This is a genomic window from Lentzea sp. NPDC006480, assembly GCF_040611995.1.
In the GTDB taxonomy this organism is placed as follows: domain Bacteria; phylum Actinomycetota; class Actinomycetes; order Mycobacteriales; family Pseudonocardiaceae; genus Lentzea.
Genome location: NZ_JBEXPJ010000071.1, coordinates 1 through 40,452 on the forward strand (window position 1 = coordinate 1; position 40,452 = coordinate 40,452).

36 protein-coding genes and 1 pseudogene are annotated in these 40,452 nt (G+C 68.6%); 15 read left to right on the forward strand and 22 right to left on the reverse strand.

Going from position 1 to position 40,452, the window contains the following annotated elements; genetic code table 11:
• A pseudogene (locus ABZX92_RS25580) lies at positions 1–94 on the forward strand (ABC transporter); the annotation flags it as partial.
• A 13-nt stretch (positions 95–107) separates the two neighbouring features.
• Here ABZX92_RS25580 and gcl read toward each other — a convergent pair.
• From gcl to ABZX92_RS25595, 3 genes are read right to left on the reverse strand one after another with little or no spacing between them, the layout of a single operon-like run.
• Positions 108–1,790, reverse strand: a complete 1,683-nt coding sequence (gene gcl / locus ABZX92_RS25585; protein WP_355564201.1) for a glyoxylate carboligase — start codon at positions 1,788–1,790, stop codon at positions 108–110.
• Between the two features lie 22 nt (positions 1,791–1,812).
• A complete protein-coding gene (locus ABZX92_RS25590) occupies positions 1,813–2,685 on the reverse strand; it encodes an NAD(P)-binding domain-containing protein (protein WP_355564204.1) in 873 nt (290 codons plus the stop codon).
• Entirely contained in the window at positions 2,682–3,428 is a 747-nt protein-coding gene (locus tag ABZX92_RS25595; protein WP_355564207.1) for a TIM barrel protein, read from the reverse strand. Before ABZX92_RS25595 ends, ABZX92_RS25590 begins: the two co-directional genes overlap by 4 nt.
• Before the next feature lie 81 nt (positions 3,429–3,509).
• Between ABZX92_RS25595 and uraD the strand changes: the two genes are divergently transcribed.
• Both uraD and pucL read left to right on the forward strand, forming a co-directional pair.
• Positions 3,510–4,031, forward strand: a complete 522-nt coding sequence (uraD, locus tag ABZX92_RS25600) for a 2-oxo-4-hydroxy-4-carboxy-5-ureidoimidazoline decarboxylase (RefSeq protein ID WP_355564210.1) — start codon at positions 3,510–3,512, stop codon at positions 4,029–4,031.
• 4 nt (positions 4,032–4,035) lie between these two features.
• Positions 4,036–4,914, forward strand: coding sequence for a factor-independent urate hydroxylase (gene pucL, locus ABZX92_RS25605; RefSeq protein WP_355564213.1), 879 nt, complete (start codon positions 4,036–4,038; stop codon positions 4,912–4,914).
• Here pucL and ABZX92_RS25610 read toward each other — a convergent pair.
• From ABZX92_RS25610 to aceB, 5 genes are all read right to left on the reverse strand, one after another.
• Positions 4,841–6,130: an FAD-binding monooxygenase gene (locus ABZX92_RS25610; protein ID WP_355564216.1), complete on the reverse strand. Its 1,290-nt coding sequence runs from the start codon at positions 6,128–6,130 to the stop codon at positions 4,841–4,843. The genes pucL and ABZX92_RS25610 overlap by 74 nt on opposite strands.
• Positions 6,131–6,148: 18 nt before the next feature.
• Positions 6,149–7,414 carry an FAD-dependent monooxygenase gene (locus tag ABZX92_RS25615; protein ID WP_355564218.1) on the reverse strand — a complete coding sequence of 422 codons (1,266 nt, stop codon included), beginning with the start codon at positions 7,412–7,414 and terminating at the stop codon, positions 6,149–6,151.
• A gap of 51 nt (positions 7,415–7,465) precedes the next feature.
• Complete coding sequence (locus tag ABZX92_RS25620) at positions 7,466–7,933, reverse strand: Imm1 family immunity protein (RefSeq protein WP_355564221.1); 468 nt, start codon at positions 7,931–7,933, stop codon at positions 7,466–7,468.
• 76 nt (positions 7,934–8,009) lie between these two features.
• A complete protein-coding gene (locus tag ABZX92_RS25625) occupies positions 8,010–9,179 on the reverse strand; it encodes an aldolase (RefSeq protein WP_355564223.1) in 1,170 nt (389 codons plus the stop codon).
• Positions 9,179–10,663, reverse strand: coding sequence for a malate synthase A (gene aceB, locus ABZX92_RS25630; protein ID WP_355564226.1), 1,485 nt, complete (start codon positions 10,661–10,663; stop codon positions 9,179–9,181). Before aceB ends, ABZX92_RS25625 begins: the two co-directional genes overlap by 1 nt.
• A gap of 76 nt (positions 10,664–10,739) precedes the next feature.
• Here aceB and ABZX92_RS25635 point away from each other — a divergent pair, with 76 nt between their 5' ends.
• Entirely contained in the window at positions 10,740–11,480 is a 741-nt protein-coding gene (locus ABZX92_RS25635) for an IclR family transcriptional regulator (RefSeq protein WP_355564229.1), read from the forward strand.
• Between the two features lie 82 nt (positions 11,481–11,562).
• Here ABZX92_RS25635 and ABZX92_RS25640 read toward each other — a convergent pair whose 3' ends face one another.
• Positions 11,563–12,363: an LLM class flavin-dependent oxidoreductase gene (locus ABZX92_RS25640; RefSeq protein WP_355564232.1), complete on the reverse strand. Its 801-nt coding sequence runs from the start codon at positions 12,361–12,363 to the stop codon at positions 11,563–11,565.
• Between the two features lie 5 nt (positions 12,364–12,368).
• A complete protein-coding gene (locus tag ABZX92_RS25645; protein WP_355564235.1) occupies positions 12,369–13,532 on the reverse strand; it encodes an MFS transporter in 1,164 nt (387 codons plus the stop codon).
• Positions 13,533–13,615: 83 nt separating this feature from the next.
• On the opposite strand from ABZX92_RS25645, the gene ABZX92_RS25650 reads away from it, so the two are divergent.
• Positions 13,616–14,506, forward strand: coding sequence for a LysR family transcriptional regulator (locus ABZX92_RS25650; protein WP_355564238.1), 891 nt, complete (start codon positions 13,616–13,618; stop codon positions 14,504–14,506).
• 1 nt (position 14,507) lies between these two features.
• Here ABZX92_RS25650 and ftsY read toward each other — a convergent pair whose 3' ends face one another.
• Positions 14,508–15,785: a signal recognition particle-docking protein FtsY gene (ftsY, locus tag ABZX92_RS25655; RefSeq protein WP_355564240.1), complete on the reverse strand. Its 1,278-nt coding sequence runs from the start codon at positions 15,783–15,785 to the stop codon at positions 14,508–14,510.
• 120 nt (positions 15,786–15,905) lie between these two features.
• Between ftsY and ABZX92_RS25660 the strand changes: the two genes are divergently transcribed.
• A complete protein-coding gene (locus ABZX92_RS25660; protein WP_355564293.1) occupies positions 15,906–17,027 on the forward strand; it encodes an anhydro-N-acetylmuramic acid kinase in 1,122 nt (373 codons plus the stop codon).
• Entirely contained in the window at positions 17,015–18,574 is a 1,560-nt protein-coding gene (locus tag ABZX92_RS25665) for a sodium:solute symporter (protein ID WP_355564242.1), read from the forward strand. The genes ABZX92_RS25660 and ABZX92_RS25665 overlap by 13 nt, the downstream gene beginning before the upstream one ends.
• On the opposite strand, the gene ABZX92_RS25670 is transcribed toward ABZX92_RS25665, so the two are convergent.
• Positions 18,524–19,447, reverse strand: coding sequence for a GNAT family N-acetyltransferase (locus ABZX92_RS25670; protein WP_355564245.1), 924 nt, complete (start codon positions 19,445–19,447; stop codon positions 18,524–18,526). The genes ABZX92_RS25665 and ABZX92_RS25670 overlap by 51 nt on opposite strands.
• Before the next feature lie 66 nt (positions 19,448–19,513).
• Here ABZX92_RS25670 and ABZX92_RS25675 point away from each other — a divergent pair, with 66 nt between their 5' ends.
• The 4 genes from ABZX92_RS25675 (at position 19,514) to ABZX92_RS25690 (ending at position 26,091) form a co-directional block, all read left to right on the forward strand.
• A complete protein-coding gene (locus ABZX92_RS25675; RefSeq protein ID WP_355564248.1) occupies positions 19,514–22,303 on the forward strand; it encodes a tetratricopeptide repeat protein in 2,790 nt (929 codons plus the stop codon).
• A 73-nt stretch (positions 22,304–22,376) separates the two neighbouring features.
• The gene (locus ABZX92_RS25680) at positions 22,377–22,715 is read left to right on the forward strand and encodes a hypothetical protein (protein ID WP_355564250.1); all 339 of its coding nucleotides are present in this window, start codon (positions 22,377–22,379) and stop codon (positions 22,713–22,715) included.
• Positions 22,716–22,739: 24 nt separating this feature from the next.
• Positions 22,740–23,453 carry a lysophospholipid acyltransferase family protein gene (locus ABZX92_RS25685; RefSeq protein WP_355564252.1) on the forward strand — a complete coding sequence of 238 codons (714 nt, stop codon included), beginning with the start codon at positions 22,740–22,742 and terminating at the stop codon, positions 23,451–23,453.
• Positions 23,454–23,457: 4 nt separating this feature from the next.
• Positions 23,458–26,091 (forward strand): BTAD domain-containing putative transcriptional regulator, encoded by a 2,634-nt coding sequence (locus tag ABZX92_RS25690; RefSeq protein ID WP_355564255.1) that lies wholly within the window; start codon positions 23,458–23,460, stop codon positions 26,089–26,091.
• A gap of 235 nt (positions 26,092–26,326) precedes the next feature.
• Here the strand turns inward: ABZX92_RS25690 and smc are convergent, their stop codons facing one another.
• From smc to ABZX92_RS25710, 4 genes are read right to left on the reverse strand one after another with little or no spacing between them, the layout of a single operon-like run.
• The gene (smc, locus tag ABZX92_RS25695; RefSeq protein ID WP_355564258.1) at positions 26,327–29,989 is read right to left on the reverse strand and encodes a chromosome segregation protein SMC; all 3,663 of its coding nucleotides are present in this window, start codon (positions 29,987–29,989) and stop codon (positions 26,327–26,329) included.
• 60 nt (positions 29,990–30,049) lie between these two features.
• On the reverse strand, positions 30,050–30,643 hold the full coding sequence (locus tag ABZX92_RS25700) for a zf-HC2 domain-containing protein (RefSeq protein WP_355564260.1): 594 nt from the start codon (positions 30,641–30,643) through the stop codon (positions 30,050–30,052).
• On the reverse strand, positions 30,640–31,146 hold the full coding sequence (locus ABZX92_RS25705; protein ID WP_355564263.1) for a sigma-70 family RNA polymerase sigma factor: 507 nt from the start codon (positions 31,144–31,146) through the stop codon (positions 30,640–30,642). Before ABZX92_RS25705 ends, ABZX92_RS25700 begins: the two co-directional genes overlap by 4 nt.
• Before the next feature lie 33 nt (positions 31,147–31,179).
• Positions 31,180–31,452 carry an acylphosphatase gene (locus tag ABZX92_RS25710; protein WP_355564265.1) on the reverse strand — a complete coding sequence of 91 codons (273 nt, stop codon included), beginning with the start codon at positions 31,450–31,452 and terminating at the stop codon, positions 31,180–31,182.
• A gap of 81 nt (positions 31,453–31,533) precedes the next feature.
• On the opposite strand from ABZX92_RS25710, the gene ABZX92_RS25715 reads away from it, so the two are divergent.
• The 3 genes from ABZX92_RS25715 to ABZX92_RS25725 all read left to right on the forward strand — a co-directional run bounded on the left by ABZX92_RS25715 (position 31,534) and on the right by ABZX92_RS25725 (position 33,371).
• Positions 31,534–32,259 (forward strand): CAP domain-containing protein, encoded by a 726-nt coding sequence (locus tag ABZX92_RS25715; RefSeq protein WP_355564268.1) that lies wholly within the window; start codon positions 31,534–31,536, stop codon positions 32,257–32,259.
• Between the two features lie 12 nt (positions 32,260–32,271).
• Positions 32,272–32,745, forward strand: a complete 474-nt coding sequence (locus tag ABZX92_RS25720; RefSeq protein ID WP_355564271.1) for a hypothetical protein — start codon at positions 32,272–32,274, stop codon at positions 32,743–32,745.
• Between the two features lie 128 nt (positions 32,746–32,873).
• Positions 32,874–33,371 carry a hypothetical protein gene (locus tag ABZX92_RS25725; protein ID WP_355564274.1) on the forward strand — a complete coding sequence of 166 codons (498 nt, stop codon included), beginning with the start codon at positions 32,874–32,876 and terminating at the stop codon, positions 33,369–33,371.
• Here the strand turns inward: ABZX92_RS25725 and ABZX92_RS25730 are convergent.
• Positions 33,368–34,048 carry a response regulator gene (locus ABZX92_RS25730; RefSeq protein WP_355564276.1) on the reverse strand — a complete coding sequence of 227 codons (681 nt, stop codon included), beginning with the start codon at positions 34,046–34,048 and terminating at the stop codon, positions 33,368–33,370. The two genes, ABZX92_RS25725 and ABZX92_RS25730, sit on opposite strands and share 4 nt — an antisense overlap.
• Positions 34,045–36,534 carry a DUF4118 domain-containing protein gene (locus ABZX92_RS25735; RefSeq protein WP_355564279.1) on the reverse strand — a complete coding sequence of 830 codons (2,490 nt, stop codon included), beginning with the start codon at positions 36,532–36,534 and terminating at the stop codon, positions 34,045–34,047. Before ABZX92_RS25735 ends, ABZX92_RS25730 begins: the two co-directional genes overlap by 4 nt.
• A gap of 330 nt (positions 36,535–36,864) precedes the next feature.
• On the opposite strand from ABZX92_RS25735, the gene ABZX92_RS25740 reads away from it, so the two are divergent.
• Entirely contained in the window at positions 36,865–37,305 is a 441-nt protein-coding gene (locus ABZX92_RS25740) for a MarR family transcriptional regulator (RefSeq protein WP_355564281.1), read from the forward strand.
• 34 nt (positions 37,306–37,339) lie between these two features.
• Here ABZX92_RS25740 and ABZX92_RS25745 read toward each other — a convergent pair whose 3' ends face one another.
• The 4 genes from ABZX92_RS25745 to mutM all read right to left on the reverse strand — a co-directional run bounded on the left by ABZX92_RS25745 (position 37,340) and on the right by mutM (position 40,416).
• The gene (locus ABZX92_RS25745) at positions 37,340–38,437 is read right to left on the reverse strand and encodes a hypothetical protein (protein WP_355564284.1); all 1,098 of its coding nucleotides are present in this window, start codon (positions 38,435–38,437) and stop codon (positions 37,340–37,342) included.
• Positions 38,434–38,760, reverse strand: a complete 327-nt coding sequence (locus ABZX92_RS25750; protein WP_355564287.1) for a PadR family transcriptional regulator — start codon at positions 38,758–38,760, stop codon at positions 38,434–38,436. The genes ABZX92_RS25745 and ABZX92_RS25750 overlap by 4 nt, the downstream gene beginning before the upstream one ends.
• 134 nt (positions 38,761–38,894) lie before the next feature.
• Complete coding sequence (locus tag ABZX92_RS25755; protein WP_355564290.1) at positions 38,895–39,494, reverse strand: PASTA domain-containing protein; 600 nt, start codon at positions 39,492–39,494, stop codon at positions 38,895–38,897.
• 7 nt (positions 39,495–39,501) lie between these two features.
• Complete coding sequence (gene mutM, locus ABZX92_RS25760) at positions 39,502–40,416, reverse strand: bifunctional DNA-formamidopyrimidine glycosylase/DNA-(apurinic or apyrimidinic site) lyase (protein WP_355564296.1); 915 nt, start codon at positions 40,414–40,416, stop codon at positions 39,502–39,504.
• Between the last annotated feature and the right edge of the window lie 36 nt (positions 40,417–40,452).

Consider the following 40,452-nt stretch of genomic DNA (forward strand, 5'->3'; position numbering starts at 1 on the left):
GTTCTCGACGACGTTCTACCCGCTGTCGGTCTACCCGGGCTGGCTGCAGGTGGTGGTCACGTGGACGCCGCTCTACCACGCGATCGAGCTCATGCCGTCACGCTGCGTCACGGGAGGGGTTCGTATTCGCGCATGGCGGCGATCGAGGTGCCGTTGGCGGTGTTGCCCTCGCGTTCGATCATGATTTCGACGAGGACCGGGCGGGAGGTGCGGTCGGCTTCCTTGCGGGCCCATTCCAGGGAGGTGCGGATCTCGGAAGGATCAGCGACCCGGATGCCGGAGCAGCCGTAGGCCTCCATGATCTTGACGTTGTCCGAGCCGGTGGTGTCGTAGTGGATGTCGACCTCGTACTTCATGTCGTAGCCACCGTGGTCCTCGGCCATCCGGATCAGGCCGAGGTACTCGTTGTTCAGCATGATCAGCACGAACGGCACGTCGTACTGGGCGCCGACCGCGAGCTCCTCGACGAGGAACTGGAACGAGTAGTCGCCCACGATGCCGACGACCTCGGCGTCCGGCCTGGCCTTCTTGACCCCGATGGCCGCCGGGATCTCCCAGCCGAGCGGGCCGGCCTGGCCGCACACCTGGTAGTGCCGCGGCTTGTGCGCCTTCTGGTGCTGGCCGGACCAGATCTGGTAGAGCCCGATGGCCGTGACGAAGTAGGTGTCCGGGCCGTAGAACTCGTTGATCTCCTTGAACACCCGCGGCGCCTTGACCGGCACGGTGTCGAAGTCTTCTCGCCGCAGCAGCGTCCGCTTCAGCTCGGCGCAGCGGTCGACCCACTCGCCGGCCGCACGTGGTCCCCGTTCGCGAGCCTTCTCCAGCAACGCCTGCAGGAACAGCTTCGTGTCCGCGACGATCCCGAGGTCCGGCCCGAACACCTTGCCGATCTGGGTCGGCTCGACGTCGACGTGGATGAACTTCCGGTCGCCGCGGTAGGTCGCGAGGTCGCCGGTGTGGCGATCGCCGAACCGTGCGCCCAGCGCCAGCACCAGATCCGACTCCAGGAACGACGCGTTGCCGTAGCGCTGCGAGGTCTGGATGCCGGTCATGCCCGCGTAGAGCGGGTGGTCCTCGTCGATCGCGCCCTTGCCCATCAACGTGGCCTGGATCGGGATCTGCAGGAACTCAGCCAGGTCCAGCAGCTCGGCGGACGCCTCGCCGAGGATGACACCGCCACCCGCGAGCAGCAGTGGGCGTTCGGCGGCCAGCAGCATCTCCAGCGCGCGCTCGACCCGTGCGTCGCTCGGCACGCTTTTCGGCACCGGCAACGGTTCGTCGATGCTCGAATCCCACTCGATCTCCTGCTTCTGCACGTCGATCGGCAGGTCGATGAGGACCGGGCCCGGACGGCCGGAGCGGGCGATCCGGAACGCCTCGCGGAAGATCCACGGCATCTGCGCGGCTTCCTTGACCTGCACCGCCCACTTCGTGACGGGCGCGGCGATCGAGACGATGTCGACGGCCTGGAACGCCTCCTGGTGCAGCTTCGACACCGCGGCCTGGCCGGTGATGCACAGGATCGGCACGGAGTCGGCCTGCGCGGTGTACAGACCGGTGATCATGTTCGTGCCGGCCGGGCCCGAGGTGCCGATCGCGACACCGACGTTGCCGGTCGTGCGCGACCAGCCGTCGGCCATGTGCGTGGCGCCTTCTTCGTGCCGCACGATCAAGTGCTCGATGCCGCCGTCTTCCTCCATCGCCTTGTACAGCGGCAGGATCGCGGCGCCGGGGCAGCCGAACACGGTGTCGATGCCCTCGGACTTGAGGACCTCGACGACCGCTTGCATGACTGGGATCTTCGGCATTGCGTCAGGCCCTTCCCGCGAAGTTCTCGATGACCTTGAGCAGCGCGGAGTGGTCGAGCGACCCGTAACCCTGCGCGCGTGCCGCCGCGACCAGCGCGGCGATCTGGTTGGTGACCGGCAGCGCGACGTCGGCAGCGCGTGCCGCGTCCAGTGCGATGCCCATGTCCTTGTGGTGCAGGTCGATCCGGAAACCGGGCTGGAACTCGCGCGCGATCATGGACTCGCGCTTGAGGTCGAGGATCCGGTTCGCCGCGAGACCGCCCGCGAGCACGTCCAGACCCGCCTTCGGGTCGACGCCGGACGCCTCCAGCAGCACGATCGACTCGGCGACCAGGGCGTAGATGCCGCCGACCATCAGCTGGTTCGCGGCCTTCACGACCTGGCCGGCGCCGTGCGGTCCGACATGCACGATCGTCTTGCCCACGACCTCCAGGAACGGCCGCGCCGCCGCGAAGTCGGCCTCGTTGCCGCCGACCATGATGCTGAGCGACGCCTGGACCGCACCGGTCTGACCGCCGGACACGGGCGCGTCGAGCACCCGGACGTTCGACAGCTTCTTCGCGATGTCGATCGAGGTGGACGGACGGATCGTGCTCATGTCGATCAGCAACGTGCCGTCGTCGAACGTCACCTCGTCGATCACGGCCTCGACCTGCGGGTGGTTCGGCAGCATCGTGATGACGACCTCGGCGCCGCTCACGGCTTCCTGAGCCGATGACGCCGCCTTGCCGCCGTCGCTGACGAGCTTTTCGAGAGAGGCCGAGCTGAGGTCGAAGCCCGTCACGTCGTGCCCGGCGGCTACGAGGTGGGCCGCCATCGGCGAGCCCATAATGCCGAGTCCGATGAAAGCAACAGTGGATCCCTTTGGCCGGGTCATGCGTTGTCCCTCCAAGCGAAGGAGTGGGTGACGGGCTTGTACTCGGCGCCGACGAAGCCCGTGTAGCCGTTGGCGCGGAGCTTCGCGAGATGCCCGAAGAGGTCGAGCTCGCCGGTGCCCGGCTCACCGCGTCCGGGAGCGTCGGCGATCTGCACGTGACCGATGCGGTCGACGTGGTCGGCGAGGATGTCGAGGTCGTCGCCGTTCGTGGCGAGGTGGTAGAGGTCCGCGAGCAGCTTCACGTTGCCGCGGTCGATCTCGTCGATCAGGTCCAACGCCTGGTGGGCGGTCTTGATCGGGTACAGGGGCGCGCCGCTGAGCGGTTCGATCACGATCTGCGCGCCCGCCTCGGCCGCGACGTCGGCGACGAAGCGGTAGTTGGAGATGGTCTGCGCGGTGGTCTCGAAGTTGCCGTGCAGCGCGTTGAGCGTCCGGCAGCCGAGGCGCCCCGCGATGGCAGCCGTGATCTCGACGTTCGTCCGGAACTCGGTCTCGCGGCCGGGCCAGCTCGTGAGGCCGCGGTCGCCCGCCGGCATGTCGCCCGCGTAGAGGTTGAGGCCGACCAGGCGCACCTGCGCGTCCGCGATCGCGCGTTCGAACGCGTCGATCTCGCGTGTCTCGGGTACGGCGTCCGCGAACGGCCACCAGATCTCGACCGCGTCGAACCCGGCGGCGCGTGCGGCGGCCGGACGCTCCAGCAGCGGCAGCTCGGTGAAGAGCATGGACAGGTTTGCGTCGAACATCTGGCGAGTCCTTCCACATTGCGGAAGTTAGATTCCGTACAACGGAGACACTAGACATCTCGCGCAGCCCAGGTCAAGAATGTGGAAGTTAGATTCCGCGATACAGAAACTTGGAGAGCCGTGGACAGCTTCAACAGCGCCCCGGAGGACGAACTCCGCCCTCTCCTCACCGAGTGCCTCGCGGTACCCCGCTGGGTCGACGCGCTGGTGGCGGGCAGGCCGTACGCGTCGATGGATGCTCTCCTCGCGGCTTCTTCGGTTGCCGCACAAGGACTTTCCGACGAGGAGGTGCTCGGCGCCATCGCCGGGCACCCGCGCATCGGCGAACGACAGAAGACAGGTGGGGTGTCGGCGAAGTGGTCGCGGTCCGAACAGTCCGGTGTGGACAGCAGTCAGGCTGATCGCCTGGCGGCTGCGAACGCCGCGTACGAGGATCGGTTCGGGCACATCTACCTGGTGTGCGCGACCGGCCTGAGCGGTGCGGAGATGCTCGGCAACCTGTCCAGTCGCATGGACAACCCGCCGGATGTCGAGCTCCGCGTCGTCAACGACGAACTCGCGAAGATCGCCGCCTTGCGGCTGCAGAAGCTGATCGGGAGCTGAAAACATGGCCATCGTCCTGGGCCCCAACCAGTACGGGAAGGCGGAGAACCGCCTCGTCACGGTGTCGCGCAACGGTTCCGTGCACACGATCAAAGATCTGACCGTCAGCACGTCCCTGCGTGGCGATCTCGCGGACACGCACCTGACCGGCGACAACGCCAAGGTGCTCGCGACCGACACGCAGAAGAACACCGTCTACGCGTTCGCCAAGGAGGCGCCGGTCGGCGAGATCGAGGACTTCGCACTGCGCCTGGGCCGCCACTTCGTGTCGTCGCAGAAGGCGATTTCGGGCGCGCGGATTCTGATCGACGAGCACTCGTGGGACCGCATCGACGCGAACGACCACTCGTTCGTGCAGGGGTCGAACGAGAAGCGCACCACGGCCGTGACGATCGAGGGCTCACAGGCGTGGGTCGTGTCGGGTGTGCGCGACCTGGTGGTGCTGAAGTCGACGGGTTCCGAGTTCCACGGCTATCCCAAGGACCCGTACACGACGCTGAAGGAGACGAACGATCGGATCCTGGCGACGTCGGTGACCGCGCGCTGGCGCTATGCCGGCACGGACGTGGACTGGGCCAAGTCGTTCACGGAGATCCGGTCGGTGATGCTGAAGACGTTCGCGGACAAGCACTCCCTGTCGTTGCAGCAGACGCTGTACGCGATGGGCGAGGCCGTGCTGAACGCCCGCTCGGAGGTCGCCGAGGTACGGCTCTCCATGCCGAACAAGCACCACTTCCTGGTGGACCTCAGCGCGTTCGGCCTGGAGAACGACAACGAGGTCTTCTACGCCGCCGACCGTCCGTACGGGCTCATCGAGGGGTCGGTCCTGCGGGACGACGCTCCGGACGCGGGGCTTGCCTGGAGTACCTTGCCAGCCTTCTGAACAGCAGCGGGTTCATGAGCGAGGCAGGCGTCGCCTTCATGTGAACCACCCGGACGAAGCGCCGGAACAGGTCGGGGTCGTGCACGATCCCGACCTGCCACTTCTTCATGAACCACCCGAGCAACCGCTGAGCCGCTCCTGGCTCGTCGTCGGTCCAGCCCCGGTCGGCGCCGCTCGACATGGCCCACGCCTCAGCCGCCACCTTCGCGACCTTCCGCTGGAACGCCTGACACCCGCGCGCACTGAAGTCCGTGTGCCCGCGGAACAGCAACGACTCCATGGCCGCCACCGTCATCCCCTGCCCGTAGACGGGGTTGAACGCGCACACGACATCCCCGACCGCCACCAGCCCAGCAGGCCAGTTCGCCGCCTTCTCCAACGCGTTGCGCCGGCTGGCCGTCCGCGCGAACAGGTACACGGGCGTCAACGGTTCTGCTTCGGCCAGCATCTGCGCGAGCGGCCCCCGCAGTGACGCGAGGAACTCCTCGTACCCCTCGGGATCGCGCGGCGGATGGTCCCCGCCCGCGCCCTGAGCCGTGACCATGAGCCGGTCGCCCTCGATGCGCATCACCGCACATCCGCGCGGGTGTTCCGGCGCCCCGGCCAGCTCCGCGATCACCACCGGGAAGTCCTCCGGTGCCGAGTAGAGCCGGGTCGCGTACCCGGTCCGCGAGTCGACGACCTCCGGTTCCGGCACGGCCACACCCGCCTCGGCCAGCCACCCAGCGAGCTTCGACGACCGCCCGGACGCGTCCACCACGAGGTCCGCGTCGACCCGCCCGTCGCGCGTGAGCACACCGTCCACAGTGGAGCCTCGGAACGACAGCCCGGTCACGTGCACGCCGTCCACGATCTTGGCCGTGACCCGGCGCCGGATGTGCGTCTCCAGCAACGGCCGGCTGACCGTCAGCAACGGCAGCCCGGTCTCCGCCCTGGCCAGCCACCCCACGGCGTTGAGCAGCCGCGCCTCACCCGCGTCGGTGAGGTGCGCCCCGGCCTGCACTAGCTCGTCGCGCAGGCCTGGGAACAGCTCCTCCATGATCTCGCCACCACGCACGAGCAACCCGTGCACATGTCTGCCCTGCGGCACACCCGAGCGGTACTCGGGTTCGTCGGACAGCCTGTCCCGTTCCAGGACGACGACCTCGTGAGACTCACTCAAGACGCGGGCAGCCAACAGCCCGGCGATTCCCCCACCGATCACCACGGCCTTCATGACTCCATTGAACCAGCGTCAAGCTGAGACTTTGGCGCTCCGCAGCTTCCACAGCGCGGACGGGCGCAGCAGCGACGTCGGCGGCGCCTGGAGGTGGACGACGCTCAGGAACCGGCGCACCATGTCGACGTCCCGCGTCAACGCGACCTGCCAGCGGTCCATCACCTTGTTCATGAGGCCCGGCTTGAAGTCCGGCGACCACTGCGCGTCCGCACCGGCCGACATCCCGAACGGGCCGGCGACGATCTTGGCCAGCGCGGCCTGGAACGCCTTGACGCCTTCAGAAGAGAAGTCGGTGTGGCTCCGCAGCAGTTCGGCTTCCAACGCCGCCACCGTCATCCCCTGGCCGTACAACGGGTTCAGGGTCGCAACCGCGTCACCGACCGCGATCAACCCCGCAGGCCACTCCGACACCTTCTCGTAGGCCCTCATCGAGGACGCCGTCCGCGCGTACAGGTAGATCGGCGTCACCGGCTCCAAATCCGAGAGAACCTCGGCCAGCCCGACGTCCAACGACCGTGCGAAGGCCATGAACTCGTCCGGGTCGTTCGACGGGTGATCACCATCGGCACCCTGGAGCGTGACGAGCAGCTTGCCGCCCTCGATCCGGGTGGCGGAGCAGCCACGACGCTGGACCGGTGCGCTGATCAGCTGGCCGATCGCGACCTCGTCGTTGTGCGGCAAGGAGTACAGCCTCGTCGCGTACCCCGTCCGCGAGTCGACCGACACGGGTTCGGGCACCTCGACGCCCGCGGCGCGCAGCCACTCGGCCAGCTTCGCGGTACGTCCGGCGGCCATCACGACCAGCGAGGCCTCGATGACCTCCTCGGCCGAGGAATCCCTGGCCCGCACCCGCACGCCGTCCACAGTGGACCCGTCGAACCGGAAACCGACAACGTTCGCGCCGTCGACGAACTCCGCGGAGACGCGGTGGCGGATCGCGGTCTCCAGGAACGGACGGCTGACGGACAGCATCGGCAGCCCGGTCTCCCCCTGCGCGGCCCACCCGTGCGGAGTGAGCACCTGGGCGTGCCCGGCGTCCATCAACTGCGCCCCGGCGTCGACCAGTTCGGAGCGCAGGCCGGGGAAGAAGTCCTCCATGATCTGAGCACCGCGCAGCAGCAACCCGTGCGCGTGCCTTCCTTGCGGGACACCGGAACGGTATTCCGCGTCCAGAGGCAATCTGTCGCGTTCCACGACGATCACCCGGTCGAACCTGTCCTCCAGCGCCTTCGCGGTCAGCAGGCCGGCGATGCCCGCTCCGATCACAACAGCAGTAACCACGGTTGGGGTAACGCGACACGCCCGGTCGTTGTTACCCGAACGAGACCGAGGTCACCGCTTTTCGGTGCCGCGCAAGGACATCTGCTGGTCACGCCACGAGTGGAAGAGGTCTGCCTCGGAGTACCAGTCCACACCTGTCGGGCGTTCGCCAGTTGTCATGAACTCGATCAGCAGCTGCCGGTAGAGGTCGAGCGGTACACCGACGCCGGGCGGGAAGTCGGTGTACTTCTCGTTGACGTACGGCGCTTCCTCCGAACCCTTGGGCCAGCCCATGAAGACGTTGTCGACGTAGTACATGTAGCCCCAGCCGCCCCGCACGGCGAGCACCACGTTGTGGTCCGGGTCGCCCTCGGCGGTGAGCGCCCTGCCGAAGTGGTCGAGCGACCCGTCGTTGCACTGCGGCCTGCCGAGCAGGCCGATCAGCGTGTCCACATCCGCCTCGCACGCCACGACCTGGTACTTGTGCTCCGCCGCGTCGAGGTCGGGCAGCCCCGTCCAGAGACCAGCACGCATGCTCATGCGAGCCACCCTGCACCCATTGCCTCCGAACATTCGACACCCATTGACAGAACCACACGAACGGGTGATGACCCGGTCAGCCCGATCGTGCGACCAGGCCTCTCAACGCTGACTCGTCCAAACCCGTCGCGACCTGCACTTCCGCCGGATCGAGCGCACCGCAGTCCACCGCACGGAGGAAGAAGGACGACAACGCCTGGGCGGTCGCGGGCTCGTCCAGCACCCCTCCGGAAACGTGCTGCACATAGGACTTCAGCCGCCCGGCATCCGCGTCCAAACCCTCGCGGTAGAAGGCGTAAACGGCCGCATAACGTGTCACCAGTTGTGCCGGGTGCAGATCCCAACCCTGGTAGAAACCGTGTTCCAGTGATCGCCGGGTGAGCCGGTAGTGCGTGTCCCAGCCCAGTTTCTTCTGATCACCGACCGGCAGCACGTTCGTGGACCCGTCGGACAGCCGCACCCCGGTCCCAGCAGCGGAAACCTGCATCACGTGCCGCGCGAAGTCGCACGCGCCGTGCGCCAGGTGCTGCTGCGCCGCGGACAACCCGCAGCCCGCCGTGTAGTCGTAGGTCCCGAAGTGCAGACCTGTCACCCTGCCCTTGCCGGCCTTGAGGAACTGCGGGATCGCAAGCCGTCCCTCGTGATCCACAATGGACTGGGTGGTCTCGACCTGGATCTCGAACCTGAGATCCTTGCCGAAGAGGTCCAGCACCTCGCCGAACACCTCGACCTGGTCGACTGATGTCACCTTCGGGAAAGTGATCACAAAACCTGGCGGAACCTCCCCCAGTGCTGTCAGGAAGATGTCCAACGTGCGCAGCCCGCGCTCGCGCAACGCCACGGTGTCGAAGGACTTGATCCGCAGCCCGAACGACGGCGGAGCACTCCCCTCCTCCACCCAGCGCGACACGAGGTGCGCGGTGCTCTCGGCGTCCATGTCCTCGACGTCGTCCTCGGGCGCGCCGTAGCCGTCCTCGAAGTCGATCCGCAGGTCCTCGATCGGCTCCCGGACGAGCTTGGCCCGCACCCGGTCGAGCACACCGTCGGGCAGCTCGGGCAGCAGGTCGGGCTCGATCGACTCCAGCGCCTCGCGGCCCCAGTCCCGCACCGTGGTCGCGATGATCCGGCCGGCGGGCACGTAGCACGTGTGCACGGGCTGACGGCCCACCGGCCAGCTGCGTTCCACAGTGGACAGCCGGGCGGTCACCCGCGCGACGTCCTCGGGTGACAACGACGTCTCGTACATCAGATGCGCTCGTACGCCGGCAGCGTCAGGAAGTCGACGAAGTCCTCGGACAACGCGACCTGTTCGAACAGCTCGACGGCCGCGGCCACGTGCGGTCCCTCGACCTCCTTGCCCACGCGCGCAAGCACTTCCCGCACCGCGTCCGCGGTCACCTGCGTGCCGTCGTCGAGCACGACCTTGTTGTTGATCCACTGCCAGATCTGGGACCGGGAGATCTCCGCGGTGGCCGCGTCCTCCATCAAGTTGTGGATCGCCGCCGCCCCGTTGCCGCCCAGCCACGACGCGATGTACCGCACGCCGACGTCAACGGCGGATTCCAGCCCGGCGCGAGTAGCCGCACCACCTGCCGACTTGAAGTCCAGCAACTGCTCGGCGGTCACCTCGACCTCGGGCCGCTGCTTGTCGATCTGGTTCGGCCTGTCCCCGAGCACGCCGTCGAAGATCTCGCGGCAGATCGGCACCAGGTCCGGGTGCGCCACCCACGACCCGTCGAACCCGTCGTTCGCCTCGCGCGTCTTGTCCTCGCGAACCTTGCGCAGCGCGTTCTCCGTGACCTCAGGATCGCGCCGGTTCGGAATGAACGCCGCCATGCCGCCCATCGCGAACGCCCCGCGCTTGTGGCACGTCTTCACCAGAAGCTCGGTGTACGCGCGCATGAACGGCGCCGTCATCGTCACGCTGTTGCGGTCCGGCAGCACGAAGTCCGCACCGGCGTCCCGGAAGTACTTGATGACGCTGAACAGGTAGTCCCAGCGCCCGGCGTTGAGCCCGGACGCGTGGTCGCGCAGCTCGTAGAGGATCTCCTCCATCTGGAACGCGGCCGGAATCGTCTCGATCAACACCGTCGCGCGGATCGTCCCGTGCGGAACGCCCTTCAGCTGCTGCGCCGTCGTGAAGACGTCGTTCCACAGCCGCGCTTCGAGGTGCGACTCCATCTTCGGCAGGTAGTAGTACGGCCGACCGAGCTCCGCGTTGTGGAAGAAGTGCAGCCCGAAGTCCACGAGCGCGCCGACCGCGTTCTTCCCACCGAACTGCAGGTTCCGCTCATCGAGGTGCCAGCCGCGCGGCCGCACCACGATCGTCGGGTACGGGCCGCCCTTGAGCTTGTACTCCTTGCCCTCCGGCGAGGTGAACTCGATCGTCTCGCGCGCCGCCTCGTACAGGTTCACCTGTCCCTGCACCACGTTGTCCCAGTGCGGCGTGTTCGCGTCCTCCAGGTCCGCGAGCCACACCTTGGCCCCGGAGTTCAGCGCGTTGATCGTCATCTTGCGCTCGGTGGGCCCGGTGATCTCGACACGGCGGTCCCGCAACGGTTCCGGCGCCTCGGCGACCTGCCACTCGCCGTCGCGCACGTTCCGCGTCTCAGGCAAGAACCCGAGAGGGCGCCGCTCCTTCCGCAGAGCGAGCAGCTCGTCCCGGCGACCGGCGTGCGCCTCGTGCAGCTTCGCGACGAACTCAAGAGCCTCTTCGGTGAGGACCTGCACCTGGATCCACCTCTCTCGGTTTTGCTGTGTGGACTATAGTTTCTGCATTGCGGAACAGCAATGAGAGGAGCCGCACGTGTCCACAGGTGGCGTGCAGTCCCTTCAGCGGGCCTTCGACCTGCTGGAACGCCTTGCCGACGCAGGCGGTGAAGCCTCCCTGTCCGAGCTCGCCACGGCCTCGGGCCTCCCCCTCCCCACGATCCACCGACTGATCCGCACACTTGTCACGCTGGGCTATGTGCGCCAGAACAGCAACCGGCGCTACACCCTCGGGTCCCGCCTGATCCGCCTGGGCGAAACCGCCTCCCGCCAGTACGGCACGTGGGCCCGCCCGTTCCTCTCCCAGCTAGTTGACTCCGTGGAGGAAACCGCAAACCTCGCCGTGCTGGACGGCGACGAGGTCGTCTACGTGGCCCAGGTGCCGTCCAAGCACTCGATGCGGATGTTCACCGAGGTGGGCCGCCGACTGCTGCCGCACGGCACCGGGGTGGGCAAGGCGATGTTGTCGCAGCTGCCGCGGGACGAGGTGCGGCAGCTGCTGGAACGCACCGGTCTGCCCGCGTACACCCCGAACACGATCACGGACGCCACCGAGCTGCTCGACTCGCTGAACGAGATCGCGGAACGCGGGTTCGCGCTCGACGAGTCCGAGCAGGAGCTCGGCGTGCGGTGCATCGCGGTGCCGGTGATCGGCGGTCCGACGCTGGCCGCGGTGTCGGTGTCCGGGCCGGAGGGGCGGCTCACGAAGGAAGCGGTGTCACGGATCCTGCCGGAGGTGCTGGCCGTGGCGAAGAGGCTCGCTGACCGGGCGAGCTGACGCAGGGGTACCCCCGAGCTGGGAACCCCTGCATCTCAACGTACTCACCAGGTCCGACAAGATCAGACGAGCCGCGCGTCCTTCACGCCGGACCGTCGCGAAGCAGCCCACGCACGTGATCCAGCGTGTCGCCCGGAGACACGTCGGTCAGCCACCAGGTCGCGCCCGCCGCCGCGTACGGCCTCGGGTCGGTGCCGGTGGGCAGGGCGACGGCGATGTCGTAGGGCGCCGCCGTGTCGCCGCGGAGATCGGCGATGGTGGCGGCGATCTCCGCGACCTGGTCCGGGTGTTCGAGGTTGACCGGGAAGAACCCGTCGTGCCGGGCCGCTCGTTGCATCGGCTTGCGGTTCCCCGGGAATCCCGCGACCCACACCGGCACCCCGGGTCGCTGGACCGGCCGGGGCAGGAACTCGATGCCGTCGATCGTGTAGTGCTCGCCGTGGTGGTGGACCGGCTCCCCGGACCACGCGGCGGTGAGGATCTCCAGGGACTCGTCGAGCATCCGGCCCCGTCGCCGGTCGTCGAGCTCCTCGCCGGTCTTCGACAGCTCGTGGCCGAACCGGTCGCTGCCCAGCCCGACGCCGAGGGTGAGCCGGCCACCGCTCAGCCGGTCCAGCGTCGTGGTCTCCCTGGCGAGTTTGGCCGGTCGCCGCCGGGCGAGCGGCGTGATCATCGGACCGAACCGGAGTTGTTCGGTGGCGGTGGCGACCGCGGCCAGCGTGATCCACGGGTCGGCGACGTCGACGACCGGTGCCTGCCAGCGCAGGTGGTCCCACACGAACAACCCGTGCCAGCCCGCCTCTTCCGCCTCGGCCGCCAGCCGCGCGACGACCGCGGGTTCGGCGAGCTCGTCGAAGAGCGGCAGCCAGAGTGCCGAACGCATCTTGGTCATGACAGCGCCTTCCGGGCGACGAAGAGTGCGATCCCGCCGATCGCACAGGCTGATCCGAGCACGGCCGGTCCGGCCAGGTCGAGCAGCGCGGTGCCGGTCAGGGGACCGAGCACCGCACCGACACTCCAGGTGGTCGAGGCGAGCCCCATGTACCCGCCGCGCAGTCCGGCAGGCGCGAGGTCGGCGAAGGTGTCGCCGAACCGGACGGCGATGCCGATCTGGCCGAGGGTCCAGATCAGGACCGATCCGGCGAACGCCGCGGTGCCGTGGCTCACGGCGCCCAGTGCGGCACCGGCTCCGACCAGCAACATCGACACGGCCGACACCACGTTGCCGCTGCGACCGGCGAGCAACCGGACTGCCACCGGCTGAAGGGCCACGACGGCGATCCCGTTCAACGCCAGCACCGCTCCGTAGGTCGCAGGCCCCAGCCCGTCGGCCATCATCAGCAGCGGCAACGTCGTGAAGGTCTGCAGGAACAACGTGAAGTAGCCGACGTGAACCACCATCATCGCGATCATCCGCCGGTCGCGCAGCACCACGGGCAGCAGCTTTTGCCGCAACCGCACCGACCCTGCCGGACGGGTTTCCGGCACCTGACGCCAGACGATCAGCGCCGCGACGAGCGAGGCCACCACGTTGATCCAGAACAGCAGCCCGTAGCCGTACTTGGCCAGGACGCCGGCCGCCACCGTCGCGACGGAGAAGCCGAGGTTGGCCGCCCAGTACAGCAACCCGAACGCCCGGATCCGCTGCTGCGACGGCAGGTCGGCCACCGCGGCGGACCCAGCCGGACGATGCAGCTCAACGGTCAGCCCAACAGCCACGGCGGCCGCCCAGATCTCGGGCATCGAGTCCGCCGAGCCGAGCGCGGCCAACGCCACCGCCGCACCCACGAACCCCACGAGCATCGTGTTCCGACGGCCGATCCGATCTCCCAGCCAGCCGCCGAGCAACTGGGACCCGATGTCTCCCAGGCCGAGTGCCGCGACCACCGTGCCCGCGGTCGAGGGCGAGAGGTGCTGCGCCTGCGTCAGGTACAGCACCAGGAACGACCGCACCACGCCCCCGGCCCGGCCGACGAACTGCGTGGTCGCCAGCGCCCAGACAAGTCGGGGCAAACCGAGGCGGGGCGCGGACGGGGCCGTGATCGTCGTCATGCCAACCACGCTAGGTCCGCAGGTGCATCACGAAAAGCGATGAATTTCGATCGAGTTGATCGCCATCACTTATGCTCGATGTCGTGGATGTCGAACTGCGTCACCTGCGCGCGCTGGCCGTGATCGCCGAGGAAGGCACGTTCGGCCAGGCGGCTGCCCGGCTCGGCTACACCCAGTCGTCGGTGAGCCAGCAGATCGCCGCGCTCGAGAAGGCGGTCGGCGGGCCGGTGTTCGACCGCCCCGGCGGACCGAAACCCGTCCGCATCACGCCGCTGGGAGAGGTGGTCCTGGCCCACGGCCGCGGCCTGCTGCGCAAAGCGGACGCACTGACCGACGCCGTCGACCGCTTCCTGGCGGGCAACGGCCGGATCGACATCGGCACGTTCCAGGGCGTGTCGACCCTCATCCTGCCGGCCGTCATCCGCCGGCTGCTGGAAGAGCATCCCGGCTGCGACATCAGGCTGTCCGACGGGACAGCGCGGGACGCCCGGATCGGCGAGCTCGACCTGCTGTTCCACGACGGTGAGGTCGAAGGCGACGTCGAGCACGTGAAGCTCTTCGACGAGCAGTACTTCCTGATCACGGGCGCCGGCACGTTCGCGGCGGGCGCGGTGCGGACGAAGCTGCTCGACGACGCCCCGATGATCGGCTGGCCGCTCACCTTCCACCAGCGCTGGCTGGAGCGGACGCTCGCCCGCGCCGGCGCTCGGCCGCGGTTCGTGTTCCGCACCACCGGCCACGAGACCATCCTGTCGATGGTGCGGGCAGGCATCGGCTGGGCGGTGCTGCCGTGGCTCGCCCTGCACGCGCACGACGCCTGGTCCGACGACCAGCTCGGCATCCACCCGCTGAAGCCGGCGCCGACCCGTGAGCTGTCCCTCTACTGGCCGGCCGGCCGCACCGAGTCGCCGCTCGCGCTCAGGACGCGGGAGATCGCCGTCGAAGTCGCCCGCGATCTCGCCGCGCAGATGTAGGTCAGCCGAGCAGCGCGTCCACGAAGGCGCCCGGCTCGAACGGCGCCAGGTGGTCGGCGCCTTCACCGAGGCCGACGAGCTTCACCGGCACGCCGAGCTCGCGCTGCACCTGGAAGACGATGCCGCCCTTGGCCGTGCCGTCGAGCTTGGTCAGCACGATCCCGGTGATGTCGACCTGCTCGGCGAACACCCGAGCCTGCATGAGGCCGTTCTGACCGGTCGTGGCGTCCAGGACGAGCAGCACCTCGTCCACCACGGCCTGCTTCTCGATGACGCGCTTCACCTTGCCGAGCTCGTCCATGAGCCCGACCTTGGTGTGCAGGCGGCCGGCCGTGTCGATCAGCACCGTGTCGACACCCGCGTCCATGCCGCGCTTCACCGCGTCGAACGCGACCGAGGCCGGGTCGCCGCCCTCAGGCCCGCGCACGGTCTCCGCGCCGACCCGCTTGCCCCACGTCTCCAACTGGTCGGCCGCCGCCGCGCGGAACGTGTCGGCGGCACCCAGCAACACGGTGCGGCCGTCGGCCACGAGCACGCGGGCGAGCTTGCCGGTGGTGGTGGTCTTGCCAACGCCGTTGACGCCGACCACGAGCAGCACAGCCGGCTTGCCGGAGTGCGGCAGTGCCTTCAGCGAGCGGTCCATCGAGGGGTGCAGCGCGTCCACGAGCACCGAGCGCAGCAATGCCTGCGCCTCGGCCTCGGTGCGCACCGCGGAACCGGCGATCTTCGAACGGAGGGTGTCGACGATCTCGGTGGTCGTGGCGCCGCCCAGATCGGCGATCAGCAGCGTGTCCTCGACGTCCTGCCACGAGTCCTCGTCGAGGTCACCGGCGCCGAGCAGGCCCAGCAGCGAGGAGCCGAACGCGTTGCGCGACTTCGAGAGCTTGCCGCGCAGCCGCTCCAGGCGCCCGGCGGTCGGCTCGATCTCCTCGACCTCGGAGGCCTTCTCCGGCAGGTCGACCTCGACGAACCCGCGCTTCACCGAGTCGCGTGGCTCGGAGGCGTCGTCTCCCACGCCCGGCTGACCGTCCACCTCCGGGCGGTCGGCCACCGGATGCTCCACCGGCTCGGGCTTGGCAGGCTCGGGCTTGGCAAGCTCCGGCTTGGCCGGCGCGAGCGAGATCCCGGACGAGGCCTCGTACCCGCCGGCCCGCGGCGCCTCCTCCTTCTGGGTGAGGCTGATGCGCCGGCGACGCGTCAGCACCACACCGGTCACCAGCGCGGCGATCAGCACGACCGCCACGACGACGAGGATCAGGACAAGGGAAGACGTCGACACGGGCTCATGGTTTCACAGACCCTCATGTGACCTGTCAACCATGTATTGCTCATTTAGGCGAAGATTTCACCGAAGCACTTGCGCCCGGTCAAACTGTGGAATAGACCACACGTCGTGAGGGTGATCGGACTGATTTCCGGCACGTCGATGGACGGCATCGACGTCGCCGTCGCCGACCTGTCGATCAACGGCGACGTCGTCGAGCTCGTGCCGGTGCAGTGCGCCGAGCACCCGTTCCCGAAGGATCTGCTGGAGAAGCCGCGGGACCTCGCTGAAGTGTGCGCCTTCGACACGTCGCTGGGGCAGGCTTTCGGTGAAGTCGCCGCCGGATATCTGCCGGCCGATCTGATCTCCTCGCTCGGACAGACCGTGCACCACGAGGTCCAGGACGGCGACTGCCTCGGGACGTTGCAACTCGGGCAGCCCGCGTGGATCGCCGAGCGCACCGGCGTCCCGGTGATCGCCGACCTGAGGGTGCGCGACGTCGCGGCAGGTGGCCAGGGGGCGCCGCTGGCTTCGACGCTGGACGCGTTGTGGCTGGCCGGTGAGAGCACCGCGATCGCGTTGAACATCGGCGGCATCGCCAACATCACCGTCGTCAGACCGGGCACACCGCCGATCGCCTACGACACCGGGCCGGGCAACGCGCTCATGGACGCCGTCATGGAGGTCATCTCCGACGGCCAGCGCCGTCAGGACACGAACGGCGAGTTCGCGCGCAGGGGCGTCGTCCGCGAGGACATCCTCAAGAAGCTGCTCGCCGACCCGTACTACTCGAAGCCCTGGCCCAAGTCGACGGGCAAGGAGCTCTTCAACGCCGAGTACCTGCAAGGGTTTCCGACGGTTCCGGCCGAGGACATGCTGCGCACCCTCGCCGAGCTGACCGCCCGCACCATCGCCGACGCCTGCCGCGCGCACGACGCGAGCACGGTCGTCGCGTCCGGTGGCGGGATGCGCAACCCGGTGCTCGTCGAGGCTTTGACGAAGGCGCTGCACCCGATCCCGTTGAAGATCAGCGACTCGCTGGGCCTGCCGCGCGACGGCAAGGAGGCCTACCTCGCCGCACTGCTCGGATTCCTGACGTGGCACGGGATCACGGGCAACACGCCGTCCGCGACCGGCGCGTCCGGGCCGCGGCTGCTCGGCAGCATCACGCCGGGAAGCGGGCCGTTGAGGCTGCCAGAGCCTGTGACGGGTCCGGTGTCCAAGCTGAAAGTGGGGGAGCCGAAGTGGCTGGACTAGATCTCGCGATCATCGCCGTGTTCCTCGTCGGCATGCCGTTGCTCGGCACGTGGATCGGGGGCAGGCAGAAGTCGTCCACCGACTACTTCGTCAGCGAGAGCCGCATCTCGTGGTGGGTCGTCTGCCTGTCGGTCGTGTCCGCGGAGACGTCGACGCTCACCGTGCTGAGCGTGCCGGTGATCGCCTACACGGCGACGCCCGCGCAGGGCGGCATGACGTACCTGACGCTCGCGCTCGGGTACATCGTCGGCCGGATCATCGTCAGCTTCGTGCTGCTGCCCAAGTACGTAGCCGGTGATCTCGTGACGGCGTACGCGTTCCTGGGCAAGCGGTACGGCGACGGCATGCGCGCCACGGCGTCCGTGACGTTCCTCTTCACGCGCCTGCTCGCGGACGGCATCCGGCTGTTCGCGACGGCGATCCCGATCAAGCTGGTGCTCGCCCAGTACGGGATCAACGCCTCGTACTGGCTGATCATCGTGGCGCTCGGCATCGCGATGGTGTTCTACAGCTTCTTCGGCGGGGTGCGCGCGGTCGTGTGGGTCGACGCCATCCAGATGCTCTGGTACGTCCTCGGCGGTGTCGTGGTGATCTGGTGGCTCGCCGGGAAGCTGCCCGACGGCTGGTTGTCGAAGGCCGCGGACGGCAACAAGTTCCAGCTCTTCGACTTCACCTCGTCGCCTTTGACGGGCGCTTATCCTTTCGTGGCAGCGTTCTTCGGCGGTGCGCTGCTGTCGATGGCCTCGCACGGCGCGGATCAGCTGATCGTGCAACGGCTCATGGCCACGCGCGATGTGAAGGCCGCGCAGAAGGCGTTGATCGCCTCCGGTGTCGTGGTGTTCCTGCAGTTCGCGTTCTTCTTGTTCATCGGTGTGATGCTGTGGGCGTTCTACAACGGCGTCGACCCGGTGAAGGGCCTGAAGCTCGGCAACAAGGACGAGCTGTTCGGCAACTTCATCGTCACCGAGCTGCCGTCGGGCCTGTCCGGCTTCGTGATCGCCGGCATCCTCGCGGCCGCGCTGTCGTCCTCGTTGGGCGCCTTGGCTTCCTCGACGGTCACGGACGTCTACGAACGCGTCCGCAAGACCCCGATGACCGACGACGAACGCCTGCGCCACGGCCGCATCTGGACCCTGGTGTGGGCGGGCCTGCTGATCGTCTGCGCGGGTCTGTTCGCCTCCTCGAACAAGACCACGGCGGACCCGATCGTGGTGCAGGCGCTCGGCATCGCCGGCTACACCTACGGCGCGCTGCTCGGGGCCTTCCTCCTCGGCCTCATCTTCAAGCGCGTCACGCAGGCGGACGCGATCATCGCGTTCGTCACGACGGTGCTGGTCGTCGGTTTCGTGATTCTCGGGGTCAAGTTCTCCGGCAGCACGCCGCAGATCAACTTCGGCAAGGCCACCGCTGACCTGAAGTCCTTGACCGGCTGGTGGAACACGCCCCTGGGGGTGGCGGTCACCTTGCTCGTGGGTGGATTGCTGTCATTGCGGCATTCACGCAGTGTGCCGGTAGGCGACGAGCTCGAGGTGAAGTCGGAAGCCTAGGCGGGCGAACATGTGCTGCGACGACTCGTTGCCCGAGTAGATCGACGCGGCTGCTTGCGGTCGGGCCCCGTGCTCGGCCGCGAGCTTCCACAACAGCTCGGTGACGAGAGCCGCACCCACTCCCTGACCGCGAACATCGGGTTCCACGGCCACGAAGTCGATGTAGTACTCCTCGGGCTGGGCCTTGCCCGCCGCGTACCCGATGACGCGTTCGCCGTCCATCGCGACCACGACGGTGCGGGTCTCCGGTTTGGACTCGACGAGCTGCTTGCCGGACAGATAGGTCCGCGGGAAACATCGCTCGTGCAGCACGGCCACGGCTTCGTGCACGTGCTTGTCGGTCGGAAGCACGCGCATCTCACGTTCGCTCGGGCACTTCGCGTCCCGCAGCAACAACGAGCGCAGTTCCCCGTTGTCCAGTACGTGTATGGCGCTCGCCTTGCCGGCACTGAAGCCGTGCCGTTCGGCGAACGCCGCGAGTCGTCGGTGGGCGGTGTGCCCGTACAACTCAAGATCGGTGATGCCGGTGAGGAGCTCGGCGGCGCGCCGGAACATCGCGTCCGCGGTCTGGTCCCAGATGCGGCTGCCCGCCGGGTGGTTGACCGGTACGTCGACGAACGGCCCGTGCAGCCACGCGCGGCCCAGCTCGGCGTCGATCTCCACGCTGAGCATGCCGGTGATGTTGTCGTCGGCGTCGACGGCCACCACCGTGCAGTCGGCCCAGCTGGGCTCGAACTCGCCGAGCTCCGCGCGGAGCTCTTCGACTGTCTCACCGAGGTAGCCGATGTGGTGCGCTGAGTCGGCCTGGAGCCGGACCAGGAGCGCCATCGTGGCGCCGAGGTCGCCAGGTTCGGCGAAACGGATGTCGTACATACAGGGAATGGTTGCTCCCGCGACGGCCGGACGCGAGGGAGTTTTCGGACGGGTAAAATGGCGCGGATGTCCATGGACGCACACTCGTCGGTCCGAGGCACGGTCCATGGACCCGTGACTCAGCTCGGCAACGTGCGCGGCGACGTCCACATCAGCACGTCACCAGGGGTTTCCTGGCCAGTGCACGTGGGCGTCGTTCCCCGCCGCGCCGACTGCTACCAGGACCGCCCGGCGCCCGTTTCATCCGGTCTCACGGTGTTCCGAGGCATGGGAGGCGTCGGCAAAACCCAATCGGCCGCCCACCACGCGCGCACCGCCCAGCAGTCCCCCGACATCGACCTGGTCGTCTGGATCACAGCCACCACCCGCGAGGCCGTCGTGGCGGGCTACGCGGAAGCCGCGACGCTCATCCAGATCGCGACCCCCGACACCGATGCCGCAGCTCTGTTCCTCACGTGGCTCCAGACCACGCCACGCCGCTGGCTGATCGTCCTCGACGACCTGGCCGACCCGTCCGTGCTGCGCGACCTCTGGCCACCGACCACCGGCCAGACCCTGGTGACCACCCGCCGCAGGGACTCCTCGCTGGCCCGCACCGACTCCTCGCCCGTCGACATCACCGTCTTCACCGCCGAGCAGTCCCAGGCGTACCTGGACGCCAAACTGGCCGCGCACGCCCACCTGAGCGAGGGCGCCTCCGAGTTGGCTCAGGTCCTCGGACACCTCCCGCTGGCCCTGGCTCAGGCGGTGGCCTATCTGACCGACCGCAACCTGACGTGCGCCGCCTACGTCTCCCGGTTCCGCGACCAGCGCCGGAAACTCGGCGCGTTGGTGCCCGAGCCCTCTGCCCTGCCCGACGACCACCAGGCCACCATCGACGTCACGTGGTCCCTGTCGATCGAACTGGCGAACTCGCTCGCGCCGACCGGCCTCGCCAAGCCACTCCTCCAGATCGCGTCGCTGCTCGACCCCAACGGCATCCCGGTCGCCGTGCTGACGAGCCCTCCGGTCACCGCGCTGCTGGAGACCGACGCGGAAACCGCCGCCGACGCACTGCACTGCCTGCAACGCCTCAGCCTGACCGAACCGAGCGCGGACTCGGTCACCGTGCACGCCCTGGTCCAGCGAGCCACCCACGACGACCTGACTCCGGAAGACCTCAGGGCGACCAGCCAGACCGCGGCGGACGCGCTCCAACTTCTGTGGCCGGACCACGAAGGCATGACACCTCTGCTGCCTTCCTTGCGCGCCAACGTGTCCGCACTCACCACGGTCGCACTGCCCGAACTCGTCGGCGCCCGCTGCCACCCCCTGCTGTTCACCTACGGGGAGGATCTCGGCAAAGCCGGGCTCTTCACCGACGCACAGGGGTACTACGCGCGCCTGCTCGACCTCGCTGCACCGCATCTGGGCGGTGACCACACCGACGTCCTCTTCATCCGCAACAACATGACGGTCTGGCGGGGCGAGGCCGGGGACATGGCCGACTCCATCGAGGAGCTCGGACGGCTGGTGGACGACTGCACCCGCGTGCTGGGTCCAGACCATTCCCTCACGCTGTCAGCGAGGGGCAACCGGGCCTCGCGCCGGCTGGCGTTCGGAGACACCGGCGGCGCCGCGAAGGACTTCGAGGACCTGCTCGCGGATCAGGCCAGGATTCTGGGACCGGACGCGCGAGACACGTTGCTGACCCGTGGATATCTGGCTCACTGCAGGACGTTCGAGAGAGATCTCACCGCAGCCGCCCGTGAGTTCGAACAGCTGCTGGCCGACCAGCTCGCCGTGCTGGGCGCGGATCACCCGGACACCCTGGGAACTCGGAACAACCTCGCTTCCTGCAAGAGCGCCGGAATCGACGCGACAGGAGCTGTGGCGGACTACGAAGCCCTGCTCGCCGACCAGATTCGCGTGCTCGGACCGGAGCACACGAGCACACTCGCCCTCCGGGCCAACCTCGCGGTGGCACGCGGAGTCGCGGGCGACGCACCGGCGGCCGTCGAGGAGTTCGAGGGGCTGCTGGACGACATGCGCCGCATCCTCGGCCCGGTCCACCCGCACACCCTGTCGACTCGGAGCAGCCTGGCCGACTGGAGAGGCAAGGCGGGGCAGCTGGAGGCGTCGTTGAGGGAGCAGGAACTGGTCCTGCACGACTGCGTCCGGGTGCTGGGCCCACTGCACCCCACCACGCTGGCCAGCCGCTACGGCCTGGCCAGGCTGCGCGGGACGGCCGGGGATCCGGTCGGCGCGGCTCGAGAACTGAAGGAACTCGTGGCTGACCAGCGAGCGGCGCTCGGCGCCGACAACCCCGACACCCTGCTCACCCGGTTCAACGCGGCGGCGAGCCTGCTCAAGGCAGGTGACCTGCCCGGCGCGATCCGCGAGTTCGAGCTGCTCGCCGATGACCAGAGCCGGGTGCTGGGCGTCAAGCACCCGGACACCCTCAGCACGCGGAGCAACCTGGCCGCGGCCAGGGCGCACGCGGGCGATTTCAAAAAGGCGATCACCGAGTTCACGGCACTGGTGAAAGACCACGCGGAAATCGCCGGTGCCGACCACGTGCAGACCCTCACCGCCCGCCTGCACCTGACCAAGGTGCTCGGTACCGCATCGCAGTTCACCAAGGCCATCCGCATCTGCGAGCCGTTGCTGGCCGACCAGGTCCGTGTGCTCGGGCCCGAGCACGACGACACCTTGGAGACCAGGCAACTGCTTGCCAACCTGCGCTACCAGACCGGGGACGCCGAAGGCGCGGCCGAGGAGCTGGAGCAGTTGCTGGCGGCTCTGTCGCGTGTGCTCATGCCCACCCACGACCGGATCACCAAGCTGAAGCGCGAGATCGCGTTCCTGAAGAGATGACGCTCACACCGCTGCCGGCACGCCACCCAGATTCGGGCTTGCAGGGCTGGTGAGGGTGGGGGACTCTTTGACAGTGAGTGAGGAAACGATCCAACTCGATCTCAACGAATCCGGGGTGGCCGTCGACCTGCCCTTGCCGCCGAACAACCGGGACGGTGTCCAGGGTGTTCCGTATCGGCCGGTCGAATTCCGAGACGATGATCTGCCCACCGCCCTCGAACGTGCCGCCGCGTGGCTGCGGCAGACGCAGGAGTGGCTGGGCGAGCCGGTGGACGTCATCGCAGTTCATCTCGACTACGACGACACCAAGGGCAACCCGTACTACGACCTCAAGCTGCTGTGCAACGACGAGGATCTGGCGGGTGTGCCGAGGGTCATCCGAGACAACGAAAGGGCCGCTACCGGTCAGTAGCTTTTCCGGCTACCGTTCGGAAGCATGTCGGATCGCGTATATCCCCCGGTGATCGCCGCTGCGAAGCTCATGTTCAAGGTGCTGGACATGCGGATCACCGTCGAAGGGGCGCACCACGTCCCGCGCACGGGTGGAGCGGTGCTGGCGTCGAACCACGTCAGCTACCTCGACTTCATCTTCGCGGGCTACGGCGCACGTCCCTCGGGGCGCCTCACGCGGTTCATGGCGAAGCACGAGATCTTCGCCAACAAGATCGCAGGGCCGCTCATGCGCGGCATGCACCACATCCCCGTCGACCGGAGCGCGGGCCAGGCCTCCTTCCAGCAGGCCCTGTCCGCGCTCCGCACCGGCGAGGTCGTCGGGATCTTCCCCGAGGCCACGATCAGCCGCTCGTTCACGGTCAAGGACATCAAGTCCGGCGCGAACCGCCTGGCGCACGAGGCCGGCGTGCCGATCATCCCGGTCGCGCTGTGGGGCACGCAGCGGCTGTGGACCAAGGGCCGGCCCAAGGACCTGACGCAGCGGCACATCCCGATCACCATCCTCATCGGCGAGCCGTTCGAGGCCTCACCCGGCGACTCGGGTGACGGTCTGCTGCGCAAGCGGATGCAGGACCTGCTCGACACCGCGCAGGCCAACTACCCGACCGAGCCCGGCGCCTGGTGGGCTCCGCGGCACCTCGGTGGCACCGCGCCGACGCCCGAAGAAGCGACTGAACTGGACTCTGGGCGATCATGAGGGCATGACGCGCTTCCAGGTGCTCGGCGAAGTCCGGGTCGGCGGCCTGCCGCTGATCGTCAAGCACAAGGGCGCGCTCATCACGCTGTCGCTGCTGTTGTTGCACGCCAACGAGGTGGTGCGCACCGACACGTTGATCGACGACATCTGGGGTGAACAGGTGCCGCGCAAGCCCGTCGAGGGCCTGCGCAGTCATCTCTCGCGGTTGCGGGCCGCGCTACCGGACGATGTCGCGCTCACGCGCCGTGCCGGTGGATACGCGCTGGAGGTCGCGCCCGAGTCCGTCGACGTCCACCACTTCCGCCTGCTGGCCGCCGCCGGTCAGCACGCGGAGGCGCTCGCGTTGTGGCGAGGTGAGCCGTTCGCCGGGTTGCGGGCACCGGGGCTGGAGCGGGCGAGGACCGCGCTGCGCGGGGAACGGCTGGCGGTGGCGCTCGACCTGAACGACGCCCGGTTGCGGACGGGTGATCACGCACTCGTGCTGGCCTCGGCGCAGGAGCTCGCCGAGGAGCACCCGGCCGACGAACGCGTCGCGCGGCAGCTCATGCGGGCGCTGGCGGACGGCGGACGGCAGAACGACGCGCTGCGGACGTTCGAGATCCTGCGCACCAGGCTGGCCGACGAGCTCGGCACCGATCCCGACCAGGAGACCCGGCGGCTGCACCAGCAGCTGCTGACGGACTCCGGCAAGCCGCGTGAGCTCCCCGCCGCGCCGTGGTCGTTCAGCGCTCGCACCGCAGAGCTGGCGGCCTTGACGGACGCACTCACGTCCGACGGGCCGCGCCTGGTCGTGATCAGCGGCCCCGGCGGCGTCGGCAAGACCGCGCTCGCACTGCACTGGGCGCACCAGAACGCGGCGCTGTTCCCGGACGGCCAGCTGTACGTCGATCTCATGGGCTTCACCCCGGCAGGACACCCGGTGTCCCCCGCGGACGCGCTGCAGCGGCTGCTCAACCGCCTCGGCGCCACCACCGTGCCGGACACGCTCGACGCGCGGGCCGCGCTGTTCCGCAGCACCGTCGCGGACCAGCGGGTGTTGCTCGTGCTGGACAACGCCGCCGACGCCGCGCAGATCACACCGCTGCTGCCGGGCACGGCGGCCTGTGCGGTCCTGATCACCAGCCGGGACCACCTGCACAGCACGACCACCCGCGGCGCCCGGCTGGTACCACTGGCCACACTCACGTCCTCCGACGGAGAACGCCTGCTGGCCGACCGCATCGGCGCGAACCGGGTGGCCGCCGAACCGGACGCCGCCGCCGGTCTGATCGAGGCCTGCGCGGGACTGCCGCTCGCACTCGCCGTCGTGGCCGGACACGTCCAGGCCAGGCCGAAGTTCCCGCTGACAGCGTTCGCGGAGGAGCTGCGCGACGCGTCGACTCGCTTGCAGGCGCTGGACCTCGGCGCCCCCGAAACCTCGCTGACCGCGGTGCTGGCGTCGTCGCACCGGGCGCTCGACCCGGCGCACGCCCGCACGTTCGGGTTGCTGGCCGCCGTGCCGGGCGAGGATCTCAGCGTGTCGTTCGTTGCCGCGCTGACCGATCGATCCACTGTGGATGTCCGAACCGAACTCCGGGCGCTGGAACGGGTCTCGCTCGCCGAGGAACACGTGCCAGGCCGGTGGCGGATGCACGACCTGGTGCGTCTGTACGGCCAGGAGCACGCCGCGCCACCGGACCTCGCCGAGTCGTTGCACAGACTGGTGAACTTCGCGCTGCACTCCGCACACGCGGCCGATCACGTGCTCAACACGTTCCGCAGGCCGATCACGTTGCCACCGGCCGAGGTCGAGCCGCTGTCGTTCGCGGACACCACAGCCGCCTTGTTCTGGTTCGACGCCGAGCACCGCACGGTGTCCGCGTTGCAGGAGGTGGCGGACGACGAGGCGTGCTGGCGGCTGGCCTGGGTGCTGAACAGCTACTACTGGGCGAGGAGCCGGGCGCACGACGACGTGGCGGTCAACCGCGCGGGTGTCGAGGCGGCCGAACGGCTCGGCGACCAGGCGGTGCTCGCCATCGCCCATCTGATGCTCGGCCAGGCTTGGGAGAGCGTGGGCGAGTGCGAATCGGCCGAACATCATCTGGAGATCGCGGGCGTCCACGCCAAGGAGATCGGCGACGCCTGGCGGGCAAGCGCCGTCCACCGCACGCTCGGGAAGCTCGCACGCCGACGCGAGGACTACCGCGAGGCACTGGAACAGGCGCTCCTCACCCTCGACGTGGTTCGCACGCTGGACGACGAGGCCTGGGAGTCGGATGCCGTCACCGCCGTCGGCTGGGCCGCGGCGCTGTGCGGCGAGTTCGGCCTCGCCGAGGAGCACCTCCGCGTCGGACTCACCATGCAGATCGCGATCGGCGACACCGACGGTGAAGCGCACACCACCGACAGCCTCGGATACGTCCTGAACGCGACCGGACGACACGAAGAGTCCCTGCCGCTGTTCCACCGTTCGATCGAGCTGCTCCGCCGACTGGGCAACGAGCAGTACGAGGCGAGGACGCTGGATCACCTCGGCGACGCCCTGCACGCGCTCGGCCAGGCCGACGACGCACGTGAGTCCTGGCGCCGGGCCGAGGAGCTCCACCGGGCCACCGACCGCCCGGATCTGGCGGACGCGGTGCGCGCGAAGCTGACCTGACCTGGGGATACAAGGTTTTCACAAGGCCGGTCGGGCAGAGTTGTCCGTGCGCACCTGATGAGGTGAGGTTGAACTGGGGGATTTCACCCCGTCAGGCGCCGGGCTGCGTCTGCACGGTGATTCGGGGGACCTCCCTCCCCTAAGAGGAAGGTCACCGCGCACGGCGCAGCCCTAGGTAGAGGCCGCGGTCGGGGTTGGTCTTAGCCCCCCAGGCACCCACTCCGACCGCCCTCTGCTACGCCTCGACCGGCTCCGCCGCTTCCGGCACTTCTTCTGGCACTTCCGCCGCTTCAGCTGGTTCCGCGGGCACCGCCGCGGGTTTGGCCGGCTCGTCACCACGGGTGCGCAGCCGCTGCGAGATCACCTGCGAGATGCCGTCACCGCGCATCGAGACGCCGTACAGCGCGTCCGCGATCTCCATGGTCGGCTTCTGGTGCGTGATGATCAGCAGCTGCGATCGTTCCCGCAGCTGCTCGAACAGGCCGATCAGCCGGTGCAGGTTCGTGTCGTCCAGCGCCGCCTCGACCTCGTCCATCACGTAGAACGGTGAGGGGCGGGCGCGGAAGATCGCGACCAGCATCGCGACCGCGGCCAGCGACTTCTCGCCACCGGACAGCAGCGACAGGCGCTTGACCTTCTTGCCGGGCGGGCGGGCCTCCAGCTCGATGCCGGTGGTCAGCATGTCGCCGGGCTCGGTCAGCACCAGCCGGCCGTCGCCACCGGGGAACAGGACCTTGAAGACGATCTCGAACTCGCGCGCCACGTCCTCGTAGGCCGACGTGAAGACCTCCAGGATCTTGTCGTCGACCTCCTTCACGACCGTGAGCAGGTCGCGGCGGGTGTCCTTGATGTCCTCCAGCTGCGTGGAGAGGAACTTGTAGCGCTCCTCCAGCGCCGCGAACTCCTCCAGCGCCAACGGGTTCACCTTGCCCAGCAACGACAGGTCGCGCTCGGCCCGCTTGGCGCGGCGCGCCTGGGTGTCGCGGTCGTAGGGCATCGGCTGCGGCTCGGAGACCTGCTCGCCGCGTTCCTTGGCGGCCTGGTACTCGGCCATCTCGGCGGCCGACGCGGGCACCATGACGTCGGGGCCGTACTCGTTGACCAGGTCTTCCAGGCCGATGCCGAAGTCCTCGGCGATCTTGGTTTCCAGCTGCTCGATGCGCATGCGCTGCTCGGCCCTGAGGACCTCGTCGCGGTGCACGGCGTCGACGAGCTTCTCCAGCTCGCCGGACATCTCGCGCACCAGGTTGCGCACCTGGGTCAGCAGGAGTTCGTGCTGCTGACGGCGTTCCTGAGCCTGGTCGCGCTCGCGAGCCGCGCGGTTCAGCGAGATCTCGATGCGCTCCAACGCCTGCTCGCCGCCGCGGACGACGGCCTTCGCGACCTGGGCACCGCGCGCACGGTGCTGCGTCGCGCGGGCGTGACGTTCGCGGGCTTCACGCTCGGCGCGCGCGGCACGACGCAGTCCGTCTGCCTTGCCCTGCAGCGCACGTGCGCGCTCTTCGGCCGTGCGCTGCACCAGCCGTGCGTCCATTTCAGCCTGACGTGCCTGGGCGAGCTCCGCGGCCAGCTGGTCGCGCTGCTCGGTGTCCGGCTCGTCGTCGAGGGTCTGCTCCTCCTCGGCCATCAGCAGCCGCTCTTCGAGCTCGCCCAGCTTCAGCAGGGCTTCCTCGCGGGACCGCTCGACCTTGGCGCGCTGCTCGGTGATGCGGCTGACCTCGGCCTCGGCGGACCGCACCGCGGCGACCATCCGGTTCAGCCGCTCGCCGGAGCGGGCCTGGCGAACCTTGGCCTCCTGCATGGCTTCCTTGACCGTGTCGAGCACCTTGCGGCGGGCCTGCTGCTCGGCGCGGGCACCCTCCAACGCCGCGGAAGCGTGCTCCAGCGCCCGTTCCGCGGTGGCCAGGGCTTCCTGTGCCTCGTCGACGGCCGCCTGGATCTCGATCACGCTCTGGCCCTGGGCACCCGAGCCGCCGATCGCCCAGTCCGTGCCGAACAGGTCGCCATCACGGGTCACCGCGCGGCCGTTGAACCTCGCCGCGGAGTCCAGATCCTCAACCACCGCAAGGCGGTCCAAAGCGCGGGCCAGTGCCGGACGCAACGCCTCGGGGGCGTGCACCACGTCGATCGCCCACCGCGCGCCAGGAGGCAGATAGCCCCACTGCGAAGTGTCCACAGCGGATCCGTGCGAGCCGATGAGGACACCAGCGCGGCCGGCGTCCTTCTCCTTCAACAGCTTCAGCGCCTGCAACGCGCCGTCGCCGGAGGAAACCGCTACCGCGTCGGCGATCGGGCCGAGTGCGGCCGCCAGCGCGACCTCGAAACCGGGCTCGACGGTCAGCAGCGCGGCGACGGAACCCAGCAGCCCCGGCACGTCCGACGCGAGCAGCGCGCCCGCACCGTCCTTGCGGGTCAAGCCCAACGACAGGGCGTCGACGCGGGCACGCCACGACGCGATGTCGCGCTCGGCGGTGCGTTCGGCCTTCACCAGCTCCTCGACGCGCTGCCGGGCCGCGTCGTTGGACTGCACGGCGTGCCGGTGGCGCTCGTCGAGCCCGCTGTCGCCCTCGTCCTCGTAGCCCGTGACCGCCTGCGCCTCGGCCAGCTCGATCGACGCGAACTCGACGCGTTCGGTGGCCTCGACGACCGTGACGGAGAGGCGTTCGATCTCCTCGGCGGTCGCGTTCGTCTTGCTGCGCAACGCTTCCACCTGACCGGAGAGCCTGGCGAGGCCCTCACGGCGGTCGGCGATCGCGCGGACGGCGGCGATGTGCGCCTTCTCCGCCTGCGACACCATGCGCTCCAGCTCGGCCCGCGTCTCCACGGCCTCCGCCAGCGCGATCCTGGCCTCGGTCACGCCTTCCTGGAGCTCCAGCTCCATCTCCGCGGTCTCCTCGGCCTCGCGGTCGAGGTCGTCCGGATCACGGCCGCGCGAAGGCGCGTCCAGCTCGGCGGACAGGTGCCGCGCACGTTCCGCGGCAAGGCGAACCGTGCCGCGGAGGCGTTCCTCCAAAGCGGACAGCCGGTACCAGGTGTCCTGCGCGGCCTGCAGCTTCGGCGAGTCGGCGGCGACCCGTTCCTCCAGCTCGTTCTGCTGGTACTGCGCCGCCTGCAACGACTTCTCGACCTCGGCGCGGCGCTCGCGGGCCTTCGCCTCGTCGTGTTCCTCCTGCGCGATGGCCTCTCGCTGGGTGACGAGATCATCGGCGAGCAAGCGGAGTTTGCTGTCCCGCAGCTCGGACTGCACGACCTGGGCGCGGCGAGCGATCTCGGCCTGCTTGCCCAGCGGCTTGAGCTGGCGGCGAAGTTCGGTGGTGAGGTCGGTGAGGCGAGTGAGGTTCGCCTGCATCGCCTCCAGCTTGCGCAGCGCCTTTTCCTTGCGCTTGCGGTGCTTCAGGACGCCGGCGGCCTCTTCGATGAAGGCGCGGCGTTCCTCCGGCTTGGACTCCAGGATCGCGGCGAGCTGACCCTGACCGACGATCACGTGCATCTCGCGGCCGATGCCGGAGTCCGACAGCAGCTCCTGAATGTCCATGAGGCGGCAGGAGTTGCCGTTGATCTCGTACTCGGTGGCGCCCTCGCGGAACATCCGGCGGGTGATCGACACCTCGGTGTACTCGATCGGCAGCATGCCGTCGGAGTTGTCGATCGTCAGCGTCACCTCGGCGCGACCGAGCGGCGCGCGGCCGGACGTGCCGGCGAAGATGACGTCCTCCATCTTGCCGCCGCGCAGGTCCTTGGCACCCTGCGTGCCCATGACCCAGCGCAGCGCGTCGAGCACGTTGGACTTGCCGGACCCGTTGGGGCCGACCACACAGGTGATGCCGGGCTCGAAGCGCAGCGTGGTAGCCGAGGCGAAGGACTTGAAGCCCTTCAGCGTCAGGCTCTTGAGATGCACGCGGGGCAGAGTACCCAAACGCTTGCGAGAGATGCGTTAGGCGGGCCGTGACCTGCGCGTCTATGGACGGAGAGTAACCAGGATTCCTGATTCGTCTGACACTTCCAGGTGATCTATTTGATCTACCCGGAATGACGTGGAACCCGGAATCTCCTCGTCATAGCCATGATCGGAACCCCACCAGCCGCCGATCTCCCGCTGACCGCCGGTGCTGAACACCACGACCTTGCAGCGCGCACCCGGCTTCACGTTGGCGAGCTTGAACCGCATCTCGGTGCCCCAGGACCTGGTGACCATGGCGACGCTGGCCTCGATCCCGGTCTCCTGATCCTGCGCGGCCCACGTCGGCGCGGGTGGGGCCTTCAGGAAGAAGATCCCGCCGGCCAGCGCGAGCACCACCAGAACGGCAGCGCACGCGATCAACACCCGGTGCCGGTGACGGTTGGGCTCGGGCGGGCACTCGGGAATGTCGTCGAGGTTCTCGACGTCCTCCAGGCTCAGCCGCCCGAGCAGGCCCGGCAGCGGGGCCAGCCGCAGCATCTCGGCCTGGCAGGCGTCGCAGCCGGTCAGGTGGCGTTCGAACGCGGACCGCTCCTTGAGGTCGAGCGACCCGAAGAGGTAGGCGCCGACGTCGACGGTGTGCTGGCAGCTCACGCCTCGGTCACCCCTCTTTCCTCCAGCGCGTCGCGCAGCGCCCGCAGTGCGTAGAAGCAGCGCGACTTGACCGTGCCCGGCGGGATGCCGAGCGTCTTGGCGGCCTCCGCGACGGTGCGGCGGCGGTAGTACAGCTCGATGACGACCGTCCGGTGCTCTGGCGTGAGCGCCCGCAGCGCCGACGCGATCTGCCACGTCTGCAGCACGTGCTCGACCTGGTCGCTGACCGGCGGGAGATCCACCGGTTCGAGCGGCACCTCGGTCGCACGTGCGTTGCGGCGGCGGTATCCGGAGATCACCAGGTTCTTCGCGACCGTGTAGAGCCACGGTGCCGCGTCGTCCGGTTTCAGCTCGTCGTAGTGCCGCCACGCGCGGAGCAAGGTCTCCTGCACCACGTCCTCCGCCTGCTGGAAGTCGCCGTCGACCAGCTTCAGCACGTAGTGCAGCAGCGGGCCTCTCCAGCGGTCGTAGAGCTGGATGAGGACGTCTTCGGCGGAGTCCACGCTCCCTTACTACGCCACCTCTTTCGGAAAGGTTCAGCGTTCGATGAACCCGGTCAGGTCGCCTCTCGCGTCGGTCCACTGCTCACCGACAGATTCGACGTGCCCAGGGGTTTCACCCGAACGGAGAGCCTTCAGCAGTTGTTCACACTTCTCGCGCGGACCCTCGGCCACCACCTCGACCCGGCCGTCCGGCCTGTTCGAAGCGCTGCCCACCAGGCCGAGTTCTAGCGCCCTGGCTCGCGTCCACCAGCGAAAACCGACTCCCTGAACCCGTCCACGCACCCACGCGTTTAGTCGCACGTCCACCTCCGAATGGTTGCGTAGTCACCCAAGGTGACCGAAGACGCACTCTTGGCTTATCACCCATTAGTGGTACGGTGCCGACCCGTGAGTGCCCGCAGCCTCTTACTCGGCCTGCTGATCGGTGCAACCGGCGTCGGCGGTCTCGCCGTCACCGGCACCTCCCCTCTCGGCATCAGCTTCATCACCGCCGCGCAGCAGGAGAGCACCGACACGGCGAACCAGTTCGGCACAGGCAACGCGGCTGCACCCAACAGACAGACGCCCACCGGCGACACCGGTGTCGGCAGCCCCACGGCTTCGTCGTCTTCTTCCGCTCCCACCACCTCGTCGACGACGGCGACACCTTCTTCCTCTTCTTCTTCGTCAGCGGCTCCCGCCACCACGACGACGCCCCCCGAAGCGCCGAAGCCGCCCGCCCAGCCGACGCAGCCCGGCAACAAGACCCCGGAGCAGGCCGTCCTGGAGCTCGTGAACGACCAGCGCGCCGCGAAGGGCTGCAAGGCCCTCGTGATCGACGACCGCATCACGACCGCCGCGCAGGGTCACAGCACGGACATGGCCAACAAGGGCTACTTCGACCACGTGTCACAGCCCGAGAAGACGACGTTCGCCCAGCGGATGAAGAACGCGGGCTACCCGAAGCCCGGCGGCGAGAACATCGCGATGGGCTACGCCACCCCCGCCGCGGTCATGGACGGCTGGATGAAGTCGACCGGCCACCGCGAGAACATCCTGAACTGCGACTTCACCGCCATGGGCGTCGGCCTCGACACCCGCGGCAACTACTGGACCCAGAACTTCGGCTACTGACGGGGAAACTTCGTGTACGAGAGCCCGGAACCGGACTCGCGCTCGCGCTTTCGCGGTGCACCGCAGATCATTCTCGCCGCGTCGGGCGTCGTGCTGGCGACGGTGTTCGCCGCCGTGGCCTCGTTCGCGGCGGGCTCGGACACCGCTTCGGAGTCTCCTGCGCCTCAGCAGCAACAGCAGAAGAAGGAGGCCGTGCGCGACGCGCTGAGCATCGTGCCGACGTCCTCGCCCACCTCGTCGGTCGAACTGACGTCGTCGTCTTCTTCGGAGACCACGACGTCGACCACCACGCCCCCGAGGAAGCCGCGCGTCACCACCATCACGCGTCCTGACGGCACCACCACCACGGTCACAACCGATGACCCGCCGAAGGACACCACGACGACGACCACGCCGCCAAAGGACACCACGACCACCACGCCGCCGAAGGACACCACGACCACCACCCCACCGGTGGACCCGTCCACAACGACGCCACCGGCATAGGGTTACGCCCGTCACCGCTCAGTGACGCAGAGCTACACGAAGGTGTGGCGTGACTGAGGCTTTGGTGCGTTTCCGCCGATAACTCGAACGCAAGTCCATCCGACCGGGTTTCCCACGAGGAGATGGGTGTGTTCGAGGAAGATCATTCGCAGTCACCGGCCGATCCCGCGCCGCCGAAGAAGCGCACGGGCACGGCCGTCATGCTGGCTGCGGGCGGAGTGGTGGTGGCGACCCTGTTCGCGACGGTCGCGTCGATGCTCGCGGCGTCCGGCCACGAGGCCACCCCGGAGCGCACGTCCGCGGACGTCGTGCAGACCATCACGACCGTCGCCCCGGACGGCAGCACCAGCACCGTCGTCGTCACGGTGTCCTCCAGCGCGCCGTCGTCCGCCAAGCCGGACCGCAGGCAGGCCGCACGTCCTCAGGAGCAGCCCAAGCCGGGCGCCCCGGACCAGCAGCCGCAGGTGACGACGAACCCGGCCGAGCCGACCGAGACGCACAGCAACCCGCCCACCTCGTGGACCGAGCCGCCGGCGTCGTCCTCTTCTTCTTCGACGTCGACCACGACGACCACGCCGCCGACGTCCTCGTCGTCGACCACGACCGCGCCGCCCCAGAAGCCCTAAGGCTCGAACCGGTACCCCATGCCGGGTTCGGTCAGCAGGTGCCGCGGCCGGGCCGGTTCCGGCTCCAGCTTCCGCCGCAGCTGCGCGAGGTACACCCGCAGGTAGTGCGTCTCCTTCTCGTACGCGGGACCCCAGACGTCGCGCAGCAGCTGCTTCTGCGCGACGAGCTTCCCGGCGTTGCGCGCCAGCACCTCCAGCAGGCCCCACTCGGTGGGCGTGAGGTGCACCTCGACGTCGCCCTTCAAGACCCGCTTCGCCGCGAGGTCGACGGTGAACGAGGCGGTCTTCACGATCGGCTCGTCCTCGGGACCGGTGACGGCGGAGCGGCGGACGGCGGAGCGCAGGCGGGCCAGCAGCTCGTCCATGCCGAACGGTTTCGTCACGTAGTCGTCAGCGCCGGCATCCAGGGCGTCGACCTTGTCGGCCGAGTCGGTGCGGGCGGAGAGGACGATGATCGGCAGCGTGGTCCAGCCGCGCAGGCCCGCGATCACGTCCGTGCCGTCCATGTCGGGCAGGCCCAGGTCGAGGACCACGACATCGGGCTTGCCATCGGCGGCCAGACGCAGGGCCGTCGCGCCGTCGTGGGCCGTGAGCACCTCGTAGCCACGGGCCGAGAGATTGATCCGCAGCGCGCGCACGATCTGCGGTTCGTCGTCGACCACCAGGACTTTCGTCACGAGACCCTCTCCTCGACCGGCAGCGAGATCACCACGGTGAGGCCACCGCCGGGCGTGTCCTCCATGTTGATCGTGCCGTCCATCGCCTCGGTGAACCCCTTCGCCACGCTCAGACCGAGACCAACGCCACCCGGCGTGCGGTCGCCGAGGCGCTGGAACGGGGCGAACACCTGGTCCGCGGTGTCCCTGGGCAGGCCGCGACCGTGGTCGACGACCCGCAGTTCGACCTCGGAGCCGTGCGCGGACGCCCGCAGCGCCACCGCACCGGCGTAACGCAGCGCGTTGCCGACGACGTTCGCGATCACTCGTTCGAGCAGGCCGACGTCCGCGCGCACTGGCGGGAGCGACTCCGGGACGTCGACCTCGATGTCCCCGCTCAGACCGCTCAACGCCCGCGCCACCGCCTCGTAGTAACCGACGGCGCGCAACTGCGGCTCCACCGCACCCGTGGCGAGGCGGGACGAGTCGAGCAGGTTGTCGACCAGGCCGGTGAGCCGGTCCGCGGACTCCTCGACTGCCTCCAGCAGCTCGGCCGTGTCCTCGTCAGACAGCTTGAGCTCCGGGTCGCGCAAAGAGCCGACGGACGCCTTGATCGAGGTCAGCGGCGTGCGGAGGTCGTGGCCGACCGCGCTGAGCAACGCGGTGCGCAGTTCGGTGCGCGAAGCCTGCCGCTGGGTTTCCAGAGCCTGCTCGGCCATCCGCTGCTGCCTCAGCGCGAGCAACGCCTGCCCGGCAGCTGCCTCCAGGACCCGCCGGTCGGACGCGGGCAGCGAGCGGCCGCGCAACGCCAGATGAACGTCCGGAGTCACCGCGATGTCAACGTCCGCCTCGTCGGGTTCGTCGCACGGACTCGCGCCGACGCACGCCACGCGTTCCCACTCGCCGTCGACGCGTTCCAGCAGCGCGACGGACTGCAGTCCGAAGTTCTCCTTCACCTTCTCCAGCAGCCGTGCGAGCGGAAACGGACTCGTCAACACGGTGCGCGCGTACGACGCGAGGAGTGTCGCCTCGGTGCGTGCGCGCGCTGCTTGCGTGGCACGACGAGCGGCGTAGTCCACCACCAACGCGGTGCTGACGCCCACGATGATCATCGCGAAGAAGGTGAGCACGTTCTGCTGCGCGTCGATCGTGAACGTGTAGAAGGGCTCGGTGAAGAAGAAGTTCAGCAGCAACGCGTTGAGCAGTGCCGCGGTGATCGCCGGGCCGAGTCCGCCGACTATCGCGACCACGAGCGTGACCAGCAGGTACGCGATGACGTTCGTGGAGAAGTTCAGGCTCCCCCGCATCGACGCGCCGGCAGCCGTGACCAGCGCGGGACCGACGACCGCGAGGAACCAGCCCAACGCGAGCCTGCTCGGCTTGAGCGGGCTGCTCGCGAACCGGCCGCGCCAGCCGCTCGTCGTGGCCGGGTGCGTGACCATGTGGACGTCGATCGCGCCGGACTCTTGTACGACCGTGGCCCCGATACCCGCCGAGAACGCGCGCGCGAACCGCGAACGGCGTGATGTGCCGACCACGAGCTGAGTGGCGTTCACCCCGCGCGAGAACTCCAGCAGCGCCGTCGGCACGTCATCACCAACAACGGTGTGGAACGTCGCGCCGAGGTCTTCGGTGAGCTTGCGGTACTTCTGCAGCGAGTGCGGATCAGCCCCGGCGAGGCCATCACCGCGTAGGACGTGCACGACCAGAAGATCGCCACCCGCGCGCGTGGCGATGCGGCGCGCGCGTCGGATGAGCGTCTCGCTCTCCTTACCGCCGGTGATGGAGACGACGACACGTTCGCGCGTCTCCCACGTGTCGGTGATCTGCTGTTCGGCCCGGTAGCGCAGCAACGCGACGTCGACCTGGTCCGCGACCCAGAGCAGCGCGAGTTCGCGGAGCGCGGTGAGGTTGCCGACGCGGAAGTAGTTGCCGAGGGCCGCGTCGATCTTGTTCGCCGCGTAGACGTCACCATGGGCGAGCCTGCGGCGCAGCGCCTCGGGCGTGAGGTCGACGAGCTGCATCTGGTCGGCTTTCCTGACAACTTCGTCAGGTACGGTTTCCTGCTGCGGCACGCCCGTTATGCGTTGAACGACGTCGTTGAGCGATTCCAGGTGCTGAACGTTGACCGTCGAGAGCACGTCAATCCCGGCTTCGAGGAGTTCCTCGACGTCTTGCCACCTTTTTGCATTACGAGAGCCGGGCACGTTCGTGTGCGCGAGTTCGTCGACGACCGCGACCTCGGGCGCGCGGGCCAGCACGGCGTCGACGTCCATCTCGGTCAGTTCGACACCTCGGTGCGTCCAGTGCCTGCGCTCGACGATTTCCAGGCCTTCGACCAGTTCAGCGGTCTTGGCCCGGCCGTGGGTCTCCACAAATCCGATGACCACATCTGTGCCGCGTTCCCGCCTGCGGTGAGCCTCGCCCAGCATGGAGAACGTCTTGCCGACACCGGGAGCAGCTCCGAGGAAGATGCGGAGCTCACCACGCCTGGGTTTCGCACTCACCTGACCAGTCTGCCCCTGGCCCCGCGTGGGCTGTTCGGGGGTACGTGCTGCGCCACCCGGCCAGGCAAGTGCTCCTTCCCACATCTTTGTCCCGAGATCTGACCGGCTGAATCATCCTTCAGCACGGCCCCCGTTCGAGTGAGCCTCACTGCGCTTTTTACGCCGTTTACCAGGACATTTAACTGTGCCGGACGCGCGCCGTGACAGGTCCGGTCACCACAACGGCCGAATGGGTTATCGGCAGTTGGCGGATAGCGCGCGGAGCGTGAATGAGAGAAAGTGCCAGGGTTCGTGTCCTAATCAGGACAATCACATGCGCGCGGAGAAACGATGCCCACCACCGTCACCAACCACGAAGCACTTCAACTCGTGGTGGCCGTGCACCGGCTGGTGCGAAGTCTTCGACAGGCCGCTCCGGCCCGTCGTTTGCAACCCACCCAGTTATTGGTGCTGTCAGAACTGAGCACCCACGGCGCGATGCGGATCGGCGAGATCGCGGTGCGCGCGCTGTGTTCGCAGCCGACCGCGACAACCGTCGTGACCAGCCTGGAGTCCACCGGCCTGGTGCGCAGAGAGCCCGACGCGGCCGACGGCAGAGCCACGATTGTCGTGCTCACCGAGGTCGGTCGCGAGACGATCCTGTCGCTCGCTCACGGCGAGGCCGAACTATTGAGTGAAAGAATGTCCGAACTTTCGCCGGAAGACCGAGACCTCCTGCGCGGGGCCATGCCGATATTGCGCCACCTGGCCGAGCCGCAGGAAAACAAGTAGGAGCGGGACCCCCCGACGGGTCCCGCTCCCGGCATTACTTGCTGGGTGACACAGAAGTAGGTGGCACCGAGCTGGAAGGTGTGCTTCCAGAACTCGACGGCGATGTCCTCGGCGTCGATGACGGAGCGGACATGCTCGGTGTCACCGTGTAACAGGTGCCGTTTTCGTAGTCGATCTTCGGCCGCGGATACCTGTTAGCCGGAATCATCGGTTGCGGGTCACTCCCACCACAGCCGTAGTACTGACGCTGCGCGTTGATGGGATTGCCGTCCTGGTCGTACAACAGCACGTTGTTGAGCAACTTGCCGTTCTCGTCGTACGCGTAGATGTTCTCGTACGTCTCCGTCATCGGCGCCGGGTACGACTGGTTCCGCGAGCTGTAGGCGAGGTTGTTCGCCGTCACGTCGATGACCTGGAACAGCAACCCGACCGCCAGCGCGGACGCCGGCAGGCTGAACCACAGCCACCGCCGGTCGACCTTGGCGCGCGGGCCCGCGAACACCGAGATGATCGCGATCGCGGCGACGACCAGGAACCCGAGGATGTCGCGGCCGGCGAGCAGCACGGCCCCGAGCCCGAGCAGGCCTGCCCGCACCAGCCACCACGCGGGCTGCAACGACTTCAGGTAGGTCAGCGCCCGCTCGGCGGGCGTGCCCTCCTCCGGCGTCAGCCACTGCTGGATCCGGCGCGTCTCCGGCAGGTTCATGATCTCCTGCTGGGTCGCCCCGCGGTCGTGCACCAACGCGAGGCTCAGCACCAGCAGCACTCCGGGCACCAGCAGGATCGCCGGCTCCCTCAGTGCGGCGGCCCCCGCGAGCAACGTGACGCCCGTGGCGATCGCCAGCCCCCACGCCGCCGCCCGCGGCCGCGTGATCAGCTTGCCCTTGGTCGTGACCGGCAACCGCTCGGTCCGCGGCGGATACCCGGCGGCCTGCCGCAGTTCCTGCGCGTACTGCTCGGGCGACCCGAGCCGCTGCTCCAGCGTCTCGTTCTCGCCGAGCTCGGTCGACAGCTCAGCGACGTGCGCGCTGACGTCCTCCATGATCTCGGCGACCTCGCCGGGCGGCAGGTCGTCGAGGGCCGCACGCATCCCGGCCAGGTAGTACTCGACCCCGAGTGCCTGCGTGTTCATGCTGCGACCTCCTCGAGCAGGCCGTCCAGCGTGCTGGCGAACGACCTCCACGTCTCCCTCGACTCAGCCAGGCGCACCCGCCCGGTCTCGTTGATGCTGTAGTACTTGCGGTGCGGCCCCTCTTCGCTCGGCACCACGTACGAGGTCAGCATCCCCGCGTTGTAGAGCCGCCGCAGCGTCCCGTACACCGACGCGTCCCCGACTTCGTTCAGTCCCCCGGCGCGCAGTCTGCGCACCACGTCGTACCCGTACCCGTCGTCCTTGCGCAGAACCGCAAGAACGGCCATGTCCAGCACTCCCTTGAGCAGCTGACTGGTGTCCATCGCCCCTCCGACCCGCTCTTCCGCGCTGAACACTACTACGCACTGCGCAGTACTGTCTAACGCGTTACTGCTTCGAGATGACAGGGCCGGCGAAAGGGGTCGATCACAGGACGTGCGGGCTTGAGCGCGGGTTGTCAGCTCTGGCAGCCGGAGGCGCCGGTGGGCTCGCCGAACTTCACGGCACCCAGCGTGATCTTGGTCTTCGGATCCGGCGTGCTGCCCGCAGGCGCCGACTGGCTCACCACGACCCAGTTCCGGTCGACGAGCTGCTGCCGGCCCTGACCGGTCGCGTCCTCGGATCCGAGGAGGTAGAAGCCCGCGGCCTGCAACGTGTCCTGCGCCTTCTGCAGATCCAGGCACACGACGTTCGGCACGGTGCCCTTGGCGGCCGGTTCCTGGCTGGTCGAGGGATCAGTCGGTTTGCGCAGCTTCAGCACGACCCGCGAGCCGTTGGGCGCCTCGGCGTCGGCCTCGGGCGACTGCGCGACGACCACCCAGTTCGACGGTTCCAGGACCGGCCTGTTCTGCCCGGTCGCGTCTTCCTCGGTCACGCGGTAGCCGTGGACGAGCAGCACGTCGCGCGCCTCGCTGAGCCGCAGGCCGGACACCTTCGGCATCTTGGAGGCAGGCTGGTCGGACGAGACAGCAGGCTCGTTGACGGGGCCGCGGCCAGGAGGCTCAGCACCGGTGCAGCCCGCGAGGGCGAGCAGCAGGACGGCGATGAGGATCTTCATCCGGCGCTCAGAACCTCGGGCGGGGCTGGCAGCGCGGGCACGAGTAGGAGGAGCGGTTCATGAACGGCTCTCGCACGATCACCGCGCCGCACCGCTTGCACGGACGGTTCTCCTGGCCGTAGGCACTGAGTGAGCGGTCGAAGTACCCGGACTGGCCGTTGACGTTGACGTACAGCGCGTCGAACGACGTGCCACCCTGCCCGAGCGCCTCACGCATCACGTCGGTGGCGTGATCCAGCAGCTCAGCGGCCTTCGGCTTGGTCAGCTTGTCCGTCATCCGGGTGCCGTGCAGCTTGGCCCGCCACAGCGCCTCGTCGGCATAGATGTTGCCGATGCCGGACACGAGGGTCTGGTCGAGCAGGGCACGTTTGATCTCGGTGTGACGCAGGCGCAACGCGCGCACGGCAGCATCACGGGAAAAAAGAGGGTCCATCGGGTCGCGGGCGATGTGCGCGACCGAGTCGGGGACCAGGGTGCCGTCGACCTCGACGAGTTCGGCGAGCGCGAGACCGCCGAAGGTTCTTTGGTCGACGAAGCGCAGCTCCGGGCCGCCATCGGCGAACCGGAACCGCACTCGAAGATGTTTCTCGTCCGGAGCCTCAGCGGGCTGGACGAGCATTTGGCCGCTCATGCCCAGGTGGGCCAGCATGGCGGCTTTGTCGGCCAGTTCGACCCAGAGGTACTTGCCGCGGCGCTTGGCGGCAACCATCGGTTGCGAGACCAAGCGCGCGCAGAAGTCCGCGGAGCCCAGGTCGTGCCGGCGGATGGCACGTGGGTGCAGCACCTCTACCGAGGAGATGACCCGGCCGGCGACATGAGCTTCAAGGCCGAGGCGAACCACCTCGACCTCTGGGAGTTCGGGCGCGTCACCCAGCGCGGTGATCGGGCCGCCGTCCTGCCACAGGTCCTCGCAGATCACCATGCCGACCTCGACACCGTTGATCCGCAGGATGTCCAA

Bases quoted from the DNA above. Each gene is read 5' to 3' on its own strand.
- pucL (WP_355564213.1), top strand. From the start codon at position 4,036: ATGGCCATCGTCCTGGGCCCCAACCAGTACGGGAAGGCGGAGAACCGC.
- mutM (WP_355564296.1), bottom strand. From the start codon at position 40,416: ATGGTGATCTGCGAGGACCTGTGGCAGGACGGCGGCCCGATCACCGCG.
- ABZX92_RS25740 (WP_355564281.1), top strand. From the start codon at position 36,865: ATGCCCACCACCGTCACCAACCACGAAGCACTTCAACTCGTGGTGGCC.
- ABZX92_RS25755 (WP_355564290.1), bottom strand. From the start codon at position 39,494: ATGAAGATCCTCATCGCCGTCCTGCTGCTCGCCCTCGCGGGCTGCACC.
- ABZX92_RS25640 (WP_355564232.1), bottom strand. From the start codon at position 12,363: ATGCGTTCGGCACTCTGGCTGCCGCTCTTCGACGAGCTCGCCGAACCC.
- ABZX92_RS25690 (WP_355564255.1), top strand. From the start codon at position 23,458: ATGACGCGCTTCCAGGTGCTCGGCGAAGTCCGGGTCGGCGGCCTGCCG.
- ABZX92_RS25745 (WP_355564284.1), bottom strand. From the start codon at position 38,437: ATGAACACGCAGGCACTCGGGGTCGAGTACTACCTGGCCGGGATGCGT.
- ABZX92_RS25750 (WP_355564287.1), bottom strand. From the start codon at position 38,760: ATGGACACCAGTCAGCTGCTCAAGGGAGTGCTGGACATGGCCGTTCTT.
- ABZX92_RS25670 (WP_355564245.1), bottom strand. From the start codon at position 19,447: ATGTACGACATCCGTTTCGCCGAACCTGGCGACCTCGGCGCCACGATG.
- ABZX92_RS25590 (WP_355564204.1), bottom strand. From the start codon at position 2,685: ATGACCCGGCCAAAGGGATCCACTGTTGCTTTCATCGGACTCGGCATT.
- ABZX92_RS25625 (WP_355564223.1), bottom strand. From the start codon at position 9,179: ATGTACGAGACGTCGTTGTCACCCGAGGACGTCGCGCGGGTGACCGCC.
- ABZX92_RS25620 (WP_355564221.1), bottom strand. From the start codon at position 7,933: ATGAGCATGCGTGCTGGTCTCTGGACGGGGCTGCCCGACCTCGACGCG.
- ABZX92_RS25645 (WP_355564235.1), bottom strand. From the start codon at position 13,532: ATGACGACGATCACGGCCCCGTCCGCGCCCCGCCTCGGTTTGCCCCGA.
- gcl (WP_355564201.1), bottom strand. From the start codon at position 1,790: ATGCAAGCGGTCGTCGAGGTCCTCAAGTCCGAGGGCATCGACACCGTG.
- ABZX92_RS25595 (WP_355564207.1), bottom strand. From the start codon at position 3,428: ATGTTCGACGCAAACCTGTCCATGCTCTTCACCGAGCTGCCGCTGCTG.
- ABZX92_RS25685 (WP_355564252.1), top strand. From the start codon at position 22,740: ATGTCGGATCGCGTATATCCCCCGGTGATCGCCGCTGCGAAGCTCATG.
- ABZX92_RS25610 (WP_355564216.1), bottom strand. From the start codon at position 6,130: ATGAAGGCCGTGGTGATCGGTGGGGGAATCGCCGGGCTGTTGGCTGCC.
- ABZX92_RS25675 (WP_355564248.1), top strand. From the start codon at position 19,514: ATGTCCATGGACGCACACTCGTCGGTCCGAGGCACGGTCCATGGACCC.